General features: G+C 72.9%; 54 protein-coding genes (2 of these 54 cut by a window edge). 22 read left to right on the top strand and 32 right to left on the bottom strand.

The window, feature by feature from the left end; translation table 11 throughout:
• From EV190_RS10160 to EV190_RS10140, 5 genes are all read right to left on the bottom strand, one after another.
• Positions 1–499 carry the 5' portion of a sensor histidine kinase gene (locus tag EV190_RS10160; protein WP_133741235.1) on the bottom strand. The gene continues 764 nt to the left of window position 1, outside the view, so the window shows 499 of its 1,263 coding nt (coding positions 1–499); its start codon is at positions 497–499; the stop codon falls past the left edge of the window.
• Positions 500–591: 92 nt separating this feature from the next.
• Positions 592–1,029 carry a hypothetical protein gene (locus tag EV190_RS10155; protein ID WP_133741234.1) on the bottom strand — a complete coding sequence of 146 codons (438 nt, stop codon included), beginning with the start codon at positions 1,027–1,029 and terminating at the stop codon, positions 592–594.
• Positions 1,030–1,034: 5 nt separating this feature from the next.
• Positions 1,035–3,623, bottom strand: coding sequence for a multicopper oxidase domain-containing protein (locus tag EV190_RS10150; protein ID WP_133741233.1), 2,589 nt, complete (start codon positions 3,621–3,623; stop codon positions 1,035–1,037).
• Complete coding sequence (locus EV190_RS10145) at positions 3,620–4,813, bottom strand: hypothetical protein (RefSeq protein WP_208113132.1); 1,194 nt, start codon at positions 4,811–4,813, stop codon at positions 3,620–3,622. Before EV190_RS10145 ends, EV190_RS10150 begins: the two co-directional genes overlap by 4 nt.
• A gap of 242 nt (positions 4,814–5,055) precedes the next feature.
• Positions 5,056–5,730, bottom strand: coding sequence for a helix-turn-helix transcriptional regulator (locus EV190_RS10140; RefSeq protein WP_133741232.1), 675 nt, complete (start codon positions 5,728–5,730; stop codon positions 5,056–5,058).
• 90 nt (positions 5,731–5,820) lie between these two features.
• On the opposite strand from EV190_RS10140, the gene EV190_RS10135 reads away from it, so the two are divergent.
• Together EV190_RS10135 and EV190_RS10130 are read left to right on the top strand one after the other, a co-directional pair.
• A complete protein-coding gene (locus EV190_RS10135) occupies positions 5,821–6,663 on the top strand; it encodes a DUF2249 domain-containing protein (RefSeq protein WP_133741231.1) in 843 nt (280 codons plus the stop codon).
• A gap of 130 nt (positions 6,664–6,793) precedes the next feature.
• On the top strand, positions 6,794–7,762 hold the full coding sequence (locus EV190_RS10130; protein ID WP_133741230.1) for a cation diffusion facilitator family transporter: 969 nt from the start codon (positions 6,794–6,796) through the stop codon (positions 7,760–7,762).
• Between the two features lie 310 nt (positions 7,763–8,072).
• Here EV190_RS10130 and EV190_RS10125 read toward each other — a convergent pair whose 3' ends face one another.
• Positions 8,073–9,146: an alkene reductase gene (locus tag EV190_RS10125; protein WP_133741229.1), complete on the bottom strand. Its 1,074-nt coding sequence runs from the start codon at positions 9,144–9,146 to the stop codon at positions 8,073–8,075.
• A 230-nt stretch (positions 9,147–9,376) separates the two neighbouring features.
• Here EV190_RS10125 and EV190_RS10120 point away from each other — a divergent pair, with 230 nt between their 5' ends.
• Complete coding sequence (locus EV190_RS10120; protein WP_133741228.1) at positions 9,377–9,871, top strand: MarR family winged helix-turn-helix transcriptional regulator; 495 nt, start codon at positions 9,377–9,379, stop codon at positions 9,869–9,871.
• 174 nt (positions 9,872–10,045) lie between these two features.
• On the opposite strand, the gene EV190_RS10115 is transcribed toward EV190_RS10120, so the two are convergent.
• Genes EV190_RS10115 through EV190_RS10090 form a run of 6 tightly spaced genes read right to left on the bottom strand, consistent with a single transcriptional unit; the run spans position 10,046 to position 15,277 of the window.
• Positions 10,046–11,284 carry a cytochrome P450 family protein gene (locus EV190_RS10115; RefSeq protein ID WP_133741227.1) on the bottom strand — a complete coding sequence of 413 codons (1,239 nt, stop codon included), beginning with the start codon at positions 11,282–11,284 and terminating at the stop codon, positions 10,046–10,048.
• The gene (locus tag EV190_RS10110; protein WP_133741226.1) at positions 11,284–12,534 is read right to left on the bottom strand and encodes a cytochrome P450; all 1,251 of its coding nucleotides are present in this window, start codon (positions 12,532–12,534) and stop codon (positions 11,284–11,286) included. The genes EV190_RS10115 and EV190_RS10110 overlap by 1 nt, the downstream gene beginning before the upstream one ends.
• The gene (locus EV190_RS10105; RefSeq protein WP_133741225.1) at positions 12,534–13,133 is read right to left on the bottom strand and encodes a GTP-binding protein; all 600 of its coding nucleotides are present in this window, start codon (positions 13,131–13,133) and stop codon (positions 12,534–12,536) included. Before EV190_RS10105 ends, EV190_RS10110 begins: the two co-directional genes overlap by 1 nt.
• The gene (locus tag EV190_RS10100) at positions 13,114–13,473 is read right to left on the bottom strand and encodes a DUF742 domain-containing protein (RefSeq protein ID WP_133741224.1); all 360 of its coding nucleotides are present in this window, start codon (positions 13,471–13,473) and stop codon (positions 13,114–13,116) included. Before EV190_RS10100 ends, EV190_RS10105 begins: the two co-directional genes overlap by 20 nt.
• Positions 13,470–13,886, bottom strand: coding sequence for a roadblock/LC7 domain-containing protein (locus tag EV190_RS10095; protein ID WP_133741223.1), 417 nt, complete (start codon positions 13,884–13,886; stop codon positions 13,470–13,472). Before EV190_RS10095 ends, EV190_RS10100 begins: the two co-directional genes overlap by 4 nt.
• Positions 13,886–15,277, bottom strand: coding sequence for a sensor histidine kinase (locus EV190_RS10090; RefSeq protein ID WP_133741222.1), 1,392 nt, complete (start codon positions 15,275–15,277; stop codon positions 13,886–13,888). The genes EV190_RS10095 and EV190_RS10090 overlap by 1 nt, the downstream gene beginning before the upstream one ends.
• A 388-nt stretch (positions 15,278–15,665) precedes the next feature.
• Here EV190_RS10090 and EV190_RS10085 point away from each other — a divergent pair, with 388 nt between their 5' ends.
• The 4 genes from EV190_RS10085 (at position 15,666) to EV190_RS10070 (ending at position 19,351) form a co-directional block, all read left to right on the top strand.
• Positions 15,666–16,073, top strand: a complete 408-nt coding sequence (locus tag EV190_RS10085) for a MerR family transcriptional regulator (RefSeq protein ID WP_243742478.1) — start codon at positions 15,666–15,668, stop codon at positions 16,071–16,073.
• Between the two features lie 174 nt (positions 16,074–16,247).
• Complete coding sequence (locus EV190_RS10080; RefSeq protein WP_133741221.1) at positions 16,248–17,735, top strand: SulP family inorganic anion transporter; 1,488 nt, start codon at positions 16,248–16,250, stop codon at positions 17,733–17,735.
• 355 nt (positions 17,736–18,090) lie between these two features.
• The gene (locus tag EV190_RS10075; protein WP_133741220.1) at positions 18,091–18,594 is read left to right on the top strand and encodes a globin domain-containing protein; all 504 of its coding nucleotides are present in this window, start codon (positions 18,091–18,093) and stop codon (positions 18,592–18,594) included.
• 211 nt (positions 18,595–18,805) lie between these two features.
• Entirely contained in the window at positions 18,806–19,351 is a 546-nt protein-coding gene (locus EV190_RS10070) for a class IV adenylate cyclase (RefSeq protein ID WP_133741219.1), read from the top strand.
• Here the strand turns inward: EV190_RS10070 and EV190_RS10065 are convergent.
• The 4 genes from EV190_RS10065 to EV190_RS10050 form a co-directional block, all read right to left on the bottom strand.
• Positions 19,348–20,145 (bottom strand): endonuclease/exonuclease/phosphatase family protein, encoded by a 798-nt coding sequence (locus EV190_RS10065; RefSeq protein ID WP_166655431.1) that lies wholly within the window; start codon positions 20,143–20,145, stop codon positions 19,348–19,350. The genes EV190_RS10070 and EV190_RS10065 overlap by 4 nt on opposite strands.
• Positions 20,146–20,168: 23 nt before the next feature.
• Complete coding sequence (tmk, locus tag EV190_RS10060; RefSeq protein ID WP_133741217.1) at positions 20,169–20,753, bottom strand: dTMP kinase; 585 nt, start codon at positions 20,751–20,753, stop codon at positions 20,169–20,171.
• Between the two features lie 5 nt (positions 20,754–20,758).
• Positions 20,759–21,853 (bottom strand): radical SAM protein, encoded by a 1,095-nt coding sequence (locus tag EV190_RS10055; protein WP_133741216.1) that lies wholly within the window; start codon positions 21,851–21,853, stop codon positions 20,759–20,761.
• Positions 21,854–22,035: 182 nt separating this feature from the next.
• Positions 22,036–22,641, bottom strand: a complete 606-nt coding sequence (locus EV190_RS10050; protein ID WP_133741215.1) for a hypothetical protein — start codon at positions 22,639–22,641, stop codon at positions 22,036–22,038.
• Between the two features lie 125 nt (positions 22,642–22,766).
• Between EV190_RS10050 and EV190_RS10045 the strand changes: the two genes are divergently transcribed.
• Positions 22,767–24,239, top strand: coding sequence for a hypothetical protein (locus tag EV190_RS10045; RefSeq protein WP_133741214.1), 1,473 nt, complete (start codon positions 22,767–22,769; stop codon positions 24,237–24,239).
• A gap of 43 nt (positions 24,240–24,282) precedes the next feature.
• On the opposite strand, the gene EV190_RS10040 is transcribed toward EV190_RS10045, so the two are convergent.
• Entirely contained in the window at positions 24,283–25,947 is a 1,665-nt protein-coding gene (locus EV190_RS10040) for an AMP-binding protein (RefSeq protein ID WP_243742486.1), read from the bottom strand.
• A 229-nt stretch (positions 25,948–26,176) separates the two neighbouring features.
• On the opposite strand from EV190_RS10040, the gene EV190_RS10035 reads away from it, so the two are divergent.
• Positions 26,177–27,622: an AAA family ATPase gene (locus tag EV190_RS10035; RefSeq protein WP_133741212.1), complete on the top strand. Its 1,446-nt coding sequence runs from the start codon at positions 26,177–26,179 to the stop codon at positions 27,620–27,622.
• Positions 27,623–27,715: 93 nt separating this feature from the next.
• Here EV190_RS10035 and EV190_RS10030 read toward each other — a convergent pair whose 3' ends face one another.
• From EV190_RS10030 to EV190_RS10005, 6 genes are all read right to left on the bottom strand, one after another.
• Positions 27,716–28,774 (bottom strand): DUF2293 domain-containing protein, encoded by a 1,059-nt coding sequence (locus EV190_RS10030; protein ID WP_243742477.1) that lies wholly within the window; start codon positions 28,772–28,774, stop codon positions 27,716–27,718.
• Between the two features lie 84 nt (positions 28,775–28,858).
• The gene (locus EV190_RS10025; protein ID WP_133741210.1) at positions 28,859–29,059 is read right to left on the bottom strand and encodes a DUF397 domain-containing protein; all 201 of its coding nucleotides are present in this window, start codon (positions 29,057–29,059) and stop codon (positions 28,859–28,861) included.
• Positions 29,060–29,125: 66 nt separating this feature from the next.
• Complete coding sequence (locus EV190_RS10020; RefSeq protein ID WP_133741209.1) at positions 29,126–29,308, bottom strand: DUF397 domain-containing protein; 183 nt, start codon at positions 29,306–29,308, stop codon at positions 29,126–29,128.
• A 66-nt stretch (positions 29,309–29,374) separates the two neighbouring features.
• Positions 29,375–29,557 carry a DUF397 domain-containing protein gene (locus tag EV190_RS10015; RefSeq protein ID WP_133741208.1) on the bottom strand — a complete coding sequence of 61 codons (183 nt, stop codon included), beginning with the start codon at positions 29,555–29,557 and terminating at the stop codon, positions 29,375–29,377.
• Positions 29,558–29,623: 66 nt separating this feature from the next.
• Positions 29,624–29,824, bottom strand: coding sequence for a DUF397 domain-containing protein (locus EV190_RS10010; RefSeq protein WP_133741207.1), 201 nt, complete (start codon positions 29,822–29,824; stop codon positions 29,624–29,626).
• A 14-nt stretch (positions 29,825–29,838) separates the two neighbouring features.
• Positions 29,839–30,690, bottom strand: a complete 852-nt coding sequence (locus EV190_RS10005) for a helix-turn-helix domain-containing protein (RefSeq protein WP_133741206.1) — start codon at positions 30,688–30,690, stop codon at positions 29,839–29,841.
• Between the two features lie 284 nt (positions 30,691–30,974).
• Here EV190_RS10005 and EV190_RS10000 point away from each other — a divergent pair, with 284 nt between their 5' ends.
• The 6 genes from EV190_RS10000 to EV190_RS09975 all read left to right on the top strand — a co-directional run bounded on the left by EV190_RS10000 (position 30,975) and on the right by EV190_RS09975 (position 39,600).
• The gene (locus EV190_RS10000) at positions 30,975–31,379 is read left to right on the top strand and encodes an ATP-binding protein (RefSeq protein ID WP_243742476.1); all 405 of its coding nucleotides are present in this window, start codon (positions 30,975–30,977) and stop codon (positions 31,377–31,379) included.
• Between the two features lie 231 nt (positions 31,380–31,610).
• Positions 31,611–32,102 carry a hypothetical protein gene (locus EV190_RS09995; RefSeq protein WP_133741204.1) on the top strand — a complete coding sequence of 164 codons (492 nt, stop codon included), beginning with the start codon at positions 31,611–31,613 and terminating at the stop codon, positions 32,100–32,102.
• A gap of 73 nt (positions 32,103–32,175) precedes the next feature.
• Positions 32,176–33,414, top strand: a complete 1,239-nt coding sequence (locus EV190_RS09990) for a metallophosphoesterase family protein (protein WP_133741203.1) — start codon at positions 32,176–32,178, stop codon at positions 33,412–33,414.
• Positions 33,411–37,064 carry an AAA family ATPase gene (locus EV190_RS09985; protein WP_133741202.1) on the top strand — a complete coding sequence of 1,218 codons (3,654 nt, stop codon included), beginning with the start codon at positions 33,411–33,413 and terminating at the stop codon, positions 37,062–37,064. Before EV190_RS09990 ends, EV190_RS09985 begins: the two co-directional genes overlap by 4 nt.
• Positions 37,065–37,261: 197 nt before the next feature.
• On the top strand, positions 37,262–38,476 hold the full coding sequence (locus tag EV190_RS09980; protein WP_133741201.1) for an FUSC family protein: 1,215 nt from the start codon (positions 37,262–37,264) through the stop codon (positions 38,474–38,476).
• Positions 38,477–38,553: 77 nt separating this feature from the next.
• Positions 38,554–39,600 (top strand): glucose 1-dehydrogenase, encoded by a 1,047-nt coding sequence (locus EV190_RS09975; protein ID WP_133741200.1) that lies wholly within the window; start codon positions 38,554–38,556, stop codon positions 39,598–39,600.
• Between the two features lie 15 nt (positions 39,601–39,615).
• On the opposite strand, the gene EV190_RS09970 is transcribed toward EV190_RS09975, so the two are convergent.
• Positions 39,616–40,461 (bottom strand): alpha/beta fold hydrolase, encoded by an 846-nt coding sequence (locus EV190_RS09970; RefSeq protein ID WP_243742475.1) that lies wholly within the window; start codon positions 40,459–40,461, stop codon positions 39,616–39,618.
• 11 nt (positions 40,462–40,472) lie between these two features.
• Complete coding sequence (locus tag EV190_RS09965; RefSeq protein ID WP_133741199.1) at positions 40,473–41,177, bottom strand: TetR/AcrR family transcriptional regulator; 705 nt, start codon at positions 41,175–41,177, stop codon at positions 40,473–40,475.
• Between the two features lie 325 nt (positions 41,178–41,502).
• On the opposite strand from EV190_RS09965, the gene EV190_RS09960 reads away from it, so the two are divergent.
• Positions 41,503–41,823, top strand: a complete 321-nt coding sequence (locus EV190_RS09960) for a WGxxGxxG family protein (RefSeq protein ID WP_133741198.1) — start codon at positions 41,503–41,505, stop codon at positions 41,821–41,823.
• A 181-nt stretch (positions 41,824–42,004) separates the two neighbouring features.
• Here EV190_RS09960 and EV190_RS09955 read toward each other — a convergent pair whose 3' ends face one another.
• Positions 42,005–43,243 (bottom strand): phospholipase D-like domain-containing protein, encoded by a 1,239-nt coding sequence (locus tag EV190_RS09955; RefSeq protein WP_133741197.1) that lies wholly within the window; start codon positions 43,241–43,243, stop codon positions 42,005–42,007.
• A 210-nt stretch (positions 43,244–43,453) separates the two neighbouring features.
• Between EV190_RS09955 and EV190_RS09950 the strand changes: the two genes are divergently transcribed.
• The 3 genes from EV190_RS09950 (at position 43,454) to EV190_RS09940 (ending at position 45,838) form a co-directional block, all read left to right on the top strand.
• Positions 43,454–44,554 (top strand): WD40/YVTN/BNR-like repeat-containing protein, encoded by a 1,101-nt coding sequence (locus tag EV190_RS09950; RefSeq protein ID WP_133741196.1) that lies wholly within the window; start codon positions 43,454–43,456, stop codon positions 44,552–44,554.
• Positions 44,555–44,677: 123 nt separating this feature from the next.
• The gene (locus EV190_RS09945) at positions 44,678–44,971 is read left to right on the top strand and encodes a MoaD/ThiS family protein (RefSeq protein WP_133741195.1); all 294 of its coding nucleotides are present in this window, start codon (positions 44,678–44,680) and stop codon (positions 44,969–44,971) included.
• Between the two features lie 228 nt (positions 44,972–45,199).
• Positions 45,200–45,838 (top strand): peptidylprolyl isomerase, encoded by a 639-nt coding sequence (locus tag EV190_RS09940; RefSeq protein WP_133741194.1) that lies wholly within the window; start codon positions 45,200–45,202, stop codon positions 45,836–45,838.
• Positions 45,839–45,882: 44 nt separating this feature from the next.
• Here the strand turns inward: EV190_RS09940 and EV190_RS09935 are convergent, their stop codons facing one another.
• Both EV190_RS09935 and EV190_RS24040 read right to left on the bottom strand, forming a co-directional pair.
• On the bottom strand, positions 45,883–46,242 hold the full coding sequence (locus EV190_RS09935) for a winged helix-turn-helix domain-containing protein (protein ID WP_243742474.1): 360 nt from the start codon (positions 46,240–46,242) through the stop codon (positions 45,883–45,885).
• Positions 46,239–46,667 (bottom strand): hypothetical protein, encoded by a 429-nt coding sequence (locus tag EV190_RS24040; protein WP_243742473.1) that lies wholly within the window; start codon positions 46,665–46,667, stop codon positions 46,239–46,241. Before EV190_RS24040 ends, EV190_RS09935 begins: the two co-directional genes overlap by 4 nt.
• 308 nt (positions 46,668–46,975) lie before the next feature.
• On the opposite strand from EV190_RS24040, the gene EV190_RS09930 reads away from it, so the two are divergent.
• Positions 46,976–49,576, top strand: coding sequence for a cation-translocating P-type ATPase (locus EV190_RS09930; protein WP_133741192.1), 2,601 nt, complete (start codon positions 46,976–46,978; stop codon positions 49,574–49,576).
• A 90-nt stretch (positions 49,577–49,666) separates the two neighbouring features.
• Here EV190_RS09930 and EV190_RS09925 read toward each other — a convergent pair whose 3' ends face one another.
• The 4 genes from EV190_RS09925 to EV190_RS09910 form a co-directional block, all read right to left on the bottom strand.
• On the bottom strand, positions 49,667–50,836 hold the full coding sequence (locus EV190_RS09925; protein ID WP_243742485.1) for an NAD(P)/FAD-dependent oxidoreductase: 1,170 nt from the start codon (positions 50,834–50,836) through the stop codon (positions 49,667–49,669).
• 184 nt (positions 50,837–51,020) lie between these two features.
• Positions 51,021–51,914 (bottom strand): RNA polymerase sigma-70 factor, encoded by an 894-nt coding sequence (locus EV190_RS09920; protein WP_133741190.1) that lies wholly within the window; start codon positions 51,912–51,914, stop codon positions 51,021–51,023.
• A gap of 48 nt (positions 51,915–51,962) precedes the next feature.
• The gene (metX, locus tag EV190_RS09915) at positions 51,963–53,099 is read right to left on the bottom strand and encodes a homoserine O-acetyltransferase MetX (RefSeq protein ID WP_133741189.1); all 1,137 of its coding nucleotides are present in this window, start codon (positions 53,097–53,099) and stop codon (positions 51,963–51,965) included.
• Positions 53,096–54,445 carry a bifunctional o-acetylhomoserine/o-acetylserine sulfhydrylase gene (locus EV190_RS09910; RefSeq protein ID WP_133741188.1) on the bottom strand — a complete coding sequence of 450 codons (1,350 nt, stop codon included), beginning with the start codon at positions 54,443–54,445 and terminating at the stop codon, positions 53,096–53,098. The genes metX and EV190_RS09910 overlap by 4 nt, the downstream gene beginning before the upstream one ends.
• 543 nt (positions 54,446–54,988) lie before the next feature.
• On the opposite strand from EV190_RS09910, the gene EV190_RS09905 reads away from it, so the two are divergent.
• Both EV190_RS09905 and EV190_RS09900 read left to right on the top strand, forming a co-directional pair.
• Entirely contained in the window at positions 54,989–55,726 is a 738-nt protein-coding gene (locus EV190_RS09905) for a (Fe-S)-binding protein (RefSeq protein ID WP_133741187.1), read from the top strand.
• A protein-coding gene (locus EV190_RS09900; protein ID WP_133741186.1) for a lactate utilization protein B crosses the window boundary here: on the top strand, positions 55,723–56,071 show its beginning. 1,091 nt of this gene lie beyond the right edge of the window; 349 of the gene's 1,440 nt are visible here — the first part of the coding sequence; the start codon lies at positions 55,723–55,725; the stop codon falls past the right edge of the window. Before EV190_RS09905 ends, EV190_RS09900 begins: the two co-directional genes overlap by 4 nt.

Below are 56,071 nucleotides of genomic sequence, written 5' to 3'. Positions count from 1 at the left end.
CGGTCCCCCAGCCGGTGACCGGGACCGCCATCAGGGTGACGGGCTCGCCGGCCGGCGCGAGCCACCACAACGCCGTCGACGCCAGCGTTCCGGGGACGCCCGCGAGCGCGACCAGGCCCAGTCCGCCCAGTGTCACCCCCAGCCCGATGTGCGCGCCGGCCCACGCGAGGTCGCGCGGGGTCAGCGGGTCGAGGACCGTGTCGCGGAGCCGGGCGCCCAGCCCTTCGGGGAGCGGCCGGCCGCGCTCGGGCAGCGACTCGCCGAGGTAGCGGCCGAGGCGACGCCGCTCGACGTCGGCCCACCTTCGCAGGCCCCCCAGCACCAGGGGCAGCAGGACCAGCCCCACGCCCAGCGCCACCAGGGACCCCGCCCCGATCAGCAGCGGGGGGAACACCAGGGTGGCGACCGCCGTGGCCATCGCCGTCGTGAGGTACAGGGCCGCCCGCACCCCTGAGGCGAACCGCGCGCGGAGTCCGCCGTTCTGCGCTTTCGGAGACATGGCTGCGATTATCCCGTTCCCGGCACGCCGGGGCAGTGGAGCGGGCTACACCTTTCCCCCGGGCGGCCGCGCCCGCCCGGCCCGCTCCCCGGTCAGGTGGCGGGCAGCGCGGTGGCGAGCAGGACCACGCCCACCGACGCGACCAGGCCGGTGACGGCCATGGCCCGGGCGAAGCGGGGGCGGCCCCGGGTGCTGGCCGCGCCGTGCAGGGCCGAGACGACCATCACCGCGCAGAACAGGAGGAGCTTGGCCGCCAGGATCCGTCCGTAGCCCGGTTCGGCGAGGGACGCCCAGGTCACGCCCTTGTGCCAGGCCAGGGCGATGCCCGTGCCGAGCTGCACCGGCAGGAAGAACGCGACCGTGAACTGCCCGAAGCGCTTGCCGATCGCGGTCAGCACCGCCCCCCTCTGCTCGGCGTCGAGCCGCCTGCGCGCCAGCGGCAGCACGATCAGCGACACGGTGAGCTGGCCGCCGACCCAGAGCATCGCCGACAGGACGTGCAGGAAGCGGACCAGCGTCCACAGGGTCATCGGGGTCACTCCTCGATCTCGAAGACGCCGTGGGCGCCGTTCTCGCCGTGCCGGAAGTCGTGGTCGACGAACGGGTAGGTCCCCGCCTCGGGGAAGACCGTCTCGACGAAACCGCCCTGCGCGGGGGCCAGGTCGAGCGCCTGCGCTCCCCCCGGGTCGTCGGGGCGCAGCAGGTAGGCGCCCTCCTTGTAGACGGTGTCGAACTGGGCGCCGACGACGTGGAACGAGGTGCCGCTGGCCGGCCCCGCCGCCACCAGCCAGACCCGCACGCGGTCCCCCGCCTTCGCGGTGAGCGGCGCGTGGTCGTATCCGGACGCGGTGCCGTTGAACGCCCAGGCGTCGGGTTCGCCGTCGCGCATCGCGTCGACCTGCTCCTGGCTGCCCGGTTCGCCCAGGTACACCTCGCCCTGGACGAGGACGTACTCGTGGTCGACGGGTTCGAGGTCGGGCGGGTCGATGATCACGGCGCCGTACATGCCGTTGCCCATGTGCAGGAGCATCGGCATGGTCGAGCAGTGGTAGAGCCAGGCCCCGGCCCGCTCTGCGCGGAACCGGTAGGTGAGCCGCTCGCCCGGCTGGATGGTGCGCATGGGCTCGTCGGGCGCGAGCGCGCCCGCGTGGAAGTCGATGCCGTGGCCCATCGTGCCGTCGTTGACGAACGTCACCGTGAACACGTCGCCGACCTTCCCGCGCAGGACCGGACCGGGGACGGACCCGTTGAACGTCCAGACCGCCTGGGTCACGCCCGGGGCGACCTCCTGCTCGGTCTCGGAGGCACGGATCTCGACCTCGTGCTCGGTGCCGCCGGGCGCCGGGGCGAGTTCCGCGTCGTAGGGCCGCCAGTCCGGGCCCATCTCCCCCGACAGGTCCGACGAGGCGGCGGAGTCGGTCCCCGGGTGCGCCTCGTGCCCGGCGTGCCCGCTGTCGTCCTCCGCGCCGTCCGCGACCGCGTCCGAGCCGGTGACCTCCACGTTCATCACCATGCCCATGGCGCGGTGCCCCATCAGCGTGCACCAGCCCTCCATGGACGCGGTCACCACGCCGACCTCCAGGGTGGCGCTCTCGCCCGGGCCGAGCGTCGGCGTGTGCGCGCCGTTGCCCATCCGCAGGTCGTGCTGCTGGGTGTCCTCGTTGGTCACCCGGAGCACCAGTTCGGTCCCGGCCTCGACCTCGACCACGCCCGGGTCGATGGTCATGGCGCCGAGCGCCACGTCCACGGTCCGGGTCTCGCCGTTCGCCTCGACCGCCCCCGCCCCGAAGGGCAGGCCCGGACCGCTGACCGCCACCACGACCGCCAGCGCGGTCAGCACCGAGCCCAGCGCGGTCCCCGCCACAGCGGGCGAGGGCGCGATCCGGTGCCCCCGCGCGTTCAGGACGGCGGTCGAGGCCAGCGCCACGAAGACGGCGAGCTCGGCCAGCAGGACCGCCCACGCGGTGTGCGCCAGCCACGTCGGCACCGGCAGCGCGACCAGCGGGACGGCGGCGTTGACCGCCGCCAGCCGGACGGTCCATCCCTTCTCCAGGAGCGCGGCGGTGCGCTTCAGCGCGGCGGGGCCGCCGCCCAGCACCACCGGGAGCAGGAAGGTGAGGGAGCCCAGGAGCACCTGCCCGACGAACCCCGCCAGGACGAGCGGGACGAGCGGCTCGACCGCGTCCGCCACCCCGTCCGGCGGGGTGGTCGCGACGAGGTACAGATCCGCCGTGACGGCCACGGCGAACCAGCAGACCGAGGCCGCGAGCGTCCAGGCGGGCGCCGTGCTCGGGCGCTTCCGGCGGGCGGTGCGGACGAAGGGCACGAGGGTGAGCGCGACCGCCGCCGCGTACAGCAGCAGGCCCGCCACCGCTCCCCAGCGGAACCCCGCGGCGAGCGCGGCCACCGCCAGCGCCAGCCCCGGCCCCGCGAGGGCCAGCGCCCACCGCGCGAGCCCCGCCACGCCGTCGACGATCCGGGTGCGCAGCACCGTCGGCCACAGCGTGAACAGCGTGCCGATCACGGTCAGCCCGATCCAGCCCAGGAGGTTGGCGTGCGCGTGCGCGGCCTCCAGCCGCGGGTCCCAGGCGTTCGGGACCCGTTCGGAGACCAGCAGGCCGCCCAGGGTCCCCCCGGCGACCAGGGCGACGCCCGCGCAGGCGTACCAGTGCACGACGTACCCGAAGCGCCCCGGGAGGGCGCGCCGCGCCCTGGCGAGCAGCTGCCACGTGTGCCAGGCGACGACGCCGACGACGGTCGCGGTCCCGCACACCGCGACCACCGGGCGCCCCAGCACCACACCGAGGACGACGGCCGCGACCCCCGCGTTCAGCGCCGCGAGCCGGGCCGCCGTCCGCCGCCGCCCGGGCTCGGGGAGGCGGCCGAGCGTGGTCGCGAACTGCTCGCTCCAGGTCACGATGGCGTTGGTCACCGCGCCGAGCAGGAACAGGTGGATCAGCAGCCACCTCGGCAGGCCGAACGACCCGCCCACCGCCACCGCCACCGCTGTCAGGGCGAGCCAGGCCAGCACGACCGCGTTCGCGCGGGCGTGCCAGGAGGAGCGCGGCCGGGGCGGCTCGGAGGGGTCGGGGTGCGCCTTGATCCGCACGTCCGTGGATGTCAAGACGGCTCCATTCCGGGATCGGGGTGGGTCGGGGAGGGCTCGGGGGATCGGGGCGGGCGGGCGGCCCGGCCCCGCGCGCCGGGCGCGGCCGGGCGCACCAGCCTGGACGCGGCCACGGCGCAGGCCGCGAAGGCCAGGAGCGACACCTCGCCGAGCACGCCGCCGAGCACGCGGGTCCCGTGCCCGCCGGTGAGGTCGCCCAGGAGCCGCACGACGAGGGCGGCGTGCAGCAGGACGAGCGGCCCGTACAGCACCGGGTGGTACGGCAGCCGCACGCGCAGCACCGCCGGAAGGATCACCGGGGCGTGGCCGAAGACCATGGAGACGACGAACCCGAGGAACAGCGCGTGCAGCGCGGCGTCGTAGCCGCCGCCCCCGTCCTCGGGCAGTCCCCAGGCCAGCCACATGGCGCCGGTCGCGGCCAGCCAGACGTAGCCCGCGAGCAGGCAGGCGGCGGTGTAGCGGGGCAGACCGCGGGCGCGCACGGTGCGGCGGGCCACGTCGTGCGCGGCCAGCCACCCGGCCAGCGCCAGCATGCCCAGGCCGGTGACCCGCCAGCCCGCGTCCTCGTGTACGACGGACACGGCCGCGCCCGCCCCGACCAGGGCCGCCGCCGCGAGCATGCCGGTCCCGGCACCGCGCCGCAGGAACGCGACCCGCGCCAGCTCCAGGCGCTCCCCGGCGATGGTCAGCACGAGGAACGCGGCCAGCCAGGGCACCAGGTCGGTGACCAGGCCGGTGCGCGTCCACAGCATTCCGCCGACGTACCACGCGACGGCGCCGGACATCTCGATGACGGTGTCGTACCCGGGGCGGCGGCGCAGCAGGACCAGGTAGACGGCGACGAGCCAGCCGCCGGCGGCGGTGAGCAGGAGGCGTCCGGGCTGGACGAACCCGGCGAGGACCGCGACGGCCCCCAGGGCGGCGAGCACCGGGGCGCTGTACCCCCAGGGCCTGCCCAGCGCGACCGAGCGTTCGAGGGAGACGAGCGTGCCGAGGAAGCCGAGCGCCATCAGCGGCCCGTGCTGGGAGGCGAGTCCGCCCTGCGGCAGCGGCACCCCGAGGCCGAGCAGCCCCAGGCCGCTCCACAGGCCCGCGAGGAGGGACAACGCGGCGCCCGCGAACAGCGGCAGCCGCCGCGCCGCGAGCCGGGACCTCGGGGGCGGCGGGCCGCCCCGGGGGTCGCGCACAGGGACCATCTCCTCGTTCACCGTTCGACGGCCCCGGCCGGGACGTACGCCGGGCCGGGGCCGTCGCCATCATCTCCCCGGACGTCCCGCCGGGGCACCTGCCACAGGGACCGGACCGGCGGGACCAAGGTCCGCTCCGCCCCGTGGCCGGGTTCCCCGCTTTTCCCGGTGACCGTGACCTGTCCGGGGTCTCAGCCGCTTCCGGGACCCCGGAAGGGCCACGACCACCGGTGGAAGTCGGGCTAGCGTGCGCGCAGGTTCGCGACGCACCGGTCGGGTTCCACGAACGGCTCCAGGTTCACGGCCTCGACCGGTGCGCCCAGTTCGGCGAGCGCGCCCCGCATGATGCCCAGGTGCACCCCGCACACGACCTCGGGGCTGCTCTCCGCGAGCTCCCGGAAGGGGCACCGGTGCAGGTCGACGCGGCGTCCGTCAGCGGACCGGCGGGGCTCGAACCCGATGTCGTCGAGGATCTCCACGACCGTGCGGACCGCCGCCTCCCCGGTCACCTCGGCGAGGGGGTGCTCCTGGCGGACCGCCCGCTCCCCGTAGACGCGCCCGGCGGCGATCGCCGCCGCGGTCCGGTCCCCGCTGTGCTCCGCGAGGTAGGCGACCAGCGTCTCGGCCAGCAGCCGGTAGTTGCGCTTCTCGTCGCGGTCCGGGGGCGCGGTGTAGAGCAGGCGGGGGCGGCCCGGCCGCTCCCGGTCCTCCGCCGCGCCCACCACGTACCCGCGTTCGGCCAGGAGCGCCAGGTGCGCCCGCACGGTGTTGGCGTGCAGGCCGACCGCTTCGGCGATCTCGCGGACCGCCATCGGCCGGCCGGCGCCCCGGACCGCTTCGAGGACCGCCACCCGGCTCACGTCGGCGAACAACCGGTGGACTCCCGGATCGATGCCTTTGCCACTGTACTCAGCCACGCCTTGATTTTGCACGACGGGCGTTGTAAATACAACGGAGGACGTAAAAACTATGGCGACCGACCTCCGACCCGACGGGAAAGAACCCCCATGGCCGACCGAGCCGCACTCGCGGACACCACCGACGTCTCCTTCGACGACCGCCAGCAGGCCACGATCGCGGCCATCCGCTCGCACCACGAGCAGATGGGCCGGACGGTGGCCGACCACACCCTGACCATCCAGGACTCGATCGACCGGCTCCTGTCCCCCCTCGCGCGCCGGGACCAGCTGCTCGACTTCGCCACCGGCGAGGTCCTCCCGCACGCGCTCGCCGAGGAGGGGACGCTGTACCGCACCGCCGAGGAGCTCCCCGGGCTCCGGCTGCTGGTGCGCGCCATGCGCGCCGAGCACACCGTGCTGCACGACCTGGTCGACCGGCTGGAGGAGGCGCGGACCCAGGGCGAGGTCGCGGGGGCCGCCTCCGCGCTGAACGCGCTGTTCCAGGCGCACCTGGCCAAGGAGAACGACGTGCTGCTGCCCGCGCTCGCCGAGGCCGGCGTCGACCTCGACGCGCTGCTCGCCGGGATGCACGAGATCCTGGGCGCCCCCGAGCCCGGCGCGGGCGACCGCCCGGGGTGCGGGTGCGGCGGATGCGGGTGCGGCGGAAGCGACGCGCCCGCCGCCGACGAGACCGCCACCGCCGACCCCGCCGACCCCGCCGACCCCGCCGACGGCGAGCTGGACGTGCGCGGGCTCGTCCCCGCCCAGCGCCACCGGCAGATCTTCGCCACGTTCGAGGCGCTGGCCGCCGGAACGGCGTTCGTCCTCGTCAACGACCACGACCCCAAGCCCCTGTACTACCAGTTCGCGGCCGAGTACCCCGGCCGCTTCGTCTGGGAGTACCTGGAGGCGGGGCCGGTGGTGTGGCGGGTCCGGATCGGGCTCTCCTGAGGGCCGGTCCCGCCGGCGCGCCGCCGCGCCGGCGGGACCGGGCGTGTTACGCGGGCGCTCCGGCGGGCAGTGTCCGGGACCGTCGGGACGCCGCGGGAACCGCTCGGCGGCGGTGGGGAGTGTGAGGTTCATGAGCACCGAGGGAAGCACGCGGGCCATCGTCGCCGCGCTGGGCGCGAACCTGGGCATCGCGGTCACCAAGTTCGTCGCCTACCTGCTGACGTCCTCGTCGTCGATGCTGGCCGAGTCGATCCACTCCGTCGCCGACTCCGGCAACCAGCTGCTGCTGCTGATCGGCGGCAGGCGGGCCCGGCGCGGCGCCACCCCGGAGCATCCGTTCGGCTACGGGCGGGCGCGCTACATCTACGCCTTCCTCGTCTCGATCGTGCTGTTCAGCCTGGGCGGCCTGTTCGCGCTGTACGAGGCGTGGCACAAGATCAGCGAGCCGCACCCGATCACCGAGTGGCGGTGGGTGCCGATCGCGGTCCTGCTGGCCGCGATCGTCATGGAGGGGTTCTCGCTGCGGACGGCCGTGAAGGAGGCCGACGCGGTGCGCGGCGGGGCGGGCTGGGTGCGGTTCGTCCGCCGCGCCAAGTCCCCGGAGCTCCCGGTGGTCCTGCTGGAGGACGCCGGAGCGCTGCTGGGCCTGGTGCTCGCGCTGGCGGGTGTGGGGTTGACGCTGGTCACCGGCAACGGCGTGTGGGACGGGCTCGGCACGGCCGCGATCGGGGTCCTGCTGGTGGCGATCGCGGTGGTGCTCGCCATGGAGACCTCCAGCCTGCTGGTCGGGGAGTCGGCGACCCCCGAGCACGTGCGGCTGATCCGGCGGGCGATCACGGCGGGCGACGACGTCGACGCCGTCATCCACATGCGCACCCTGCACATCGGTCCGGAGGAGCTGCTCGTGGCGGCCAAGATCGCCATCGGCGCCGAGGACGACGCCCGGGGGATCGCCGGGGCCATCGACGGCGCCGAGGCCCGGATCCGCGCGGCCGTCCCGATCGCCCGGTTGATCTACCTGGAACCCGACCTGCCGCGCCGGGACCTGCCTGCGGACGCCGCGGGGCCCGGCTCCGAGGGGACCTCCGGCGCGGGGTGAGCGGCGTACGGGTGTCTCCGGTGGGCCTTTCGACCTCGCGCCGCGCGGATCGCGAGGTCACGGGGGGCGGCGACGGCGGGCGGCGACGGCGGGTGGCGACGGCGGGTGGGGACCGAGGCCGCGTCCACGATGTCCGTTTCGCGGGAGACCCGTTGGTGATCTTGACGTTATCGTTCTCGAATCCCGCGATTTGAGAACGATAACGTCAAGATCACCGGTGAGATCCCCCGGGGTGCCCCGACCGGCTGCTGGTGTCAGCCCCCACCAGCGCCTGGCGCGTCCCGTTGCGGGTCGCCGCGCGCCTCCCGGGTCAGCCGCCCAGGGCCGGGTAGTCGGTGTAGCCGCGCTCGTCGCCGCCGTAGAAGGTGGCGGGGTCGGGGGTGTTGAACGGGCCTCCGGCGGCCAGCCGGGCGGGCAGGTCGGGGTTGGCCAGGAACAGGGCCCCGAAGGAGACGATGTCCGCCACGCCGTCCTCGACCAGCTCCAGCGCGTCCGGGCCGGTCACCGCGCCGGGGGTGGCCGGGTTCAGGATGAGCGTTCCGCTCCACTGCTTGCGCAGCCGCAGGGTCAGGTCCCGGTCCGCGAGCTCCCCGATGTGCAGGTAGGCCAGGCCGAGGGGGTCGAGCGCGTCGACGAGCGCCGTGTGGGTGGCCTCGGGGTCGTCCTCGACGATGTCGTTGTACGGGTGGTTCCCGGGGGAGATCCGCAGGCCCACCCGGTGCGCGCCGATGGCCTCCGCCGCCGCGCGGGCCACCTCGACGACCAGCCGGATCCGGCCCGCGACGGAGCCGCCCCAGCCGTCGGTGCGCCGGTTGGCGTTGGTCGACAGGAACTGGTGGAGCAGGTAGCCGTTGGCGCCGTGCAGCTCGACCCCGTCGAACCCGGCGGCGACCGCGTTGCGCGCGGCGGCGGCGAAGTCGGCGATCGTGTCGGCGATGCCCTCCTCGGTGAGCTCGACGGGGGTGACGAAGTCCTTCATCCCCTCGCCCGTGAACACCTGCCCGGACGCGGCGACCGGCGAGGCCCCCACGGGGGCGAGCCCGTCGGGGAGCAGGACCGGGTGGCCGATCCGGCCGGTGTGCATCAGCTGGGCGAAGATCACGCCCCCGGCCTCGTGGACGGCGCCGGTGACCTGGCGCCACGCCTCGACCTGCTCCCGGCTGTGCAGCCCCGGCGTGTTCGGGTACCCCTGCCCGACCACGGACGGCTGCACGCCCTCGGTGATGATCAGTCCGGCGGAGGCGCGCTGCGCGTAGTACTCCGCCATGAGGGGGGTCGGGGACGCTCCGGGGCCGTAGGCGCGGCTGCGTGTCATCGGCGCCATCGCGACGCGGTTGGCCAGCCGGGTCCCGGCGAGGTCGATCGGCTCGAAGACGGTGGTCATGGCGTTCCTCCGTTCGGGGTGACGCGGCCTACGCCGCATCGTTAGCTGTCCGAACAGGGAAATAACACCCTTTCTTCCCAGATCCTTCTGACGTGCTTCAGAACACAGGTAGTGAAAGCGCTCTGCCAGCCGCTCTACCTCTCCGCAGGTCGTCTCCCGTTTAACTGCTCGAACAGTTTTTCGACCGGGTTTAATGAGGGGAGCAGACCGCCCGGGAGGATGAGCACGCGATGACCACCCCACGACCCCCCTCCGGAAAGGAGCCCGGGCCCACGGCCGGGCCGGTGTGCCCGGCGGGCCTCAGGTGCGGCCCCGTCAGCCACGCGATCACCCGTGTGGCCCGCCTGCACCGCATGCTCGAAGGGAGCCTGCTCCGCCGCGCCGGCCTGCACCCGGGACAGGAGGCCCTGATGATGCACCTGTGGGAGACCGGCGCGCAGCGCCAGTCCGAGCTCACGGCCCTCCTCGGCTCGGACTCCGCCACCATGACCCGGGCCGTCCAGCGCCTGGAGCGGGCGGGGTTCGTCCGCCGCGTCCCCTGCCCCACCGACCGCCGGGGCGTCATCATCGAGCCCACCGCCGCCAGCCAGGCGCTGCGCCAGGAGATCGAGGAGATCTGGTGGCAGCTGGAGGAGGCCACCGTCAGCGGCCTCACCGAGGAGGAGCGGGCCACGGCCCTGCGCGTCCTCGACCGCCTGGAAGCCAACCTCGCGAACCGCGCCTAGCGCCGCGACCGGGAACGCCGGGACGGCCGGCCCCACGCCACAGGGTTTCGTCGACGGTCCTGACGTCGGCGCCCTCCAGAACGGACACGCCGCGGCGCTGACGTCAGGACCATCGAGCAGGTCCCCGTCCACGGACGCCGGACGACCCCCGCGGAGACCCCCCGGCGGGGCGGGTCAGGGACGCAGGACGACCGGGAGCTCCTTGAGGCTGTTGACGATCACCGACGGGTTGGGGGTGAGCATCGAGTCCTCGACCGCCAGCCTCATGTCGGGGAAGCGCTCGAACAGCAGGGGGAGCGCGATCTGCGCCTCCATCCGGGCCAGGGGCGCGCCCGGGCACACGTGCGGGCCGTGGCCGAACGACATGTGCCGCCCGCCCGAGCGGGTGATGTCGAAGACCTCGGGGTTGTCGCCGTGCTGGGAGGGGTCGCGGCCGATCGCGCCGTAGGAGACCATCACCGGGTCCCCCTTGGCAATGGTCACACCGCCGTACTCGACGTCCTCGGCGGCGAAACGGAAGATGAAGTTGGTGGTGGGCGGGTCCCAGCGCAGGGCCTCCTCCACCACCGCCTCCCACGAGCACTCCCCCGACCGCGCCAGCGCCAGCTGGTCGGGGTGGGCCAGCAGCGCCCGCACCGCGTTGGTGATCAGGTTGACGGTGGTCTCGTGCCCGGCCGCCACCACGATCTGCAACGTGCCCAGCACCTCCTCGTCGGTGAGGGTGTCGCCGTCCTCGTTCGCCTCCAGCAGCGCGCTGGTGAGGTCGTCGCCGGGGTTGGCGCGCTTGTCCGCGATCATCCCGGTGTAGAACTCCTTGAGCGCCGCCATGGTCGCCATGAAGTCCTCGGGCTCCGTGACCGAGCTGAAGAACGTGTCGTAGAGCCCGCGCAGCTCGCCGTGGGCGGCGTCCTCCACCCCGAACAGCTCGCCGATCACGTTCATCGGCAGTTTGAACGAGAACTCCGACTTCAGGTCCTGGGGCTCGCCCGCGCGCTCCTCCAGGGCGTCCAGCAGCTCCCCGGTGATCTCGGTGACGCGCGGGCGCATCAGCTCCGCCCGGCGCGGGGCGAACGCGTGCGCCGTGAGCAGGCGCAGGCGCTTGTGCTCCCTGCCGTCGGTGCCCAGCATGTTCGTGGGCGTGGGCGGGACCACGCTGAGCAGCGGCCAGGTGGGGGAGATCTCGCCGCGCTGGTAGGCGGCCCAGTGCGCGATGTCCTTGACCAGTCGGGGGTCGGTGAGCAGCCGGCGGGCCGCCTCGTGGTGGGTGACCGACCACGTCCTGACCCCGCCGGGCAGCTCCACGTCGGCGATCGGACCGGCCGCGTGGAGGCGCTCCCGCTCACCGTCCAGGTCCGAGACGTACGGGTCGAGCACGATCGGGGCGGCGGGGGAAGTGCCGGCGGGGGAAGCCATCACATGTCTCCAAGGGGGATCACAGGGGTGAAGGCCACTGGAAGCGAGACGAGGCCGCGCATCCAGGGCGACGGTCGCCATCTCAGCTCGTCGGGGGAGATGGCGAGTTCCACGTCCGGCAGGCGGTCCAGCAGCACCTCGACGCCTGTCGTGACGATGATCTCGGCGAGTTCCTGGGCGGGGTACGGGCAGCGGTGCTCCCCGTGCGAGAAGGACATGTGGGCGTGGTTGCCGTGCGCCGGCGCGCCGCGGGGGTCCGGGCTGACCCGCGGGTCGGCGTTCGCCCCGGCCAGGCCGAGGATCACCAGGTCCCCCGCGCGCAGCAGCTGCCCGCCCAGCTCGACGTCGTGGACGGCGAAGCGGCCCGCGTAGTTCTGGGTGGGGGTGTCCTCCCACAGGACCTCGTTGAGGGCCGCGCCCACGCTGCGCCGCGCGCCCGACAGCGACGCGGCGAAGCGGTCGTCGGTGAGCATCAGGCGCAGCGTGTTGCCCAGCCACTCGGTGGTGGGCTGGTGCCCTCCGCCGAGCATCACGACCAGGTCGGGGACCGCCTCCTCGTCGGTGATCCCGGCGGGGTGCGCCAGCAGCCTGGAGACCAGGTCGGGGCCGGGGCGCACCCGCCGGGCCGCCACGAGGTCCGTCATCGCCGAGAGCAGGAACCGCTGGCCGTCCAGCGCCTCGGGACCCCCGTCGATCATCGCGGTCATCGCGCCCGCCAGCTGGTCGGCGCGCGCGTCGTCCAGTCCGTACAGCCGTCCCAGCACCATGGCGGGCAGCCGGGTGGCGTAGTCGGCGCGCAGGTCGGCGCCGGTGGCGGCGCAGAACCCGTCGATCAGGCGGTCGGCCGCCCGGGCCGTGGACATCCGCGTCTCGTGGTGGTCGGCGCCCGCCAGCGCGTCGCTGATCGCGCCCGCGCGGCGGCGGTGCTCCTCGCCCTCGGTGTGCAGCACGGTGGGGGTCCGCATCAGCAGCGGCGTCAGCGGCCAGTCGGGCGGGATCCGGTCCCAGGCGCTCCACCGGCTCGAACTGCGGGCGAAGACGCTCGGGGTGCTCAGCACGTAGTGCAGTTCGCGGTAGCCGATCACCAGCCAGGCCGGGATGTCGCCGTCCAGCAGCACCGGGGCGACCGGACCGTGCTGGGCGCGCATGTCGCGGTACAGCGACCCGGGGTCCGTCTCGAACTCCGGCCCGTACAGGCGGCGGGCCGGGCAGCCTCCCCCGTCCGCTCCGGTGTGCTGCGGTGTGCTCATCAGACGGCCTCCGGGGTGGTCGACAGCGAGTGCACGTGCCGCACCAGGGTGACCAGCACCTGCTTGACCGAGTCGCGGGAACGGGCGTCGCAGTCCACCAGGGGGATGGACTCGGGCAGGTCGAGCGCCGCGCGGATCTGGTCGAGGGTGTGCGGGGGGCCGCCGAAGTCGTTGCGGGCGACGACGAACGGGGTCCCCTGCGCCTCCAGCCGGTCGATGGCGTACCAGGAGTCCGCCAGGCGCCGGGCGTCGACCAGCACGACCGCGCCCAGGGCTCCCGTGAACAGGCGGTCCCACAGGAACCAGAAGCGCTCCTGGCCCGGGGCCCCGAACAGGTACAGCACGGACGTCTCGTCCAGGGTGATGCGGCCGAAGTCGAACGCCACGGTCGTCGTGGTCTTGCCCTCGACACCGTGGAGGTCGTCCACCGCGGAGCTCGCCCGGGTCATCGTCTCCTCGGTGTGCAGCGGGCGGATCTCGCTGATCGAATGGACCATCGTGGTCTTGCCGACCCCGAACCCGCCGACGACGGCGATCTTCAGGCCCTGCTCGGCGGTCGCGGGCAGCGGAACTGCGGGGTCAGAGCTTTTGGAGTGCAACGAGCACCTTCTCCAGCACGTCCGGGGAGGCGAACGGGGACACCGCGGAGTTCACGGCGGTCGGATGCCGGGCGGTGATCCGCCCCGCGTCCAGCAGGTCGGTCAGCAGGATTCGCACCACGTTGACCGGGAGTCCGAGCCTGGCCGAGACCTCGACCACCGCCATGGGCCGCTGGCACATCCGCAGGATGCGGGAGTGCTCGGACTGCATGCCGGGGGTCGGATCGCACTCGGCGACGACCAGCGTCACCGCGTCGAAGACCTCGTCGCCGCCCCTGCTGCGCCCCGAGGTGATGGTGTAGAGGCGGTCCGGGGACTCCCTGTCGACGGGGCGACTCATGCCCGACCGGGGGCCGGCTCGGCGTCCGACCGGGGCGGCGAGGTGAGGTGCTCGCCGATCTGCTCGACGAGCTCGTTCATGTTGTGACCGGTGAGCCCGGGGTCGGCGTCCTCCCCCGCGATCACCGCCAGGTGCGCGCCGTGTCCGGCCTCGACGATGAACAGCAGGCCGCCGTAGAACTCGGCCATCGCCTGGCGGACCCCGCCGGTGCCGTCGCCGAACTCGATGGACGCCCCGTGCGCGAGGCTCTGCAGTCCCGCCGCGATGGCGGCCAGGTGGTCGGCCTGGTCGGTGCCCAGTCCCGCGGAGTGGCACAGCTTCAGGCCGTCCCTGGACAGCACGAGCGCGTGCCGTGCCCCCGGCGTACGTTCCAGCAGGCCTTCCAGAAGCCAGCTCAACTTGGCGAGGTCCATCAGGATTCGTCCTCCGGGGTGCTCTGAGAAATCGGTTTCCGCACTGCTGAGCGGAATGCTCCGAAGCCTTGGGCCGGGGTGGCCGGGCCCGGCCGTGGCGCGGCCCGCGGCGTGTCCCGCGACGCGGTGCGCGTGCGCTCGGCCTCGGCCAGGGCCTGCCCGCGCCGCCGCACCGGCAGGCCGCTCTCCCCGCGTTCGCCTTCCCGGGCGGCCTCGCCCGCCCCGGCGCCCGCGCGGGGCGGCGCGGCAGCGGCGGCGAGGGCGCGGGGCGCCGCGTCCGGCTCCTCCCGGGGCGCGGGAAGGGGCTTGACCAGCCGCTGCGGCAGCAGCGTGACGACCGAGGTCCCGCCCCGGGCCGAGGAGCGGAAGGAGACCGACAGGCCGTACTTGCGCGCCAGGGCGCCGACCACGACCAGTCCGAGCCGGGTTCCCGAGGGCATCTCCGGGTCCAGGTCGTTCTCGACCATCCGGCGCGCCCGGCGGAGCGCGTCCTCGCCCATGACGAGGCCGCCGTCCTCGACGATGACCGCGACCCCGGCCTGCACCTCCTCCACGTACACGTGGACCTCGGCCGTGGGCGGGGAGAACTTGGTCGCGTTGTCGAGGATCTCGGCCAGCGCGTGCATGACGCCCTCGGCCGCGTAGCCGACGACGGCGACGCCGGAGGTGGAGTACGTGCGCACCCGCTGGTAGGCGCCGATGCGCCCCATCGCGCCGCGCAGCACGCTCTCCATCGGGATCGGTCGGGTCCACCGCCGCCCCGACCGCGCCCCGGCGAGCACGGCGATGCTGTCCGCGATGCGTCCGGTCTGGGCGGTGCTGTGGTCCAGGTGCATGAGGTCGCCCAGGACGTCGGCGGCCGGCATCCCGTTGCCGTGCCGGTCCTGCATCTCGCGGAGGTCGGCGAGCATCGCGGTGGTGAGCGCCTGCACCCGGCCCGCAGCGGTGGCGCCCGTGGCCATCACCGCGAGGCGTCTGCGCTCGCTGCGCGCGATCTCGTCCGCGACCGCCTCCAGGGCGGCCCGGCACCCGGGGTCCTCGGGCAGGTCGACGCCGTCCAGCGCGGTGGCCGCCGAGACGCCCTCGCGCAGCCGTCCGACCAGGGCCGGGACGAGGTCGGCGGACAGCCGCCGGGTCTCGGCCCGCAGCGCGTCGACGCGGGCGGCGGCCCGTCCCCGCTGCTCGGCCTGGTACAGCAGCCCGGCTCCGACCACGACCAGGAGGAGGATGGAGGCCGCTCCCACGACCAGCGAAGGGGCGCGGTCGGGGCCGGGAACGCTCCACGCGGCCCAGGCCCAGCCCGCGGCGGTGACGAGCACAGCGGCCAGCAGCAGAACGCCGACGCGCGACGCCGCACTCGCGCGGAGGCGTTCGGGGATCGAATCAGTCATCAGGTGTCCACGTCCGGCCACGTCGCTGATATGGCATGGGAGAAAGAAAGCACGGCAGTCGTGACGCAACATCTTTTCACCACGAAAAACGCCAAAAGCCGCAAAAGCACGATGAGTGTAGCAAAGACGCCCCAGGCGACTGAAGACGGGCCGCGACCGACTCGTGTCCTACTCGATATCCGGCCTTCCGACGCGAAAACGAAAAGTAGAGGTAGGACGTCGGACGACCTACCGCGGATTTCCCGGAAAGCAGGGGCGGGCAAGGACGCCGGACCGCCTTTCCCGGGCCCGGAAGGGGCGGGGCTGGGGGCGCCCGCCCTGCCCTCGGCCGACCACGGGCACCCGCCACCGGCCGTTAGGGTGAGCACCTCACGAGGAGGTTCTTCCGATGGGCTCGGAGCACATGCAGATCGGCGAGGTCGCCGAGCGCACGGGACTGTCTCTGCGCACGATCCGCTACTACGGCGAGGTCGCGCTGGTCGAGCCGTCCGCGCGCTCACGCGGCGGGTTCCGGCTCTACACCGAGTCCGACGTGGAGCGGCTGCTGCTGATCAAGCGGATGAAGCCGCTGGAGTTCAGCCTGGAGGAGACCCGCGACCTGCTCGGCGCCCTCGACCGGCTGGAGGCCCCCGAAACCCCCCGGCACGAGCGCGACGGACTCCTGGCCCGGCTGGACATGTTCGAGGCCGCCATCGAGGCCCGCTGCGCCGCGCTGCGCAAGCAGCTGGACATGGCCGCGGAGTTCGCCGACCGCCTCCGCGAGCAGAAGAGCAAGCACTCCTCCCCGGCCTCCTAGAGGGGGACCGGGCGCTGTGACCGCGCTCTCAGCGGCGGACCCCGACACTACCCTTACGTAAGGGTAGGATTCTGTCGCGCCGAGGCCCCGGGCCCCGTGTGCCCCACCCGCCTCGGCCTTCCCACCGCGACCCACCGCACCGCGGCCACGGCCGCCCTTCCCGAGATTGGCCCCATGTCCGCGCAGAAGACGAAACCCCGCCCGAGACCCGGCCTTCCGCCCTTCTCCGTGATCCGCACCGACGCGATGGCGGGCCTGGTCGTCGCGCTCGCGCTGATCCCCGAGGCGATCTCGTTCTCGATCATCGCCGGGGTCGACCCCCGGATCGGCCTGTTCGCCTCCTTCACCATGGCCGTCTCCATCGCCTTCCTCGGCGGGCGACCGGCGATGATCTCGGCGGCCACCGGCGCGATGGCGCTGGTCGCGGCGCCGCTGGCCAGGGAGTACGGGGTCGACCACCTGCTCGCGGCCACGATCCTGGCGGGAGTGTTCCAGGTGGCCCTGGGCCTGATGGGGGTCGCCAAGCTGATGCGGTTCGTGCCGCCCAGCGTCATGACCGGGTTCGTCAACGCCCTGGCCATCCTCATCTTCATGGCCCAGCTCCCGCACCTGGTCGGCGTGGGCGTCCCCGTCTACGCGCTGGCCGCGGGCGGCCTGGCGATCATCTTCCTGCTCCCGCTGCTGACCAGGGCCGTGCCCGCGCCGCTCGTGGCGATCGTCGTGCTGACCCTCGTCACCGTGCTGGCGGGCGTCAAAGCGCCCACCGTCGGCGACATGGGCGAGCTGCCCGACAGCTTCCCCGTCCCCTTCCTGCCCGACGTCCCGCTGACCCTGGAGACCCTCACCACCATCGCCCCCTACTCGCTGACCCTGGCGCTGGTGGGACTGATGGAGTCGCTGATGACCGCCAAGCTGGTCGACGACCAGACCGACACCACCTCCTCCAAGGGCCGGGAGGCGCGCGGGCAGGGCCTGGCCAACATCATCACCGGTTTCTTCGGCGGCATGGCGGGCTGCGCCATGATCGGCCAGACCATGATCAACGTGAAGTCCGGCGCCCGCACCCGCCTGTCCACGTTCCTGGCCGGGGTGTTCCTGCTGATCCTGGTGGTGGTGCTCGGCGACATCGTCGCGGTCATCCCGATGGCCGCCCTGGTCGCGGTGATGATCTTCGTGTCCGTCGCCACCTTCGACTGGCACAGCGTCCGCCCGGGGACGCTGCGCCGCATGCCGTGGACCGAGACCCTCGTCATGGTCGTCACCGTCGCCGTGGTCGTGGCCACCCACAACCTCGCCATCGGCGTCATCATCGGCGTCGTCACCTCCACCGTGATCTTCGCCCGCGGGGTGGCGCACCTGTCCGCCGTCACCAGCGTGCTCGACCCCGAGGGCGGCGTCCGGGTCTACTCCGTGCGCGGCGACCTCTTCTTCGCGTCCAGCAACGAACTGGTCGGGGAGTTCGACTACACCGAGGAGGGCGTGCGCAAGGCCGTCATCGACCTGTCGTACGCGCACATGTGGGACTCCTCCGCCGTCGCGGCGCTGGACCACGCCACCGACAAGTTCGCCAGGCACGGCGTCGAGGTCGAGATCATCGGGCTGAACGTGCCCAGCGGGGAGCTGCACCGCGGCCTCAGCGGCACCCTGGCCGGGGGCCACTGAGGACACCGGGGCGCGTCCGGGAACCGGAAAGCGGACCGGGGTCGGGAAATCCGGGGGCGAAGTCGGCGGATTCTTCTCCGAATCCCCTGAACCGGCGAAATCGGTCCTTCTCGGGGAAGAGCGGACAAGAACACCGTGCGCTCTCCCCCGGGAGGATTTATCGTGTCTTGCGCAGCTCCCTGGAAGCACGAGCAGAGACCGACACGAGAATTCAACGGACGTTTCGCACTCAAACCCCGCAGGAAAGCGGTGCTCCACCGGCCTGGTTCCGACGAACCAGCACTTCACGCGAGCACCGTTTCCGGTTTCGGAGGGATGTCCGCGCCCTCCGGAAGCAACGAGAAGAAGGCACGCCATGCCTCCCAGGCCCCTCGCCGTCCTCCCTCACCCGGCTCCCGAAGTCGTCGCCGCGATCCAAGACACCTGCGCCCATCTCACCGAGAAGCCCGAGATCCTGGCCGAGCGCTTCTACGCCCACCTGTTCGAGATGGCCCCGTCCGTACGCGGGCTGTTCCCCGACGACATGTCCGACCAGACCAAGCGGATGGCCCAGATCCTGCTCCAGGTGGTCTCCCACCTGGACCGCCCGGTCCAGATGCAGGGATACCTGGGAAAGCTCGGCCGCTACCACCGCGACAAGTGGCAGCTGGGCCCCGACGACTACCCGGTCGTCGGGCGGGCCATGATCAAGGCCGTCCAGGAACTGTCCCCCGGCTGGTCCTCGTCGTTCAGCTCGGCGTGGGTGCTGGTCTACGAGTGGATCGCCGCCAGCATGCTGGCGGGCGCCGCCGATCCCGTCCCCGAGCAGCCGGGCGGCCACTGCCCGGTCACCTCCTCCGAGTCCGCGCGCCGCCGCTGAGAGCGGGCGGCGGGGCGGGAGCCCGACTCGTCGCCCCAGACGCGGCCTTCCGGGCTCTGCTCCGCTCCCGGACCGCCCCGCGCGTCAGCGAGTCGGGCCTTGGAGCTGCCGGACCGCCTCCCGGTCCGCACACCATCAACGGATCGTGAGGCACCAGCACCGTGTGGTCGCTACGCTGCCGTCGATGGACGACTGACCGGAGGCAGCAGTGGTGCGGGAGATCGAGGCCAAGTACCGGGTGAAGGACGTGGAGGCGCTGCTGGTCGTGTTGAAGTCTCACGGGCTGCGGATCGGTGACCCGGTGCATCAGGACGACCAGGCGTACGCCCAGCCTGGCTGGGACTACGGGATGCCGAAGACCGGAGTGGTGTTTGCCCGGCTCCGTACCACCGATGACGGTCGGCACCTGTTCACCGTGAAAAAGCCGGTCTCCGGTGAGATGGACTGCATCGAGCATGAGACGGTGGTGACCGACCGCGAGCAGATGCACGACGCCATCGTGGAGATGGGGTTCCGGCCCACGGTGCGCATCGTCAAGACCCGCCGCTCCGGCTCCCTGGGTTCTGTGTCGGTGTGCGTGGACGAGGTCGAGCACGCGGGGGCGTTCGTCGAGGTGGAGATGACCGTCGGCGACGACCGCGACGGGATGGCGGCCCAGGCCGAGCTCGACAAGGTCGTCCGCGCGTGGGGTGTGGACGTGGAGCGGACCACCGACACCTACGACTCCCTGGTCCGCGCTGCCACGGCGACGGCTTAGAACAGCGTCGGCGTGTCCTCGGCAGCGGGGTCACCCACGTCCAGCAGCCGTGTCGAGTCCAGTACGAGGTCGAGTGTGACAGCGGAGTGGTCGGTGAGCGCAGGCGGGGTGCGGGGCTCGTGCAGGTAGGCCGAACCGGTGATCCGCTCGGCCAGTCTCAGCCCGGCGTAGATGTAGTCGTAGCGATAGCCGTCGCCCGTGCGTCCCACCCAGGAGTGGGGATGAGCGTCGGGGTGTAGACGGGTGTGAGCGTCGACCATCCCGATGCGCTCCAAGCCATCCAGCAGGGCGTACTCATAGGCGGCGAATCCGGAATGGGGTGGTTGGTGGCTACGGGAGATGACGTTGTAGTCCCCGGCGACCACCAAGTGCGCAAGCTGTTCGTCCGGCAGGGAGCGCACCGCTGCGAGCAGAGTGGAGACGAACGTCTTCTTCTTGTCACCGAGTTTGGTGTTGGGGACGTAAAGGCCGAGCACGCCGATGCGGGGTTGGGTGTCCAGCACGGTGTAGGCGGCCCGGCCGGGGATACTCACGCACGTGAATTCCGGTCGGGCCGCCCGCACGGTGGCGACGCGGCTGAGAACCGCTACACCGCGTTCCCCACCGGAGTCGGGACAGTGGACGACGTCCCAACCGGCCTTGGTGTACCGGTCCAGCAGCAGCGCGGTACCGGGGCCGGAACTGGTCTCACTGAGCACGATCACTTCCTCGTCTCGACTGTCGAGCCAGTCCAGCAGCCGCTGGGCGCGCGGCTCGGCGGCCGCACCGATGTTGAGGGTCAGCACAGAGACCATGGCGGATCGCTCCTGGGGGTGGGTCAGAAGGGAAGGTGCTGGTGGATGCGGTCGGCCACCGCTTCGGGGGACAGGCCACGGCAATCGATGACGATCTGACGCCATCCACGGGCGCCGAGGAACGCACGGGCGTCGTGGTACAGCTCCAACTCCAGTTCGGGGCTGCCGGTCTTCTCCAGCCGTGACAGCGTAGTGCGTGCGGCCAACCGCTGCCGGATGGTCTCGGGATCCTCCTCCAGATAGACCGTCAGATCAGGCGGGGTGGTGTGAAGGTTGTAACTCCAGATCTCCTCAACGGTCAGGCCGTCAATGCGTTGAAGCACTAGGGAAGAAGGGACGTAGCGGTCACTGACGACGTGGGAGCCTGCTCGCAGGCGCGGCTGGATCTCGTTGTCGAGGTGGGCGTAGCGGTCGGCGGCCACCGCCAGTGCCAGCGGCCGTCCCGCCAGCCACTTCTCCTGGGCACGCACCATGTTCCCGAAAGGGGTGCGAGTAGTCTCGGTCGTCTCGTGCGTGCGCCCTGTCGCGCGCAGGCGTTCGGCCAGTACGCGGGCGGTAGTAGTCTTACCGGCCCCGTTGGGGCCTTCGACCACGACGAACCTGGGCATGCCCGTCACGCGAGGCTCACGGGCAGCAGGCGGACCCCCTCGGGGGCGACGGGGCACTGCTCGGTGTCGATGTCACCGATCCGGCCGCCATTGGCCACCACGGCTGCGGGACAGCCCTTGCCGCAGCTATTTTCCATCACGCACGAAGTACAGGTGGGGTTGTCTCCGACGCGGAAGCGGGTGTGGAAGTCGTAGCCGTCCAGCGGCTTCTCGACGTCGTGGTCGAGGATGTTACCGGCCAGGAAGTCGGTGTCGGGGTAGCGGCTGATCGGATTGCGGGCAGCGAACACCAGGTAAGGGCATACAGCCAGTTGGCCGTCGGTGAAAACGTAGATGAGCTTGCCCGCGTCGCAGCCACCCAGTGGCTTGTCGCCGTTGGGGAAGCGGATGTCGACCAGCTCGACCCGGTCGGCGAACCGGCGGGTGACCGCGCGAATCGCGTCCATCTTCGCGGCATCGGCCGCAAGCCGGCCCTTGGACTTGATTCCGCGCCCGAAGGACGACAACGGGTTCATCAGTACGTACTTGGCCCCAACCTCGGAAGCGAATTCGCACAGGTCCGCGAACTCCTCGGGGTCGGTGAGCGCGTTGGGCGTGGACAGCAGTCCCTGCAACAGCCCGGCCTCGGCGAACTTGGTGGTCGTGGCCAGCGTGGTGGCGAACGACGCCTGGTTGCCGCGAAACTTACCGTGGGATTCAGGGCGGAACCCATCAAAGGACACGTTGACGTGGACGCCAAGCTCAGCCAGGTGCGCGATCTGCTCATCGCTGGCCTGAGTAGCGTTGGTGCAGATGCCCAGGGACATGCCGGTGTCTGTGACCGTCCGGCAGATCTCCATGATGTCGGGGTGGACGAACGGTTCCCCACCGGTCAAGGTAACCCGCTCGACTCGGGCCGCACGCAGCCGCGGCAGTACCACGCTGGTGATGGCGTCCAAGGCCATGTCGTTGCCGACCCGGGTGGAGGAGACGAAGCAGTGGGCGCAGTGCAGGTTGCACCGCTCAGTGATCTGCACGAGCGCCTTGCGGCCATCACCGGAAACGCTGGTGCGGAAGTAACAGGAGTTGGCGTGGGTGTCGACCAGCAGGGACCTTTTCATGGGACTCCTTGATTTACGGATGGACAACGGGTGAGCTTGCCTGTGCAAGGGTGCGGATCCGGACAATCGAGCTGCGGACGGGCGGAAAGACCCGGCACCGTGCCGGGTGGCCAAGCGGGATACGGTCTTTGTCGAGCAGACAACGTCTGGTTCTACGGACCCGCGCTGTTGGTCCGTGGAGTTCAGGTGCGCACCGGTGGGTTGGTGCTCCGCTGGTGAGTCGTGCGGACGGGGGCGCCCGAGCATGGCCAGACGCTGCCGTACCTGCACGGGAGGTGATCCTGGGCGCCGGACGAAACCCGCATCGCGGACCACACAGCTTTCCAACTCGGCCAGATCTCGCATCCGGGCCCGTCACTGATACTCACGATCATGGCCAGACCGCGCCGGTGCTCGAGGGCGGGTGCGTTCAGCGGTAGCGCGTCGAGGTTCTCGAACGTCAGAGGACGGCAAGACCGGATGTACCGAGCCATGTCGACCGGAACTGGGAGGGCGTCCACGAGGCAGACGGCGACGTATGCTCCCCGGACATCACGATTGCCGCGCAGTTGCAGGACGAACGGTGCGGTGGCGTGCCGCAGGGCGTTTCCGACGGGCTCTTGGGCGATCCAGCCCGCGTTGAAGGCGACGTCGGAGCCAAGGCCAAGTTCGGCCATGATGCCTTCGACCAGCTTTTCGGCCATCGACTGCGACGACCCGAGCTTTCTCAGCACCACCTCCGCGAATGGGCGAACGGTGGAATCGAGCACTGTGAAGGCCACCGGCCCCGTAGGCTCTACCACCGTCATATCCCTCAACTCCTTGGACGCGACCTACTCGTACGCCTAGTCTCCGAGCGATGGCCTTCCGTAACCAGGGTTTCACCGTGGTGAACGTGTTTAACGTGTCCAACCGCGCTCCGAAGGAGTCCCCCGTGCCCCCTGATCCCCCCGAATCCGAGCGCCCCGTCAACGCCGCGCTGCACAGCGCCATCGCCGAATCCGGCCTGAGTTATCGGGCGCTGGCCGGCCGAATCCGTGCGGTCGCCACCGAGAACGGCGCCGACGTGCGTACCGGAGCGGCCGCCATCGCCCATTGGGTGAAGGGCACAACCCCGCAACCGGCCACCGCCGCCTACCTCACCGAGGCGCTGAGCCGCGCGCTGGGCCGCGTCGTCTCCCCCACCGAGATCGGGGTAGCGTCACGACAAGACGAAACGCCACCGGCTCTGGCCCAGGACCCGGTGGCCTCACTGGCGACCCTGGGGAGGTCGGACGTGGACCGCCGCCATTTCCTGGCCACGACGGCCTACTCGATCAGCGCGCTGGCCGCCCCACTGATGCCCGGAGCCGCCGACGCCGCGCACCGAGGCGTTCGCGTCCGCGAGGGGGGCGTCGTCGGTGCCGCCGAGATCCAGGCCGTTCGAGACGTCACCAGCGTCTTCAACCGCGCCGACGAGCTCCTCGGCGGTTCGGTCAGCCGCTCGGCGGTGGTGGAGTACCTGGTCACCGACGTCACCTCCTACTGCCGGGGAAGCTTCAACGACGACACCGCGCGGCGGGGCATGTTCGGGGCCGCCGCCGAACTGGCCTACCTTGCCGGGTGGAAGGCGCACGACGCCGGACTCAAAGGGCTGGCCCAGCGGTACTACCTGCACGCCTACCAGCTCGCGGAGGAGTCTTCCGGCACCCACGCGGCCTACGTCCTGCGGATCCTGGCCCACCAGGCCATGGACACCGGGGTGAGCGAGCACTGCGTCGACCTGGCCGAAGCAGCCCTGTCCCGTGCGCGGGGAAAGGTCCCGGCCGAGACCGAGTCGCTGTTTCAGCTGACGCTGGCCCGCGCGCATGCCGGTGAGCGCAGCCCCCGCCCGGCGCTTCGTGCGCTGGCCGCGGCCGAACGGCTGGTCGATCAGGCCGGTCACGACGAGGCGCCCAGATGGGCGAGCCTGGGCGGGCCAACCGAGGCTCGCCTGACCAACCAGGGCGGCAAGGCGCTGGCGGCTCTGGGAGACCTGGCCGGGGCCGAGGAGCAGTACCGGCGCTCCGCAGCGTGCTGGAACCCGTCCACCCACCCCCGCATCCACGCCCTGACCCTGGCCGACCTGGGCGCGGTGCAGGCCGGACGCGGCCATCTGGAAGCGGCGTGCGAAACCTGGTCCACGGCCCTGGACAGCATGACGGGGGTGCGTTCCGCGCGCGCCGACACCGCCGTCACCGACATCCGCACCCACCTACGCGGCTACCGCCGACGCGGAGTGCCCACCGCGACAGTCCTCGACGCCAAGGCCCGGCAGTGGCAGGCCGCCGCTGCGGTTCGCGGCCTCCGCAGGGGGCCTGGCGATGATCGTGGGTTCTCCACCCTTTCAGGCCCCGGAACGGGCGGAAGACCCGCGATCACCAGGTGAGCCCCTTCCATGGACGCCGGTCGCCCCCGCGCCGGGGGCTCCCTCATTCCTGGTGTCCGGGGCGCAGCTCCGGGAACTGGTCGTCGCGCCACTCCTCGGAGGGCCGGTCGGTCGAGGCCCGCTCCTCCTCGCGGCGGCGCAGCTCCACGCGGCGGATCTTGCCCGAGATGGTCTTGGGGAGGTCGTGGAACTCGATCCGGCGCACCCTCAGGAACGGGGCGAGGTTCTCGCGGGCGTGGCGCAGGATCGACAGCGCGGTCTCCTCCGTCGGCTCGTGGCCCGGGACCAGCGCGACGTAGGCCTTGGGCACCGCCAGACGGACCGGGTCGGGAGCCGGGACCACCGCCGCCTCGGCCACCGCCGGGTGCTCGATCAGCACGCTCTCCAGCTCGAACGGGCTGATCTTGTAGTCGGACGCCTTGAAGACGTCGTCGGTGCGCCCGATGTAGGTGATGAAGCCGTCGGCGTCCCGCCGGGCGACGTCGCCGGTGTGGTACCAGCCGTCCGCCGTCGCGGCGGCGTGGAGTTCGGCGTCGCCCTGGTAGCCGCTCATCAGCGGCAGCGGGCGGGCCGACAGGTCCAGGCAGATCTCGCCCTCCTCGGCGGGCCGTCCGCTCAGCGGGTCGACGAGCACGACCGGGCACCCGGGCAGCGGCCGCCCCATCGACCCCGGTCTGACCGGCGACCCCGGCGTGTTGCCGACCAGGGCGGTCGTCTCGGTCTGCCCGAAGCCGTCGCGCAGCGTCAGCCCCCACTCCCGCCGAACCCGGTCGATCACCTCGGGGTTGAGCGGCTCCCCCGCCGCGATCACCTCCCGCAGGCTTCCGGGGCCGCCGGACAGGTCCGTGTTGATCAGCATCCGCCACACGGTCGGCGGCGCGCAGAAGGTGGTGACCCCCGCCCGCCGGATCCGGCGCAGCAGCGCGGCGGGGTCGAAGCGGGAGTAGTTGTGCACGAAGACCGTCGCCTCGGCGATCCACGGGGCGAAGAAGCAGCTCCACGCGTGCTTGGCCCAGCCCGGGGAGCTGATGTTCAGGTGCGTGTCGCCGGGGCGCAGCCCCAGCCAGTACACCGTCGAGAGGTGGCCGAGCGGGTAGGAGACCTGCGTGTGCAGCACGAGCTTGGGGCGGCTGGTCGTGCCCGAGGTGAAGTACAGCAGCAGGGGGTCGTCGGGCGCGGTCCCGGGGTGCGGGACCACCGGGTCGGCGGTCTCGTACGCCCGGCGGTAGTCCGCCCACCCGTCGGGCGCCCCGTCGACCGCGATCCTGGTGTAGTCGCCGGGGACGCCGTCGAACTTGGCCGTGTCCGCGCCCGCAGCGACGACGTGGCGGGCGCCGCCGCGCTCGATCCGGTCGACGAGGTCGGCCGGCCCGAGCGCGGTGGTCGTCGGCATGATCACCGCGCCGAGCTTCATCACCGCGAGCATCGACTCCCACAGCTCCACCCGGTTGCCGAGCATGAGCAGCACCCGGTCGCCGCGCGCGACGCCCTGGTCCGCCAGCCAGACCGCGACCTGGTCGGACCGGTGGGCCATCTCGGCGAAGCCGACCCGGGTCTCGGAGCCGTCCTCCTCGACGATCCGCAACGCCGTCGCGTCGCTGTCCCGGGCGTAGGCGTCGAACCAGTCGACCGCCCAGTTGAACCGCGGCCCCAGGTCGGGCCACTCGAACGACTCGACCGCCGCGGCGTGGTCGCCGGTCAGCGCCATGAGCCGGTCCCGGGCGTCTCGGTACTTCTCGGTAGCGGAACTGGTGGTCGTCACGGCCTCTCCCCTCGCCGGTCCAGCCGTCTGGAACGTCCCCGCCATACTGCCCGTCCGGGCCCCGCGCCACCACCCTCGGAAAGCCCGCCGGAGGACCGGGCGGACCGAACCCAACTTAGATGGTTTCTAACTTAGAATGTTTCTAAGTCAGAAACATTCTAAGTCGGGGGAGCGCATGCGGAAGGGACACTTCGTCGGTCGGCGCCGAGAGCTGGCGTCGCTGGGACGGCGGCTCGACCTGGTCACCGAGGACGGGCGGGGCAAGGCGATCACCGTTCGCGGCCGGAGGCAGGTCGGCAAGTCCCGCCTCATGGAGCAGTTCTGCCGCGAGAGCCGCGTTCCCTCTCTGTACTTCCAGGCCAGCCGCGGCGTCTCGGTCACCGAGTCGCTCAACGACTTCGTCTCGGCCATCGCCGAGTCCACCGTCCCCGGTGCCGCGGACACGCCCAGGACAGCACCGTCCACCTGGCTGGAAGCGTTCAGGCTCCTCAACCTGGTACTGCCGGCCGACTCCCCCGCAGTCGTGGTGATCGACGAACTGCCGTGGCTCCTGCAACAGGACCCCCGGCTGGAGGGGCAGTTGCAGACCGCCTGGGACCGGCTCCTGTCCGCGAGACCGGTTCTGCTGGCCCTCGTCGGCAGTGACCTGCACATGATGGAGGCGTTCACCGGTTACGAGCGGCCCTTCTACGGTCGCGCCGACGAACTGGTCGTCCGGCCGCTGAACCCGGCCGAGACCGCCTCCATGACCGGCCTGTCGGGGTCGGACGCGCTGGACGCCAACCTGATCACCGGTGGTTTTCCCGGCCTGTGCCGCGTCTGGCCGAACGGAATGCCGCCGCGGGAGTTCTTCGCCTCCCAGTGCGAGGACCCCGCGAGCCCCCTCTTCACCGTCGGGGAGTCCATGGTCAACTCCGAGTTCCCCAACCCCGACCAGGCCCGTCGCGTACTGGAGGCCATCGGGCACGGCGAGCGGACGTTCAACAACATCGCCCAGGCCGCCGGGGCCGCCCCTGGCGAGCCGCTCAAATCCGGCTCCCTGGGGCCGGTCCTGCTCCAGTTGCGGGAGAAGCGCGCCGTGGACGCCGACACGCCTCTGGCGACCGCCCCCGGCAACGGAGGCAGGCTGTACCGCGTCGCGGACACCTACCTGCGCCTCTACCTCGCGATGCTGGCCCGAGCCCACGAGGACGCCAAACGCGACCGCCCCGACACCGCCCTCCGCCGGATCACCCGCCAGTGGGAGAGCTGGCGCGGCCGCGCGATCGAACCCGTCATCCGCGAGGCGCTCTCCCGTGCGGCCTCGGACGAGACTTTCCCCTGGCCGGAAGCCGACGCGGTCGGCGGATGGTGGCCCCGGACGTTCGCCCCGGAGGTCGACCTGGTGGGAGCCGACCGCGAGCCGGTGGCACGGACGGTCTACTACACCGGCTCCGTCAAGTGGCTCGGCACCGCCTTCGACCGGCACGACTTCGCCGCGCTCGTCCGCGACAGCGCCCGCGTGCCGGGGGCCGGGGAGGGAAGGGCCGGACTCGTCGTCGTCAGCCGCTCCGGCGTCGAACCCGGCGTCGGAGCGGACCTGGTCTGGGGCCCCGAGGAGGTCATCGCGGCCTGGAGCTGACCCGCTCCATTCCTTGGTGATCGTGACCTTTCCGGGGCCTCCGAAACGGTTGAGACCCCGGAAAGGTCACGATCACCGAGGAGTGGGGCGGCGCTACCCGTTCTCCCATCCGGCCAGGACGCGGTCGATGCCCGACGCGATCCGCTCCCGGGCGGTCTCCCGGGGGACGCCCGCCATCAGCATCGCGTCGTAGTCGGTGTCCTCGTGCCGCACCGACGCCACCACGGCGGCCCGGACCGCCCTCTCGTCCAGCTCCCGCCCGGCGGCGGAGCGCCCGACCCTGCCGCTGCCGCGCTCGCCCGCGTGCCGGGCGATCCGGTCGGCGCGCTCGGGCGGGCAGCCCGGGAACATCCGGACGATCTCGCCCGCCATGCGCGCCTGGAAGTCCACGTCCCACTCGGCCCGGCGGACCCGGTCGCGGTCGCGTCGCCGCGCCCGCGCGTCCTCGTCGGCCAGGCACTGCTCCTCGGCCCGCTCCAGCGCCGCCTCCTCGACGAGGAGGCCCTGCCGCTGGTACCGCTTGCGCCTGCGGTTCCAGACCACGACGACGGCGGACAGGCCGCTCTCCTTCTTGGCGCGGCGGGTGAGCGCGGCGCTCCCCGCCGGGAGGAAGACGAGGTGGTCCATGTCCACGCAGGTCAGGCAGAGCGTCCGGCCCTCGTCCATCATGAGGTGGGCCCCCGAGCCCCCGCACTCCGCGCAGGCCCACTCCCCGAACGCCTCGACGACGACCAGGTCGGGGGCCTTCTGCTGCCGCTCGGTGACCCGCTTCCGCTTCGCCTCGGACAGGTCCGGCGAGACCCAGTGGGTGCGGTAGGCGCGCTCCAGCTCCTCGTCCCCGCCCGCGGTGAACCGCAGCTCCCGCCGGTCCCGGGTGGCGGCCGGGTAGGCGACCTCCTCGGGCAGCAGCCCCTTGCCCTCGGCCCAGGTCCGCAGCAGGCCCACCGCCGCGGCGAGCTTGTCCGGGGAGATCTGGACGAGCTCCTCCACGCAGTCGGCGCGCCCCTGCTGCCACGTGTCGACCAGGTTCCAGGGCAGCCACCCGATCCCCGAGAGCACGTCGAGCGGGGAGACCCAGCCCCGCCTCCCCAACACGTCCTGAGCGGCGGCCGCGACCCTGCGGCCGAGCCTGGTATCGAGATCCTGTCGCACACTGTTCATTGAAGCAGCAGTCGAGAAGTGATGAACACCGCGCGCATCTGACCGGTTCGGGCCTTTGAGTCTGGTCGGACAGACCTACGGCGCGGTGTCGGCGTTGATCGCCGTGCTCGCGACGGCGGTGAGGAAGGCGCGCCACTCGGCGGAGGGGAAGAGGAGGGTGGCCTCGTCCCGATTCCGCGTGTCGCGCACGACGGACGCTCCAGGGACGTCGGCGACCTCGACGCAGTCGTTGCCGCTTCCGCTGTAGCTCGATTTACGGAACATCGGCTCGTTCATGGCGGTCACTCTCCAGGACAGCATTGCTTCGCGGTCACGGCTCAGGTCCGACAGGATCCCTGATGGTCAAAGCTCGTCGTTCTTAGCGGCGGTGAGGAAGGCGCGCCACTCGGCGGAGGGGAAGAGAAGGGTGGCCTCGTCCCGATTCCGGGTATCGCGCACAGCGGACGCTCCAGGGACGTCGGCAACCTCGACGCAGTCGTTGCCGCTTCCGCTGTAGCTCGATTTACGGAACATCGGCTCGTTCATGGCGGTCACTCTCCAGGACAGCATTGCTTCGCGGTCACGGCTCAGGTCCGACAGGATCCCTGATGGTCAGAGCGCGTCGTTCTTGGCGGCGGTGAGGAAGGCGCGCCACTCGGCGGAGGGGAAGAGAAGGGTGGCCTCGTCCCGATTCCGCGTGTCGCGCACGACGGACGCTCCAGGGACGTCGGCAACCTCGACGCAGTCGTTGCCGCTTCCGCTGTAGCTCGATTTACGGAACATCGGCTCGTTCATGGCGGTCACTCTCCAGGACAGCATTGCTTCGCGGTCACGGCTCAGGTCCGACAGGATCCCTGATGGTCAGAGCTCGTCGTTCTTGGCGGCGGTGAGGAAGGCGCGCCACTCGGCGGAGGGGAAGAGAAGGGTGGCCTTGTCCCGGTTCCGCGTGTCGCGCACGACGGACACTCCGGGGACGTCGGCGACCTCGACGCACTCGTTCCGTGTCGCGCTGTAGCTCGATTTACGGAATGCGAGCCTTGCGGTCTCGTGGTCCTGTTGCATGGAGGTGCTTCCTCTTATTCGTATCTCTTGATCAACTGGACCATGCGGGCTGTTGAGGCTTCCGGATGATCGGCCATGACGCGGATGTCGTCCCAGGCTTCTCGGTAGGTCTCGACCACGGCTCGGTCTTCCTGGTAGACACCATCGGTGCGTGTCTCGAAGTACGCGATCGGCCTGTCCATCGGGTTGGGGAAGTCAAGCAGGGTCAACGGCCCGGTGATACCCGGGTGCAGACCCCGATCGAGCGGCAGGACCTGGATCCTTACGGTGTTCGCTTCTTCGGATAGGCGGATGAGTTTCTCGATTTGGGCTCGCATGACCGCTTTGCCGCCAGCTGGACGCATCAGCGCGGACTCGTCGATGACGACCCACAGTTTCGGTGCGTCCTCACGGTCGAGGATCTCCTGGCGCTCCATGCGGGCGGCCACCGCACGTTCGGTGGCGCTTGCGTTGTTCAGGTGTAGAGCGCGGTCGACCGCTGCCGCGTATTCGGGTGTCTGAAGCAGGCCGGGGACGACCATCGTCTGATACGTCGAGATGGTTGACGCCTCGGCCTCGAAGCCGACGTAGGCGTCGGTGAAGACGTCGTCGAACTTCTCCCACCAGCCCTTGGTCCGGCTCTGCTTGGCCAGGGTCACCAACGCTTCGGTGGCCTCTTCTGACGCCTTGTAGAGCGTTGCGAGAGCGCGCACGATCACAGGATCGGGGCGCTTCCACTTGTTCAGCTCCATGTTCGTCAGGCGACCACGGGACCAACCAAGCCGCTCGCCTACCTGCTCAGCCGTCAGGTCCGCCTCTTCACGCAAGCGTTTCAATTCAGCAGACAGTCGTCTCCTGCGGAGAGTGGGACTCAGCCTGTCTGCCACTACTCGGACTCCTCCGGTTCGCCTTTGCTTTCCTGCGCAGATGGTAGATCACCCCTAAGAACAAAATTTTGTCGGATCAAGGCAGCCTATCTAAAACTTTGTATTGAAAGTTTCGACTGTTTGAGTCACACTGAAGTCGCAAGGATGAACGTGACCGTGCAGGTCGCTCGACTCTTCGGGGGTTCGTGGTGTCCGTGATGTCGTCTGGGGTGTTCTCGCCGGTGCGGTGGGAACCAAGGATCTACGAAGGGTCACTCAAGCTCGCGGGGAAAGTGCGTTCGCATGTGCGCAAAGACCTGGGCGGGTTTGCGTCGGGGCTGGTGGACGACGTGGAGTTGTGCGTCTCGGAGCTGTTCGCCAACGCGGTGGAGTACACCGCCTCCGGAGGCGAGGGCGGGGAGGTCGTACGGCGACTCTCCCTGCCCGAGGCGGGGCTGCTGCGGGTGGAGGTCGCCGACGGCGGCTTCACCGACACCCGGCCCGTTGTGGCGGAACTGTCCGGCGACGACTGGTTCACCTCCGAACGCCACCGGGGCCTGCTCATGGTGTCGGCGATCGCAAAAGGCTGGGGCTTCTACCCGGTGTACGCCCACCCCACCCTGAACCTGGGCCTGGTCGTGTGGGCCGACCTGCCCGTGGACCCCGCCCAAGTCCCGCCCGGGCTGCCCCGCTTCGTGCACACCGCCTGAACCCCAGCCCCCGGGCGGCGTTTCCTCGGCGATCTTGACGTTTTCGGGGTCTCGGACGCGGTTGAGACCCCGAAAACGTCAAGATCACCGAGAAAAACGGACACCACGGACAACCGGAGCGCCAACCGCCCCGCCCCGGGCCCGCGCGCCGTCGCCGCCCCGTCACGGCCCCCGACCCCGCACCCCCTCGACGACCACCACGGCCGCCACCCCGGAAAGGACCCGACACCCATGACCGTCACCATCACGCACGGCGACATCCTCGCCACCCCCGGCATCCCCGGTGCCCTCGGTATCCCCGGAACCCCCGGCACCCGACGGCAGGACGAACACCTCGCCGCGCTCATCCGCCGACTCGCCGGCCTCCGCCCCGAGATCGCCATCGGCTGGACACCACCCCCGACCCCGGCCCCGACCCCCGCGTCCACGCCCGCCCCCGCGCCGCGACCGCCTCGCTTCCTGCCCGCCCCCCGCTTCCTGCACCCGCTCGAACCGCACCCCGTCACCGGGCGCTGGCCCACCCGCGAGGACTTCCCCGCCGACCGCGACGTGGTGGACTCCATCGCCCGCCTGCGCGCCATCGCCGCCGGGACCCACCGACACGGCGACCACTGGCCCGCCCACGCCACACCCGCCTACTACGCCCGCAAGACCCGCCCGTCCCGGCTCCGGCGGATCGCCGTCCTCCTGGCCGCGTGGGGACACCGGTTCCGGTTCGTGTGAAAGGGGCGGGCGCGCGTGGCTACTGTGACATTCTGGAAGGCTCTGTCCACGCGTCCGAGGAGGATCTCCCCCTATGAAGCTCCTGCACGCCGCCGACCTCCATATCGACAGCCCCATGCACGGGCTGGCCCGATACGAGGGCGCGCCCGTCGAGCAGATGCGCGGGGCCACGCGGCGGGCGGTGGAGAACCTCGTCGAACTGGCGCTGCGGGAGCGGGTCGCGGCCGTGCTGCTGGCCGGGGACGTCTACGACGGCACCTGGCGGGACTTCAACACCGGGCTGTTCTTCACCAACCAGATGGCGCGGCTGCGCGAGGCCGACATCCCGGTGTTCATGATCTCCGGCAACCACGACGCCGAGAACAAGATGACCCGGGAACTGAGCCTCCCCGACAACGTGCACCGGTTCGCCAGCGGCGAGGCCGAGACGGTCGAGCGCGACGACCTCGGCCTCGCCGTGCACGGGCAGAGCTTCGCGCAGCGCGACGTCACCGACAACCTCGCCGAGCGCTACCCGGCGGCGCGGGACGACCTGTTCAACGTCGGGCTGCTGCACACCGCGCTGACCGGCAGCCCCGGGCACGACAACTACGCGCCCTGCACGGTGAACCAGCTCGCCGCGCACGGCTACCAGTACTGGGCGCTGGGGCACATCCACAAGCGCTCGGTCCAGCACGCCGACGGCACGCACGTGGTGTTCCCCGGCAACACCCAGGGGCGGCACGCGGGCGAGACCGGCGCGAAGGGCTGCACCCTCGTCACCGTGGACGGCCTGAGCGTCGTCGGCGAGCCCGAGCACCACGACCTGGACACCGCCGCCCGCTGGCACGAGGTCCGGGTCGACATGACCGACGCCCGCGACCGCGGCGACGCCACCCGCCTCATCGAGGAGCGGCTCGCCGCCGAGTTCGGCGACGACCCCGACCGGGCGCACGCCGTGCGGATCGTCGCGACGGGGGAGAGCGAGGTCCACGCGGCGCTGGTCGGCGACCGGGAGTCCTTCACCAGCGAGGTCCGCCGCCTCAGCCAGGAGCACGAGTCCCTGTGGGTCGAGAAGGTGCGGATCGCCACGACCCGCCCCGGGGAGAAGGCGGACCCCGAGCACGTCGCCGGGCTCCTGGAGAGCGTGCGCGCGGCCGGGGACGCCCTGCGCGCGGACCCCGGGGAGGTGGCGTCCATCGTCCGGGGCACCCAGCTGGAGGCCAAGCTGCCGACCGAGCTCAGGGGCTTCCTCGGCGACGAGGGCTGGCCCGACCGGATGGCCGGGGAGGCCGTGGAACTGCTCGTCGCCGCGCTGGAGGGCCCCCGATGAGGATCAACCGCCTCGACCTGACCGCGTTCGGCCCCTTCAGCGGGTTGAGCCTGCCCCTGGACGCGCCCGGCGTCCACGTCGTCCACGGCCCCAACGAGGCGGGCAAGAGCACCGCGCTGGAGGCCCTGAACCAGCTGTTCTACGGGATCGACCTGCGCAGCCGGTACGGGTTCGTGCACGACATCACGGCCCTGCGGCTGGGCGCGGAGATCACCGACGGCGACGGCGCGGTCCTGGACTTCGTCCGGCACAAGCGCCGCAAGAACGACCTGACCGGCCCGGACGGGACCCCGCTCGACGAGGACCGGCTGCTGGGCTTCCTGCACGGGATCACCAAGGACGTCTTCACGAACACGTTCGCGCTGACCCTCGCCGAGCTGAAGCAGGGCGGCGAGAGCCTGCTCAAGGGCGAGGGCGACATCGGCCAGGCGCTGTTCTCCGCGCGGTCGAGCCAGGACCTGGCCTCCGTGCTGGACCGGCTGGAGGACCGGCGCCGCGAGCTCTTCCTGCTGCGCGGCCAGAACCCGGGCATCAACAGGGCGCTCGGCGAGTACCGGCGGCTGGACCGGACGGTCCGGGAGAGGCAGACGCTCCCCGCCGAGTTCGTGAAGCTGCGCACGGCCGTGGAGGCCGCCGAGAAGCGGTTCGCCGAACTGGGCGACCGGCTCCGGGCCGAACGCGACGAGCAGGGGCGGCTGAACCGGCTGGCGTCGGCCCTTCCGCTGCTGCGCACGCGCGCCCTGGCCCGCGAGAGCCTCGCCGCGCTCACCGCCGAGGGGCCCCTCGCCGCCGACGACGCCACCGAGCGGCTGCACGGACTGGAGCAGAAGGCCGTTCTCGCCCGGCAGAAGCGCAGGCAGGCCGAGGACGACCTACAGGCCCAGAAGGACGAGCTGGGCGCGCTGCACGTCGACGAGCGCCTGACGGGCGCGGCCAGGTCCGTGTCCGCGCTGGTCAAGTCCGCCGCGAAGGTGGAGAGCGCGGACAACGACCTCGCCGCGCTGTCCCGGGAGGCGGCCGACGCCCGCGCCGGCGCCGAGCGGCTGCTGCGCCGGACCCGCCCCGGCGCCTCCGTCGAGGACCCCGGGTCGTTCACCGTGGCCGCCGCGGCCGCCGACCGGATCACCGCGCTCGCCCAGAAGCACCCGGGCCTGGTCGCCCGCGTCGAGAACGCCCGCAGGCAGAGCGCGGCCAAGGGCGAGGACGTCGAGGCGGCGCGGCGCGGCCTCGACGCGCTCGCCGAGGCCGTCGGCCACGACCTGCTCGAAACGGTCCTGTCGGAGTTCCCCCCGGCCCTGGACGCCGACCTGCCCCGCGCCCACGACGACCTGACCGGGACCGACGCGCGGATCGCCGCGCTGCTCGCCGAGGCGGGCTGGGCGGGCGAGGAGCCCGAGACCCTGCTGAAGTCCGCAGCCCCCGGCCGTTCCGAGGTCAAGGCGCACCTCAAGCGGTTCGACGACCTCGAAGACGAGCGCAGGGAGCGGCGCAGGGCCCGTTCCAGGGCCCGGACCGAACTGGACAAGGCCGACGGCAGGCTGGAGGCGCTGCGGGCCGGCGACAACCCGCCCAGCGCCGCCGACCTCGCCGCCGCGCGCGCCGAACGCGACGGGCTGTGGCGGCGGGTCCGCGCGGGCGGGGCGGACGGCTCCGCGCTCACCGCCTACGAGGCGGCGCTGGAGGCCGCCGATGCGCTCGCCGACCGGCTGTGGCAGAACGCCGAGCGGGTCGCCGAGCGGTACCAGCTGGAGGGGAGCGTCCGCGACAGGACGCTCGAACTCGACCGGATCGACGAGGAGCTGGCCGACCTCGACCGGGTCCAGGACGCCCTGGAACAGGGCTGGGAGGAGCTGTGGCCGTCCGAGGCGCTGCCCGCCCCCCAGGTGGGGGCCGCCGAGGACGTGCTCGACCGGCTGGACCGGCTCCGCGCGCTGCACAGCGAGCGCACCGCCCGCCACGCCGAGCTCGAACGGCTGGTCGAGACCGCCGACACCCTCATCGACCAGCTGGCGTCGCTGCTCACCGGGGCGGGCGTCGCCCTGGAGCCGCTGGCCGCGCAGGCCGGGGCCGGGGTGGGCCGCAGCGTCGCGCTGCTGCCCCAGCTGCGCGAACTCGCCGACGGCGAACTCGCCGAGCGCCGCGGGGCCGCCGAGGACCGCGCCGCGGCGCTGCTGCGCGTGGAGTCCGCGGAGCGGGACCTGGCCAGGCTCCTGGACGACCAGACCGAGGCGGAGGCGGCTCTCTCCGAGTGGGAGCGCCAGTGGGCCGAGGCCGTCGAACCCGCCGGGTTCGCCCCCTCCGCCGCTCCGGAGTCCGTCCAGGCCGACCTGGACCGGCTCGCCGACGTCGCCGAGCTGCTGGAGAGGGCGCGCGGGTCGGAGCTGCGGGCCGAGGAGCTGCGGGCCGAGGTCTCCGCCTTCGGGGAGCGGCTGGAGGCGGCGTTCGCGGAGTGCGGCGTGGAGCCGCCCGACGGCTGGGCCGAGCGCTCCGTGGCCCTGGAGGCCCTGGAGCAGCGGGTCCTCGCCAACATCGAGGCCGTGCGGCGGCGCGCCGAGCTGACCGGGAACATCCGGGGGCGCGAGGAGGCCCTGCGCGAGGCGCGGGCCGAGGAGGAGAGCACGGAGGAGGCCCTCGGGGCGCTCCTCGCCGAGACCGGGGTTCCCGACACCGCCGGGCTGCGCGCCGCGATCGGCCGCGCCGACGAGGCCGCGTCACTGCGGCGGCAGATCGCCCACGACGAGAAGCAGCTGGCCGTGCACGGCGCGATCCCGGCACTGGAGGAGCAGGCCGACGGGCTCACCGAGCCGGACCTGGACAACCACCTCGAGGAGGTGGGCCGGCGGGTCGAGGAGCTGGAGGGGCGGCGCGACGCCGCGAACGAGGAGCGGACCCGGGCCAAGGCCGAACTCGACCGGATCGACGGTTCGGCGGAGGCCGCGGCGGCGTCCGACGAGCTGGCGGCGGTCCGCGCCGAGATCACCGACCGCGCCGAGGAGTACGTGCGGCTGACCATCGCCCGCGAGGTGCTGCTGCGCTGCGTGGAGGCGTACCGCAGGGAGAACCAGGACCCCATCCTGCGCCGGGCGGAGGGGTTCTTCCGGTCCCTGACCCTGGGGCGGTTCACCGAGCTGCGCCCCGAGCTCGACGACGGCGGCCGGAACGTCCTGCGGGTGGTCCGCGACACCGGCGCGCAGGAGGAGGTCTCCGCGCTGAGCGAGGGCACCGGCGACCAGCTGTACCTCGCGCTGCGGCTGGCCTCGCTGGAGCGCTACGCGGTGTCGGGGCAGGCCATGCCGTTCATCGTGGACGACATCTTCATGACCTTCGACGACGAGCGGAGCGCGGCGGGCCTCGCGGTGCTCGACGAGCTGGCCGAGCAGTTCCAGGTGGTGGTCCTCACCCACCACCGGCACATCGCGGAACTCGCCGAGAGCGCCCTGCCCCGGGGGAGGGCGCACGTCCACCGGCTCCCCCGGTTCGCCCCGCCCTCCCGCGCCGAGCCGGAACCGGCGGCCGGGCCCCTTCCCGAGGCGGCCGACCGGCCCTCCCCACCCGCTCTCACCTGCCGCGACTGCGGCGCCGGGTTCACCCACACCGGCCGGGGCCGCCGCCCGGTCCGCTGCCCCGACTGCCGCGCGGGCGCGTCCTAGCCCTCTCGGTGATCGTGGCCTTTCCGGGGTCCCAACCGCTTTTGAGGCCCCGGAGAGGCCGCGATCACCGGCGGAAGCGCGCCGGGACCTCTGGCGGCGGACGTTCGTGGCAACGGCACGGGGGTACTGGCTGGGTGTCGCCAGTCCGGCCGCGGTCCCGGCGCCCGGGACCGGGCACCGACGCCATGCGGAGGCCCATGCGGAACACGCGCACGCTCATCCACTCGGGGCGGCTGTGGGCGGCCGCCACCGGTTCGGCGGTGCTGGAGCGCGTGTCCCTCAACATCGGGTCGGTGCTGCTGGTCACCGCCGCGGCGACGGTGGCGTGGGTCATCGCGGTGGGCCTCACCCCCGGGCACGCCCCGTTCTTCGCGCCGATCGCGGCGCTCGTCTCGCTCAACTCCTCGGGCGGGGAGCGGGGGGTCAACGCCATCCGGCTGCTGCTGGGCGTCGTCGTGGGCATCCCCGTGGGCGAGGTGATGGGCACCGTCTTCGGTGACGGCCACCTGTCCCTGGCGGCCGCCGCCTTCATCGCGATGACGGTCGCGGTCGCGATCGGCGCCGAACGGATGGTGATCGCCCAGGCCGCCGCCGGCGCGATCCTCACCGTGGTCATCGCCAACGGCGAGTACGGCCTGTGGCGGCTCACCGACGCGCTGATCGGGGCCGGTGTGGCCCTCGTGACCAGTCAGCTGCTGTTCCCCGTGCGGCTGGTCGCCCTGCTGCGCCGCACCGAGGCGGCGGCGCTGGCGGAGATGTCCCGCATGCTCACCCTCACCGAGCACATGCTGGAACGGGAGCAGCCGCTCACCCGGGAGATGATCAACCGGCTGGGCGAACTGAGCCAGCCCATGGCCGAGCTCAGCAGCGCGCGGGAGAGCAGCCAACTCGCCATGCGCACGTCCACCATCCGGTGGGGGGACCTGCGGCCGATCCTGCACGAGGACGAGAAGATCGACCGGCTCATCCTCCTCGCCGAGAGCTGCCTGTCGCTCGCCCGGACCACCACGTCCATGAGCCTGGACGAACGCCGGGAACTCGCGCCGGCGGTGCGCGCCATGGCGTCCGCGCTCGACGTTCTGGCCGGCGACCTCAGCGACCGCGCCGCGCGCCAGTACGCGGTCGACCAGGCGACCGAGGCCGCCCGCCCGTTCAGCGACCGCGTCTCGGCCGACGACCCCCTGACCGCTGCCACGCACCTGGCCGTGCAGCTGGTGGCCATCGACATCATGCTGTTCGCCGGGATCGAGGCCGAGGACGCCGAGGAGATCCTGCGGGACGAGAGCGGCGAGGCGGAGGTCACCCATCCGACGGCGGTGCCGTGGCTGCCGTGGACGGCGTGGCGGCCCCGGTTCCCTCGGGGGGAGGGGGCGCGTCCGCGCCGTCCGCGGTGGCGGCGCGGACGCGGGTGAGGCGCCCCGGGCGTGCCCTCCCGGCATCGGGGTAGCCCGTCCGGGAAGCCGTCCGAGACCGGAACCGGGAGACGACCATGCGCGCTCTGACCGTGACACCGCTCAAGCCCGGATCGGTGGAGGTGAGCGAGGTCGAACCGCCGGTGGCGGGCGAGGGGGAGCTGCTCGTCGACGGCGTCGCGGTGGGCGTCTGCGGCACCGATCGGGAGATCGCCCGAGGCGACTACGGCGAGGCGCCGCCCGGCGAGGAGCGGCTGGTCCTGGGGCACGAGTCGCTCGGCCGGGTGCGCGAGGCGCCACCGGGGAGCGGCTTCGCGCCGGGCGACCTGGTGGTCGGCGTCGTGCGGCGGCCGGACCCGGTGCCGTGCGGCGCGTGCGCGCGCGGCGAGTTCGACATGTGCCGCAACGGCCGGTTCACCGAGCGCGGGATCAAGGGCGTCCACGGCTACGGCGCGCAGCGGTGGACGGTGGAGGCCGACTACGCGGTCGGGATCGACCCGGAGCTGGAGCGCGTCGGCGTGCTGCTGGAGCCCGCCACGGTCGTCGCCAAGGCGTGGGAGCACATCGAGAGGATCGGCGGCCGGTCCTGGTTCGAGCCGCGCCGCCTGCTCGTCACCGGCGCCGGGCCGATCGGCCTGCTGGCCGCCCTGCTGGGCACCCAGCGCGGCCTCGACGTGCACGTCCTGGACCGGGTCGGGGCGGGGGCCAAGCCCGGCCTGGTCGCCGGCCTCGGCGCGGCCTACCACACCGCGCCCGTCTCGGAGGTCACCGCCCGGACCAGGCCGGACGTGGTCATCGAGGCCACCGGCGCGCCCGATGTCGTCCTGAACGTGGTGGCCGACAACGCGCGCGCCGGGATCGTCTGCCTCACCGGCGTCTCGTCGGGCGGCCCCCGCACCGGCGTCGACGCCGGTGCGCTCAACCGCGGGATCGTGCTGGAGAACGACGTGGTCTTCGGGTCCGTCAACGCCAACCTGCGGCACTACGGGCTGGCCGCGCTGGCGCTGGCCCGGGCCGACCGCTCCTGGCTGGAGCGGATGATCACCCGGCGGCTGCCGCTGGACCGCGCGCTGGAGGCGTTCGAGCCCGACGGCGACGAGGTGAAGACCGTCATCGACCTGTGAGCCCCTCCCGCCCGGTCAGAGGAAGGCGCGCAGGGCGGCGTGGAACTCCTCGGGGCGGTCCCGGGGCAGCATGTGCCCTGCTCCGGGGACGCGCAGCAGGTCGGCGCCGGGGATGAGCCGGGCCGTCTCCTCCACCGCGCGCAGCGGGACGGCGGAGTCCTCGTCGCCGCGCACCACCAGCGTCGGGCAGGCGACGCGCGGCAGCAGCGGCCGCAGGTCGGTGCGCATGCGGCGCCATCCGTAGGAGCGGATCTGCCAGTCGTCCATGACGAGTTCCCCCGCCGCCCGCTTGGCCTCCATCTCCGCGTTCGCCAGCGCGACGATCCCGTCGAAGTCCGGGTTCCGCTCCCCCTCCACCAGCGCGGACGCGATCGAGGCGCGGACCAGCCGCGGGCTCCGGGCGAACAGTCCGGTGGTGAGCCGCAGCAGACCGGGGGCCCGCAGGTACAGGTAGGTCGATCCCTGCGCGACCCGCCTGCCCTCCATCCCGCCCGGGGCGACGAGTACCAGCCGTTCGACGCGGTCGGGTCGGCGGGCCGCGAACCCGGCGGCGATCCCGCCGCCCAGGGAGAGCCCGACCAGGCGCGCGGTCGGCAGTTCCCACTGGTCCATCAGCTCGGCCAGGACGTCCTCCAGGCCGGCCTGGTCGGTGGGGCCGTGCCATGGGCGGCTGCCGCCGTGGCGCGGCCAGTCGGGCGCGAACACCCGGTACCCGTCCCGCAACGCGGGGATCGCCCGTCCCCAGGTGAGCGGGGCGGTGTCGAGCATGGCCCCGTGCAGCAGCACCACCGCCGGGCCGGACTCCCCCGCGCGGTGGTAGCGGATCGGTCCGTGGGAGACCTCGGTGTCGTGCGTGGTCACGGCGTCGAGCGTCACGGGCCGGCCTCAGTTCCCGTCGAAGGGGCGGACGGCTCGGTTCCCGAGCCGGGGAAGACACCGGTGACGAGGCCGGTGAAGGCGCGCCGGCCCTCGGCCGGGTCGGCGGAGGGGTCGCCCTCGAAGCCGCCCGCGACCAGGGCGCCGATCGCCTCGATGGTGGCCTCCAGGGGCGGGGCCGCCTCGGAGCCGACGGCGGACCCGACGGTGATCAGCCCGGTCGAGATGACGGCGAGCACGTGCGCGACGGCGGCCGCGTCCAGGTCGCCCCGGACCAGTCCGGCCTCCTGCATGCGCGCGACGAACTCCACCGCCCAGCGCTGCCGGGGAGCGTAGCGGTCGGGACCGCGTCCCCGCACGACGTCGCCCAGGACGCGGCTGTCCGCGGTGTACAGCGCCCGCATGAGCGGGTCCGCGGCGAGCGCGCGGAGCGTGTGCCGGTAGACGGCCGACAGCCGTCCGCCCTCCGGGTCCGCCAGCACGGCCTCGGTCGCCGCCCGCGCCAGGCGCTCGGTCTGGCGGGCCAGCAGGGCCTCCAGGACCGCTTCCTTGCTCTCGAACTCCTGGTAGACCGCGCCCTTGGCGATCCCGGCGGTCCGCGCGATGTCGCTGACGCTGGTCTTGCCGTATCCGTACCGGGCGATCAGCTCCGCCGCCGCGTCGAGGATCCGCCCCGACCGCTCCGCCCCCGCTCGTACCATGCGAACTCCATGACCGTTTTGGTTCTTACGGTCATAGACTAGCGCGACCGCGAGGGGTCCCGGACGCGGGGGCGCGTCCCGCCCGCCGCCGGACGCGCCACCCCTTCGCCACGGAAAGAGAAAGAAATCCAAAAAGACAAAGAACCGATTCGCCCCCTCACCGCGACACGCCGTCCCCCCGGGGGAGCCGACCAATTCTTTATCCAACGCCAACAGAATCAGGTTTACCCCTCCGACCTGGGGAAACCAGGAACAGGAGACTCGAATAGGGTCCAAAAACGCCAAAAGGCGCAACCGAGAACTGTTCCCACACTTCGGGGGAGTCATGAGAAAGCTTCTTGTCGCATTCGGTCTGGCCGTTTCCCTGGTAATCGCCCCGCTCGCCACCGCCTCCGCCTCGGCGGACACGACGACGGCGGACCGGGCGGCGGTCTCCTCGGCCGTCCACGCCCCGGGCGCGGACCTGGCGCAGCAGACCCCCGGCAACACCAACACCAACACCGGCGAGAACGAGGACGACAACGGCGACTGGGGCCTGTGGGGCCTGCTCGGGCTGCTCGGGCTCCTGGGGCTGCTCGGACTGCGCAAGGGCAAGCAGGCCCACGGCAGTTCGCCCGCCACGAACCGCGGGATGCCGCCGCGGTGACGTGTCCGCCGGTGGGCCGAGGGGGCCGGGCGTTCCCGGCCCCCCGCCCGGCGGGCCTCGCCGAGGTTCGACCGCCGGATTCGCACCGCCGCCTTCGGTGATCTCGACGTCAACGCCCTGCGACGTCCGTTTCGTGGGGCGATGGCGTCAAGAGCATCGAGGGCTTCGACGCGGAACCCGGTCAGAGAAAGGGCCGCCAGGGGACGAGGACCGTCTCGCTGAACTTGGCCACGAACGGGCGGCGGCGCCACTCCTCCTCCGTCAACCGGCGCGCGTTGGTGCTGTCGTTGGCGAAGACCCCCTCGAGGTGGGCCGCGACCTCTCTGTCGAAGACCTCCACGTTGATCTCGTAGTTCCCGGTGAGGCTCAACCGGTCGACGTTGGCGGTGCCGACCGTGCTCCACTGGCCGTCGATGGTGGCGGTCTTGGCGTGCACCATGGCCTCCTGGAACAGCAGCAGGGTCACGCCCCCGCGCAGCAGCGCCGAGTAGAAGCCGCGTGACAGCCAGTCCGCCACGACGTGGTTCGAGTACTCGGGGACCAGGATTCGCACGTCCACCCCGCGCCGGGCCGCCGCGACCAGGGCGCCCAGGATCTCGCGATCGGGGATGAAGTACGCCTGGGTGATGTAGATGTGGTCCCTGGCCCGGTCGATCGCCTCCAGGTACATCGCGCGGATGGGGTAGATGAGCACCTCGGGCACGTTGCGGTGCGCGCGGATCCGCGCGTTCCAGTGCTCGGTGCCCACGTCGTCGAGCCGCGGCTGCCCGCTCCCCCGGTTGGAGTTCCAGAAGTCGGAGAACGCGTTCTCCAGCTCCCACACCGCCGGTCCGACCAGCCGCAGGTGCGTGTCCCGCCACTCCGTGGCGTACACCGAGCCGATGTTGTAGCCGCCGACGAACCCGATCCCGCCGTCCACGGTCAGGATCTTGCGGTGGTCGCGGCCGGACTTGCGCACGTTCAGCAGCAGGAGCCCCGGCCGGATCACCGGGTAGCGGATGACGTGCACCGAGGGCGGGAACCGGAAGAAGGACGGCCGCACGACGAGGTTGGCGAACCCGTCGTAGATCACGAAGACCTCGACGCCCCGGTCCGCGGCGTCGATCAGCGCGCGCTTGAACTCCTTCCCCACCTCGTCGCCCTTGAAGATGAACGACTCCAGCAGGATGCGGTGCCGCGCGGACCGGATCGCGTCGAGCATGTCGGCGTAGAGGTGCTCGCCGTAGGTGTAGGGCGTGACGACCGTCTCGCCGACCGGGATGTCCGTCGGCTCGGTCGTGGGGAACTCCACCCGTCCGGGACGGATCCGCTTGCGCCAGGTGTCGATGCCGACGAGGCCGACGACCACCGCGACCTGCGCCGCGAGCAGGCCGAGCAGCGCCCGCCTGAGAACGGTCGTGATGGTGGTTCGCCGCAGCATCGCGTCGTCTCCCGTCTCCGCGGTTCCCGGGGCTCGACCGGTTCCGACCGGTGCGGGGCCATCCACGGTATCCCCCCGGCCCCCTGCGGGCGGCGGACCCGCGCGGCGGCCCCTCCCGAGCGCGGCCCCGGAAAGCGGGGCAGCGGCACGAGGCGGAATTGTCGTAGCCGTGTGTCACAGTGTCGGTACCCGTCAACCTCGGAGGCGATCATGGCTTTTCTCCTGGTCATCGGCACACGCAAGGGGCTCTTCCGCGCGATCAGCGACGACCGTCGCGGCTGGGAGGTCAGCGGCCCGCTCCGGCTCGACTCCGAGGACCACATCAACGTCGCGGCGGTGTACGCGGTCGGCGTCAACCCGCACAACCGCCGGATCCTGGTCGGGGCCGAGAGCTCGCACTTCGGCCCCAGCGTGTGGTCCAGCGACGACCTGGGGGCCACCTGGCGCGAACCGGACGCGGCGCCGATCGCCTTTCCCCCCGATGTCGAGGACTCGTTCGCCCGGGTCTGGCAGTTCGCCTTCGGCGACGAGCCGGACACCGTGTACGCCGGGGTCGAGCCGCACGCGCTGTTCCGGTCCGCCGACGGCGGGGAGAGCTTCGAACTGGTCCGGGCGCTGTGGGACCACCCGCACCGGGCCAACTGGTTCCCCGGCGCCGGCGGCGCGGCCATCCACACCGTGCTGCCCGGCAGGGTCCGCGCCGCCGAGACCGACCCGCTCGCCATGACCGTGGCCATGTCCACCGGCGGCGTCTACCAGACCCGCGACGACGGCAGGACGTGGTCCCCCGCGAACCGGGGCATCACCACCACGTTCCTGCCCGAGGAGACCCCCGAGTACGGGCAGTGCGTCCACAAGGTGGCGGTCGCCGCCGACGGCGGGTTCTACGCGCAGAACCACCACGGCGTCTACCGCAGCGCCGACCCGGCCTCCGGCTGGGAGTCCATCGCCGAGGGGCTGCCCAGCGACTTCGGGTTCGCCCTGGTCGCGCACCCGCACGCCCCCGGCACGGCGCTGAACTTCCCGGTGGTCAGCGAGGCGGTGCACCTTCCGCCCGGCAACCGGCTGCAGGTTCACCGCACCGACGACGGCGGCGCCACCTGGCGGCCCGTGAACGGCGGGCTTCCCGCCGACCCCTACTTCGGCATCGTGCTGCGCGACGGCGCCTGCACCGACGGCGCGGACGTTCCGGGGTTCTACTTCGGCACCCGGTCGGGGGACGTCTACGTGACCACCGACGACGACGCGGAGTGGCGGCAGGTCGCCGCGCACCTGCCCGACGTCCTGTGCGTGCGCGCGATCGAGGTCTAGACGGTGTCCCTCAGATCGCTCCGGGCCCGACCACCCTTCAGGAAAGAGCCCCGCCGCGCGGAGCAGCGCGCGGCGGGGGCCTCCCACCCACCCGAAACCACTCAGGAGAGACGGGCCGGCGCCATGACTGTGACCGTGTTCCTCCCGCAGGTGCTCCGCGTCGAGTCCAGCGGGGCGGCGAGGATCGACATACCGCTGGGCGGCGCCGACGGGACCGCCCGGCTGCGCGACGTCCTGGACGAGCTCGCGCTCCGCCACCCGCGCCTGGACCGGCGCCTCCGCGACGAGCGGGGCCGCCTGCGGCGCTACGTCAACGTCTTCGTGGACGACGACGAGTGCCGCGCGGTGTCCGGTCTGGACACCCCGGTCCGGGAAGGGGCCGAGATCCGGGTGCTGCCCTCCGTCGCGGGCGGCTGACGACCGCCCGGAGGAGGCCCGGGCGGCCCGTCCCGGACGACGACTGCGGCGGGCGGCGGCGGGCCCGACGGCTCCTCCCCGACCGGGGCCCGGCGGGCCGTCCTCCCCGGGGCCCCCGCTTCCGGGGCCGGGGACGACACGGCCGGCGGGTGCGGTCGCTGCGGTCCGCGTTCGTGGCGCTACCCTGTGGGGGCTCGGACGATCCCCACCAGCCGGAGAACACCCACGATGAACCGTTTCGCCACGACCGCGGCGGCAGGCCTGCTCAGCACCGTTCTCCTCGCCGCGACGGCCTGCCAGTCCCAGGACGCCCCGCCGCCCCAGACCTCCGGCGGCTCGTCCGTACCGGTCCCCGATGTCACGGGGGCGACACTGCACACCAGCGAGGGCGACATCGAGGTCGTGCTGTTCCCCGAGCAGGCGCCCGAGACGGTCGCCAACTTCGTCGGGCTGGCCGAGGGCGGCAAGGCCACCAACCCCGAGACCGGATCGGACCGGTTCTACGACGGGACGGTCTTCCACCGCGTCATCCCCGACTTCATGATCCAGGGCGGGGACCCGCTGGGCACCGGCATGGGAGGCCCCGGCTACTCCTTCCCCGACGAGATCGACCCCGGCCTGACGTTCGACGAGCCCGGCAGGCTGGCCATGGCCAACTCGGGCCCCGACACCAACGGGTCGCAGTTCTTCATCACGTCCGCGCCGACCCCCCACCTGGACGGGCTGCACACCGTCTTCGGCGAGGTCGCCGACCAGTCCGGCCACGACGTGGTCGCCGCCATCTCGGCGATCCCGACCGACTCCTCGGACCGCCCGTCCCACGACGTCGTCCTGGAGTCGATCACCGTCCACCACAGCGAGGACTGAGCCGGGCGGCCGCCCGGCCCCGCCCCGGCGGTGCGGATCCCGCGTCAGCGCGACGGCCGTCCGCCGTCCTCGGGGTCCGTACCGCCCCCGTCACCGGCGGGCTCCGTCGGCGCGGCCTCGGCGATCCGGTTGAGCACGGCCACGTGGTTGCGGAACGCCGCCCTGCCCTGCGGGGTGAGGCCGATCCAGGTCTTGGCGCGCCGCCCCGCCTGGGTTTTGACGACCTTCAGGTAGCCCGCCTTCTCCAACGTGGTGACGTGCTGCGACAGGGAGGAGTCGCTGATCTCGACCATGTCGCGGATGTAGCCGAACTCGGCCCGTTCCACCGAGGTGAGCGCGGCGACGATCGAGAACCGCACCGGCGAGTGGATGACCTGGTCCAGCTCACGTCGCAAATGACTCACCGGTTCCTCCCCCGCATCCACAGCGCGGCCGCGGCGAAGGGCAGCGACAGCGCCGCGGACGCCAGGCTCCACGCCACGAGCGAGTCGTCGAACCGCCAGCGCACCAGCGGGCCGACGAGCAGCAGGTAGCCGACGAGCCATACCACTCCGGCGGCCGTGAAGAAGCGTGTCGCCCCTCGCGGGCGCACCTGGCGGGTCTCGGCCCACCAGCCGGCCGCGAGCGCCACCAGGAACCACACCCCACAGGCCGTCAAGCGGGCGGGGCCGTCGGGGAAGAACGCCTCCACCGCGACGACCAGCGCCGCCGAGAGCAGACCGACCACGACCAGGTACCCGCTGTACCACCGTCCGGCGGCGGCCGTCCGGACACGCAGCCGCTCGGCCCTGTCGATGTCCTCCCGGGAGAGACGGGACTCCTCCGCCATCACGCACTCCTTCTTTCGCTCTGGTTAACTACTTTATGGATCATAAAGTAGTTAACGGATCCAAACAAGTGTGATTCCCCCTGAAATCGAGAGCCGGCGCCGCGCGGCACCCCCGGGCGGGGACAGGCAGGTCCGAGGGGAGCCGGACGGCCCCGAGTAGCCGCGGACGATCCCGGGTAGTGGAGATGCCCCGCGCTTCTCGGCCACGCGGCGGCACGACGGACACCGGCCGGAAGGAAGGTCCGAGATGGCTGCTCCCGCACACCGCACCCGACTCCGCGGCGCGCCCCGTCCGCGCCGCGCCGGCCATGGCGCACGACGCGGGGGCTGATCCCGGAGCGGGGCCACCGGAATCCGCGCGCACGGGTCTGACCGGCGCCGAGGCCGCCGAACGGCTGCGCCGGGACGGCCCGAACGCGTTGCCGCCTCCCCGGTGGCCCGTCCCGTTCACACTGCTGGCGGGTGAGTTCACCCGCCTCTTCGCCCTTCTGCTGTGGGGCGCCGCGCTGCTGGTGCTCGTCGGCGGACTGCCCCGCGTCGCGGCGGTCATCGCGGTGGTGGTCGTCGCGAACGGTCTGCTCGCGTTCGTCCTGGAATACCGCGCGGCCCGGGCCGCGCGGCACCCGCGCGGCGTGCCGCCCGCCGCGGCCGCCGTGGTCCGGGACGGGCGGCGCGCCTTCGTCGACGCCGCCGAGCTGGTGGTCGGCGACGTCGTGCTCCTCGCGGCGGGCGACCGCGTCGCGGCCGACGTCCGGCTGGCCTCGGCGCACTCACTGGTCCTCGACGAGTCGCCGCCGAACGGCCGGAGCACCACCGCGCGCCTCTCCGACGGCGCGACCGCGCACGCGGGGGCGTACGTCGTCGAGGGGGAGGCCGAGGGCGTCGTGACCGCCACGGGCGCGCGGACCCGGCTCGGCCGGACCGCCGCCCGGCCCCGCGAGGCCCGCCGCCCGGCCGGTCCCCTGACACTGGACCTGCGGGACCTGTCCGCGCTCGTCGCGGTGGCCGCGGCGGGGGTCGGCGTGCTGTTCGCCGTCGTCGCGACGGCGCTGGGCGCCTCGGCGGCCGACAGCCTCCTGATCGGCGTCGGCGCGGCCGTGGCGCTCGTGCCGCAGGGGCTTCTCCCCGCTGTGACGCTGTCCCTGACGTGGACCGCGCGGCGGATGGCCCGGCACGGCGCGCCGGTACGCCGCCCGGAGGCGGTGGAGCGGATCGGCTCGGTGTCCTTCGTCTGCACCGGGACGACCGGGCCCCTGACCCGCGGCGAGATGTCGGTGATCGAGGTGTGGACCCCGGCGGGGACCGTGCGGGTCGAGGGCGCCGTGGACTCCCCCGGAGGCGGACTCGCGGGCGGCGCCCCCGCCCTGGCCGCCGTCCGGGCGGTCGCCGAGACGGCGGTGCTCGGCTCCGGCGCGGCGTTCCGGTCCGCCGACCACCGGTGGCATCCGAGGGGGGACCCGACGGAGGCGGCCCTGCTCGCCCTGGCCGCCCGAGCGGGGGTCGACCGCTCCGCTCCCCCCGTGCCGCGCCGCCACCCGTTCGACCCGCGCCGGCGCCGGGCGTCGGCCGTCGCCGGAGGCGCGGTGCACGTCGCGGGCGCCCCCGAGGCGGTGCTGCCGCTCTGCGGGAACTCCTCCGCCGCGGCGCCCGCGCTCTCCGGGATGACGGCGCGCGGCCTGCGGGTGCTGGCCGTGGCCCGGCGCGACGCGGCCCCGTCGTCGGCCCCTCCCGACGGCGCCGACGACGCCGAACGGGACCTCACCCTGCTGGGGCTGGCCGCTCTGGCGGACCCGCCGCGCGCCGGCGCGTCCGCCGCCGTCGCCCGCTTCCGCCGGGCGGGCGTCCGGACGGCGCTGGTGACCGGCGACCATCCGGGGACCGCCCTCGCCGTGGCGCGCGAGGCCGGGCTCGCCGCGGACCCCCCGCTGGTGGTGACCGGCGCGGAGCTACCCGACGACCTGCGGGACCTCGGCGAGCTGCTGGACCGGGACGGGGTCGTGGTCGCCCGCGCCACCCCCGAGGACAGGCTGCGCGTCACCGTCGCCCTCCAGCACCGGGGCCACGTCGTGGCGACGGTCTGCGGCGGCGCCCACGACGGGCCCGCGCTGCGCCGGGCGGACATCGGCGTGGCCTTGGGCGCCTCGGGTACGGACGCCGCCCGGGAGGCGGCCGACCTCGTCCTCCTCGACGACCATCTCCAGGAACTCGTCTCCGCCGTCGAGTTGGGCCGCGCCGCCCTCGGCAACGTCCGCCGCCTCCTCACCCACCACCTCGTGGCGGGCACCGCCGAACTCGCGCCGTTCCTCGTGTGGGCGCTGACCGGCGGCGCCGTCCCGCTCGCGCTGGGCGTCCTGCAGATCCTCGCCCTGGACCTCGGGACCGGCCTGCTCACCGCGCTCGCGCTGGGCGCGGAGCCCCCCGACCGGCGCGCCATGCGCGGGAGGACGCCGGCCGGGGCCACGCTCATCGACCGGCGACTGGTCGCGCGGTCCCTGGGCGTCCTGGGACCGCTGGCGGCCGCCGTCACCGTGTTCGCCTTCGTCATCGCCCTGCTGACCGGCGGCTGGACGTGGGGGGCGGTCCCCGGCCCCGCCCTGCTGGCGGCGGCGTCGGGAGCCGCCTTCGCCACGGTCGCGCTGGGCCAGGCGGCCACCGCGCTGGCGTGCCGCAGCGAGACCGACCCGTTCGACACCGTGCCCTGGGCGGGAGACCCCCTGCTCCCGGCCGCGCTCGGGGCGGGGCTGCTGGCGCTGCCGGTCTTCCTTCTCCTCCCCCCGCTGCCCGGCCACCTGGGCGGCACCGCTCCTCCCGCCATCTCCTGGCCCGCCATCCTGTGCGTGGTCCCGGCCCTTCTGGCCGCCGACACCATCCACAAGGTGGTCAGACACCCTCCGACGGCGGGCGCGTAGAGGGGCTCGGACGTGCGGTGGTCCGCGGGCGCGCCGCACGGGCCGCGGCGCGCCGGGGGTCCCTCCGGCGCGCCGCGGTCCGGCGGACGGTCAGCGGAGCACCGCCTCGGGGCGGGCGGCGCTCCGGGCGCGGCGGGCGCGCGGCGTGTAGGGGCCGGGGTTGCGGGCCGCCCAGGCGGCGCCCCGGACGACCGCCTCCTTGACCCGGGCCGCGGCGCGGCCGGTGAGCACGGACTCGCGGGCGGTGTCGTCGGCGTCGACGAACTGGATCAGGCCGTCGCGGCGGCCCAGGCTCACGCACTGGGCGTAGTACCGGAACCGGAACGGGGCGGGTTCCCGCCCGGCCAGGCGGCCGGTGATCGCGTCGGCGGCGTACAGCCCCATGGGCAGCCCCGTCGCGCACGCCATCCGCAGCGGGATCCCGGACGGGCCGGTCACGAGGGCGGCGTCGCCCACCGCGTAGACGTCGGGGTCGGAGACGGCGCGCAGCCGCTCGTCCACCAGGACGCGGCCGGACGCGTCCACGGCCAGCCCGGCCCGCTCGGCGATGTCGGGGACCGCGAAACCGGTGCTCCACAGCACCGCGTCGGCGGGCACGGACGCGCCGTCGGCCAGCGTGAGCCCGCTCCCGTCCACCCGGACGACCCTGCTGTTCGCGCGGACGTCGACGCCCAGCCGCTCCAGCGCCCCGTCCAGGTGGCGACGGCCCCGCTCCGACAGCGCCGCGCCCGGCTCCCCGCTGGTCAGCAGCCGCACCCGCAGACCCGGGTGGCTCTCGGCGAGTTCGGCGGCCGCCTCGACGCCGGTCAGCCCGCCGCCCACGACGGCGACCGAACCGCCGCCCGAGGCGAGTCCGGCGATCCGCGCGTGCGAGCGGCGCGCCTCGGGTCCGGTGGACACGGACAGGGCGTGCTCGGCCGCGCCCGGGACCCCGCCGGTCCCGGCGGCGCTGCCCAGGGCGTACACCAGCGTGTCGTAGGGCAGGGAGTCGGATCCGGCCCCGGTGTCCACGAGCACCTCGCGGCGGCCCGGGTCCAGGCCGGTGACCCGGCCCACGACCAGCTCCGCCCCCGATCCGCGCAGCGCGTCCCGCAGCGGCCGCTCGCGCGGCTCCTGCCCGGCGGCGAGCTGGTGCAGCCGGACCCGTTCGACGAAGTGCGGCGCGGCGTTCACCAGCGTCACCTCCGCTCCCGGTGTTCCGGCCCGGCGTGCCGCCCGGCCGGCCGCCGCCAGACCCGAATAGCCGGCCCCGATGACCACGATTCGATGCGCCAACACTCTCCCCTGCCCTTCTCCCGCGACCCGGTTCCCCGGCGCCCGCGACGGTGCGTCGTTGTCACCTCTTGAACCGGGCGGCGGCCCGATCCATGACGGAACAGGGGAGCGAAAGAGGAGTGACCCGCGCCACATGGCGATCCCCGGGGTCATCGGGGGAAGCACCGGGTCAGGCCCCGGAGGCGGCGAGCTGCCCCGCCAGGTACTCCAGTTTGTCCGGGTTGGCGACGACGCGGACCGCCGTGACGAGGCCGTCGGCCACCTCGGGCAGTACGACGCCGAACGGGCGGCCACCGAGAAGGCCGACGAGGGCGGGCTGGCCGTTGACCTCGACGATCCGGATCTCCGCGCCCTCGGGGAGTCCTCCCAGCACACCGATGACGAAGAGCCTGGCGACCTTGGCGGCCCCCGTGACCGGGCGCCGGGCCGCCCTCCTGACCTTGCCGCCGCCGTCGGTCCAGGACACGACGTCGGCGGCGAGCAGCCGCTCCAGCCCAGCCATGTCCCCGTCGGCCGCGGCCGCCAGGAAGCGCTCGACGACCCGCCGCCGCTCCGGCGCCGACGCCTCGAACCGGGGCCGGTCCCGGCCCAGGCGCAGGCGGGCGCGGTGGTGGAGCTGCTGGGAGGCGGACTCGGTGACGTCGAGGATGTCGGCGATCTCGCGGTGCCCGTAGCCGAACGCCTCGCGCAGCACGAACACCGCCCGTTCGGGGGGAGTCAACCGCTCCAGCAGCACCAGGAACGCCATCGACACCGACTCGCGCAGCTCGGCGGTCTCCAGCGGCCCGGGCGCGGGGTCGGCGGTGAGGACCGGTTCGGGCAGCCACGACCCCACGTACCGCTCCCGCCGGGCCCGCGCGGAGTCGAGCCGGTTCAGGCACAGGTTGGTGAGCACCTTGGCCAGCCAGGCCGCGGGCGTCCCGATCAGCGCGCGGTCGGCGGCGTTCCAGCGCAGGAAGGCGTCCTGCACCGCGTCCTCGGCCTCGCTCGCCGATCCCAGCAGCCGGTACGCCAGCGCGAGCAGCCGCGGCCGCTGCGCCTCGAACTCCTCCGTCGCGGACACGGGTCGATCGTACGGCCCGCCGGAGCCGGTCGGCGGCCGCCCCGGCGCTCAGTCCGCCAGGAGTTCCTTGACCAGCGCCGCCACCTGGTCGATCTCCACCAGGAAGCCGTCGTGCCCGGCCGCCGAGTCGATCAGCCGGAGCCCGTCCGCGCCGGGGATGCCCGCCGCCAGCTCCTCCTGCCGCGCGAGCGGGTACAGGTGGTCGCTGCCCACCCCGCCGACCACGGTGCGCGCGGCGACCCGGCCCAGCGCCCGGGGGACGCCGCCCCGGCCCCGGCCCACGTCGTGGGTGTTCATGGCCTCGGTGAGCAGCACGTAGCTGCCCGCGTCGAAGCGGCGGGCCAGCTTGGCCGCGTGGTGGTCCAGGTAGGACTCCACCGCGAACCGGCCGCCGCCCATCGGGTCCTCGCCGTCCTGGGCGAGGCGGCCGAAGCGCTCGTCGAGCTCCCCGGCCCCCCGGTAGGTGATGTGCGCGATCCGCCGGGCGATCCCCAGTCCGGCGACCGGCCCCGGGCCGGGACGGTCGTGGTAGTCGCCGCCGTGCCAGTCCGGGTCGGACCGGACGGCGTGCAGCTGCGGCGCGGCCCACGCGATCTGCCGCGCGGAGCTCGCGGCGGGGCAGGCCAGCAGCAGCAGGCGCGCCACCCGCCCGGGGTGCCCCGCCGCCCACTCCAGGGCGCGCATCCCGCCCATGGAGCCGCCGACGACCGCCGCCCACTCGGCCACGCCCAGCGCGTCGGCCAGCGCCAGTTCGGCCGCGACGGTGTCCCGGATGGTGATCCGGGGGAACCGGGAGCCCCAGGGCCGCCCGTCGGGCGCCGTCGACGCGGGGCCGGTGCTGCCCTGGCAGCCGCCGAGCACGTTGGGCGCGACGACGAAGTAACGGTCGGTGTCCAGCGGCAGGCCGGGGCCGACCAGCCCCTCCCACCAGCCGGGGCTCGGGTGGCCGGGCCCCTCGGGCCCCGCGACGTGGCTGTCGCCGGTCAGCGCGTGCAGCACCAGGACCGCGTTGGAGCGGTCCGCGTCGAGCGTCCCCCACGTCTCGTACGCCAGGCGCACGTCGGGCAGCTCGGCCCCCGACTCCAGCCGGAGCGGCCCGGCCCCGGTCCAGCGCCGGTTCCCGGGCGGGTCCCCCTCCCGCCACGCACCGGCGGCGGGAGGGGGAACGGCGGCGCCGTCGGTCACTGGTACGCCTTGGCGGCGCGCAGTCCCGCCTCCAGGTCCGCCCGCAGGTCGTCCAGGTTCTCCAGGCCCACGGCGAGCCGCACCAGGCCCGGGGTGACGCCCGCGGCCAGCCGCTCCTCGGGGGACAGCTGGCCGTGCGTGGTGCTGGCCGGGTGGACGATGAGGCTGCGCACGTCGCCGATGTTGACGAGCTGGCTGAACAGCTCGGTGCCGTCCACGAACGCCCGGCCCGCCTCGACGCCGCCGCGCAGGTCGAAGGAGACGATGGCGCCCGTGCCGTTCGGCAGGTACTTCCGGGCGGCGGCGTGGTGCGGGCTGGAGGGCAGGCCCGCGTAGTAGACCTTCTCCACCTCGTCGCGGGACTCCAGCCACTCGGCGAGCGCCTGGGTGTTGGACACGTGCCGCTCCATGCGCAGCGACAGCGTCTCGATGCCCTGCAGGATCAGGAAGCTGTTCAGCGGGGCGATGGCCGCGCCGGTGTCGCGCAGCAGCTGCACCCTCAGCTTGGCGGCGAACGCGCCGGGGCCCAGCGCCTCCCAGTACTTCAGCCCGTTGTAGCTGGGGTCGGGCTCGACGAACCCGGGGAAGCGGGCGCCGTGCGCGCCGAAGTCGAAGGTGCCGCCGTCCACGACGACGCCCGCCACGGCGGTTCCGTGGCCGCCGAGGTACTTGGTGGCCGAGTGGACCACGACGTCCGCGCCGTGCTCGATCGGGCGCAGCAGGTAGGGCGTCGGCACGGTGTTGTCCACGACCAGCGGAAGGCCGATGTCGTGGGCGACGTCCGCCAGGCCCCGGATGTCCAGCACGTTGCTGCCGGGGTTGGCCAGGCTCTCGGCGAAGAACAGCTTGGTGTCGTCCCGGGCGGCCGAGCGCCAGGCGTCGAGGTCGTCCTGGTCCTCGACGAAGGTCACCTCGACGCCGAGCTTGGGAAGCGTGTAGCGCAGGAGGTTGTAGGTGCCGCCGTACAGGGACGGGCTGGCCACGATGTGGTCGCCCGCGCCGACCAGGTTGAGGAAGGCCGCGGTGGTGGCCGCCATGCCCGACGCGAACGCGACCGCGGCGACGCCGCCCTCCAGTGCCGCCACGCGCTGCTCCAGCACGTCCTGCGTGGGGTTCATGATCCGGGTGTAGATGTTGCCGGGCTCGGCGAGGCTGAACAGGTCCGCGCCGTGCTGGGTGTCCCGGAAGACGTACGAGGTGGTCTGGTAGATCGGCGTGGCCCGCGCGCCCGTGGCCGGGTCCGGCTGGGCTCCGGCGTGGATCTGCTTGGTCTCGAACGACCACTCGCCGGTCTCGGGCGCGGTGGGCTCGGGCGCGGGCGTGGTGTCGGGGGCTTCGGCGGTCATGATGCTCCTGTCGAAACGCACTGCTCGGTGGACTGGGGACCGCGCGCGGACGGACGCCGCGCCGGTGCGGTCGGCTGGTCCGGGGAAACGGGGTGGTCGGCGGCGCGCCGGTGGGAAAGGGGCGCGGCGGGGCGTGCCTGCTGTCAGGCCGCGGCCCGACAGAGCATGCTGCTCACGCGGGCGTAGTCGACGTGTCGACGGGAGACGAGCTCAACCATGCCAACGAGGTTAACCACAGTCTCAGCATTCCGTCCAGCCGTCTCACCATGTGAGAGGAAACGCGTCGACCTGCGGGCCGAAGGCCTCTGGACGGCCGCGAGACAGGCCGTTCCGCGGTCGGGTCCGCGGGACCCGCCGGCTCCCGGCTTCCGGGACCGCCGGGGGCGAGGGGTGTCCGGCCACTCGCGAACGCGAAGTCCTCAGACCAATTTTCCCCTAACCCCTCGCCCAGCTCTCGTTTCAAGCAAGAACGGCTGGTAGATTCCGCATTGGTCCGATCAATCCCGGGCTCGCGTTCGTGTTCACCATGAGGTGGGGAGGCCCATGCGGATCGCACTGTTCATCACCTGCGTGAACGACACCCTGTTCCCCGGCACCGGGCAGGCCGTCGTCCGGCTGCTGGAGCGGCTGGGGCACGAGGTGGTGTTCCCGCCCTCGCAGACCTGCTGCGGGCAGATGCACTACAACACCGGGTACCGCCGCGACGCGCAGAAGCTCGCGGTGCGCTTCGTGGAGACCTTCGCCGACTACGACGTGGTCCTCGCCCCGTCCGGGTCGTGCGCGGCCATGGTCCGCGACAACTACCGCAAGCTGGGCGAGCCCGGCAGCCGCCTGGAGCGCGCGTCCGCCGAGCTGGGCCCCCGCGTCCTGGACCTGTCCGAGCTCCTGGTGGACGTCCTCGGCGTCACCGACGTGGGCGCGTACTTCCCGCACAAGGTCACCTACCACCCCACCTGCCACGGCCTGCGCATGCTGGGCCTGGGCGACCGCCCCACCCGGCTGCTGCGCGCGGTGCGCGGGCTGGAGCTCGTGGAGCTGGAGGGCGCCGAGGAGTGCTGCGGCTTCGGCGGCACCTTCGCGGTGAAGAACGAGGCCGTGTCCGCGGCGATGGGCTCGGACAAGGCCCGGCACGTCGCCGACACCGGCGCCGAGGTGCTGTGCGCGGTCGACAACTCCTGCCTCATGCACATCGGCGGCACGATGGACCGCCAGCGATCGGGGGTACGGGTCATGCACCTGGCCGAGATCCTGGCCTCGACCGAGAAGGAGCCCGCCCTGTGAGCGGAACTTTCCTGGGGATGCCCCCGTTCCCGCAGGCCGCCGGGATCGCCACCGGCGACGCCCAGCTGCGCCACAACCTGCGCAAGGCCACCCACACCATCCGCGGCAGGCGCGCCTCGGTGGTCGGCGAGCTCGACGACTGGGCCGAGCTGCGCGCGGCGGGCAAGGCCATCAAGGACCGCACCCTGCGCCACCTGGACGTCTACCTGGAGCGGCTGGAGGAGACGGTCACCGCCGCCGGGGGCCACGTGCACTGGGCCGCGGACGCCGCCGAGGCCAACGCCATCGTCACCCGCCTGGTCAAGGCGACCGGCGAGACCGAGGTGGTCAAGGTCAAGTCGATGG

The organism is Actinorugispora endophytica (assembly GCF_004363075.1).
In the GTDB taxonomy this organism is placed as follows: domain Bacteria; phylum Actinomycetota; class Actinomycetes; order Streptosporangiales; family Streptosporangiaceae; genus Actinorugispora; species Actinorugispora endophytica.
This window is presented reverse-complemented; position numbering and strand designations above follow the sequence as displayed.

Bases quoted from the DNA above. Each gene is read 5' to 3' on its own strand.
- EV190_RS10090 (WP_133741222.1), bottom strand. From the start codon at position 15,277: ATGACTGATTCGATCCCCGAACGCCTCCGCGCGAGTGCGGCGTCGCGC.
- EV190_RS10020 (WP_133741209.1), bottom strand. From the start codon at position 29,308: ATGAACGAGCCGATGTTCCGTAAATCGAGCTACAGCGGAAGCGGCAAC.
- EV190_RS09995 (WP_133741204.1), top strand. From the start codon at position 31,611: ATGACCGTCACCATCACGCACGGCGACATCCTCGCCACCCCCGGCATC.
- EV190_RS10065 (WP_166655431.1), bottom strand. From the start codon at position 20,145: ATGGTCTCTGTGCTGACCCTCAACATCGGTGCGGCCGCCGAGCCGCGC.
- EV190_RS09950 (WP_133741196.1), top strand. From the start codon at position 43,454: ATGGCTTTTCTCCTGGTCATCGGCACACGCAAGGGGCTCTTCCGCGCG.
- EV190_RS10075 (WP_133741220.1), top strand. From the start codon at position 18,091: ATGCCTCCCAGGCCCCTCGCCGTCCTCCCTCACCCGGCTCCCGAAGTC.
- EV190_RS10025 (WP_133741210.1), bottom strand. From the start codon at position 29,059: ATGAACGAGCCGATGTTCCGTAAATCGAGCTACAGCGGAAGCGGCAAC.
- EV190_RS10040 (WP_243742486.1), bottom strand. From the start codon at position 25,947: ATGGCGCTGACCGGCGACCACGCCGCGGCGGTCGAGTCGTTCGAGTGG.
- EV190_RS09945 (WP_133741195.1), top strand. From the start codon at position 44,678: ATGACTGTGACCGTGTTCCTCCCGCAGGTGCTCCGCGTCGAGTCCAGC.
- EV190_RS10095 (WP_133741223.1), bottom strand. From the start codon at position 13,886: ATGGACCTCGCCAAGTTGAGCTGGCTTCTGGAAGGCCTGCTGGAACGT.
- EV190_RS09975 (WP_133741200.1), top strand. From the start codon at position 38,554: ATGCGCGCTCTGACCGTGACACCGCTCAAGCCCGGATCGGTGGAGGTG.
- EV190_RS10135 (WP_133741231.1), top strand. From the start codon at position 5,821: ATGGCCGACCGAGCCGCACTCGCGGACACCACCGACGTCTCCTTCGAC.
- EV190_RS10125 (WP_133741229.1), bottom strand. From the start codon at position 9,146: ATGACCACCGTCTTCGAGCCGATCGACCTCGCCGGGACCCGGCTGGCC.
- EV190_RS10010 (WP_133741207.1), bottom strand. From the start codon at position 29,824: ATGCAACAGGACCACGAGACCGCAAGGCTCGCATTCCGTAAATCGAGC.
- EV190_RS10015 (WP_133741208.1), bottom strand. From the start codon at position 29,557: ATGAACGAGCCGATGTTCCGTAAATCGAGCTACAGCGGAAGCGGCAAC.
- tmk (WP_133741217.1), bottom strand. From the start codon at position 20,753: ATGCCCAGGTTCGTCGTGGTCGAAGGCCCCAACGGGGCCGGTAAGACT.
- EV190_RS09905 (WP_133741187.1), top strand. From the start codon at position 54,989: ATGCGGATCGCACTGTTCATCACCTGCGTGAACGACACCCTGTTCCCC.
- EV190_RS09980 (WP_133741201.1), top strand. From the start codon at position 37,262: ATGCGGAACACGCGCACGCTCATCCACTCGGGGCGGCTGTGGGCGGCC.
- EV190_RS10120 (WP_133741228.1), top strand. From the start codon at position 9,377: ATGACCACCCCACGACCCCCCTCCGGAAAGGAGCCCGGGCCCACGGCC.
- EV190_RS09990 (WP_133741203.1), top strand. From the start codon at position 32,176: ATGAAGCTCCTGCACGCCGCCGACCTCCATATCGACAGCCCCATGCAC.
- EV190_RS10110 (WP_133741226.1), bottom strand. From the start codon at position 12,534: ATGAGCACACCGCAGCACACCGGAGCGGACGGGGGAGGCTGCCCGGCC.
- EV190_RS09985 (WP_133741202.1), top strand. From the start codon at position 33,411: ATGAGGATCAACCGCCTCGACCTGACCGCGTTCGGCCCCTTCAGCGGG.
- EV190_RS09955 (WP_133741197.1), bottom strand. From the start codon at position 43,243: ATGCTGCGGCGAACCACCATCACGACCGTTCTCAGGCGGGCGCTGCTC.
- EV190_RS09940 (WP_133741194.1), top strand. From the start codon at position 45,200: ATGAACCGTTTCGCCACGACCGCGGCGGCAGGCCTGCTCAGCACCGTT.
- EV190_RS10055 (WP_133741216.1), bottom strand. From the start codon at position 21,853: ATGAAAAGGTCCCTGCTGGTCGACACCCACGCCAACTCCTGTTACTTC.
- EV190_RS24040 (WP_243742473.1), bottom strand. From the start codon at position 46,667: ATGGCGGAGGAGTCCCGTCTCTCCCGGGAGGACATCGACAGGGCCGAG.
- EV190_RS10085 (WP_243742478.1), top strand. From the start codon at position 15,666: ATGGGCTCGGAGCACATGCAGATCGGCGAGGTCGCCGAGCGCACGGGA.
- EV190_RS10155 (WP_133741234.1), bottom strand. From the start codon at position 1,029: ATGACCCTGTGGACGCTGGTCCGCTTCCTGCACGTCCTGTCGGCGATG.
- EV190_RS09910 (WP_133741188.1), bottom strand. From the start codon at position 54,445: ATGACCGCCGAAGCCCCCGACACCACGCCCGCGCCCGAGCCCACCGCG.
- EV190_RS10115 (WP_133741227.1), bottom strand. From the start codon at position 11,284: ATGGCTTCCCCCGCCGGCACTTCCCCCGCCGCCCCGATCGTGCTCGAC.
- EV190_RS09960 (WP_133741198.1), top strand. From the start codon at position 41,503: ATGAGAAAGCTTCTTGTCGCATTCGGTCTGGCCGTTTCCCTGGTAATC.
- EV190_RS09965 (WP_133741199.1), bottom strand. From the start codon at position 41,177: ATGGTACGAGCGGGGGCGGAGCGGTCGGGGCGGATCCTCGACGCGGCG.
- EV190_RS10035 (WP_133741212.1), top strand. From the start codon at position 26,177: ATGCGGAAGGGACACTTCGTCGGTCGGCGCCGAGAGCTGGCGTCGCTG.
- EV190_RS10050 (WP_133741215.1), bottom strand. From the start codon at position 22,641: ATGACGGTGGTAGAGCCTACGGGGCCGGTGGCCTTCACAGTGCTCGAT.
- EV190_RS10080 (WP_133741221.1), top strand. From the start codon at position 16,248: ATGTCCGCGCAGAAGACGAAACCCCGCCCGAGACCCGGCCTTCCGCCC.
- EV190_RS09930 (WP_133741192.1), top strand. From the start codon at position 46,976: ATGGCGCACGACGCGGGGGCTGATCCCGGAGCGGGGCCACCGGAATCC.
- EV190_RS10130 (WP_133741230.1), top strand. From the start codon at position 6,794: ATGAGCACCGAGGGAAGCACGCGGGCCATCGTCGCCGCGCTGGGCGCG.
- EV190_RS10100 (WP_133741224.1), bottom strand. From the start codon at position 13,473: ATGAGTCGCCCCGTCGACAGGGAGTCCCCGGACCGCCTCTACACCATC.